This is a genomic window from Mesorhizobium sp. WSM3873 (genome assembly GCF_001672445.1).
Classification (GTDB): domain Bacteria; phylum Pseudomonadota; class Alphaproteobacteria; order Rhizobiales; family Rhizobiaceae; genus Mesorhizobium.
In genome coordinates, this window is record NZ_LYTM01000026.1 from 1 (window position 1) to 52,014 (window position 52,014).

General features: G+C 61.1%; 53 protein-coding genes and 1 tRNA gene. 19 read left to right on the forward strand and 35 right to left on the reverse strand.

The window, feature by feature from the left end:
- A partial coding sequence (locus A9K71_RS32105) for a thermonuclease family protein (RefSeq protein WP_197504247.1) occupies window positions 1-580 on the forward strand: 580 nt, incomplete at its 5' end.
- Window positions 581-836: 256 nt separating this feature from the next.
- Window positions 837-1,583, forward strand: coding sequence for a GGDEF domain-containing protein (locus A9K71_RS17870; RefSeq protein WP_245299664.1), 747 nt, complete (start codon window positions 837-839; stop codon window positions 1,581-1,583).
- A 66-nt stretch (window positions 1,584-1,649) separates the two neighbouring features.
- Here A9K71_RS17870 and A9K71_RS17875 read toward each other — a convergent pair whose 3' ends face one another.
- A complete protein-coding gene (locus A9K71_RS17875) occupies window positions 1,650-3,080 on the reverse strand; it encodes an NAD-dependent succinate-semialdehyde dehydrogenase (RefSeq protein ID WP_245299673.1) in 1,431 nt (476 codons plus the stop codon).
- A 380-nt stretch (window positions 3,081-3,460) separates the two neighbouring features.
- Window positions 3,461-3,535, reverse strand: a tRNA-Thr gene (locus A9K71_RS17880).
- Window positions 3,536-4,918: 1,383 nt separating this feature from the next.
- Here A9K71_RS17880 and A9K71_RS17885 point away from each other — a divergent pair.
- From A9K71_RS17885 to A9K71_RS17895, 3 genes are all read left to right on the forward strand, one after another.
- A complete protein-coding gene (locus tag A9K71_RS17885) occupies window positions 4,919-5,107 on the forward strand; it encodes a DUF3606 domain-containing protein (RefSeq protein ID WP_066998553.1) in 189 nt (62 codons plus the stop codon).
- A complete protein-coding gene (locus tag A9K71_RS17890) occupies window positions 5,104-5,334 on the forward strand; it encodes a hypothetical protein (protein ID WP_066998556.1) in 231 nt (76 codons plus the stop codon). The genes A9K71_RS17885 and A9K71_RS17890 overlap by 4 nt, the downstream gene beginning before the upstream one ends.
- Window positions 5,335-5,413: 79 nt before the next feature.
- Window positions 5,414-6,418: a manganese catalase family protein gene (locus tag A9K71_RS17895; protein WP_348626997.1), complete on the forward strand. Its 1,005-nt coding sequence runs from the start codon at window positions 5,414-5,416 to the stop codon at window positions 6,416-6,418.
- Window positions 6,419-7,476: 1,058 nt separating this feature from the next.
- Here A9K71_RS17895 and A9K71_RS30565 read toward each other — a convergent pair.
- Window positions 7,477-7,620: a DUF768 domain-containing protein gene (locus A9K71_RS30565; protein ID WP_082980574.1), complete on the reverse strand. Its 144-nt coding sequence runs from the start codon at window positions 7,618-7,620 to the stop codon at window positions 7,477-7,479.
- Window positions 7,621-8,482: 862 nt separating this feature from the next.
- Window positions 8,483-8,704, reverse strand: coding sequence for a DUF768 domain-containing protein (locus A9K71_RS17915; RefSeq protein WP_066998571.1), 222 nt, complete (start codon window positions 8,702-8,704; stop codon window positions 8,483-8,485).
- Between the two features lie 468 nt (window positions 8,705-9,172).
- Between A9K71_RS17915 and ligD the strand changes: the two genes are divergently transcribed.
- Together ligD and A9K71_RS17925 are read left to right on the forward strand one after the other, a co-directional pair.
- On the forward strand, window positions 9,173-11,008 hold the full coding sequence (gene ligD, locus A9K71_RS17920; protein ID WP_066998574.1) for a DNA ligase D: 1,836 nt from the start codon (window positions 9,173-9,175) through the stop codon (window positions 11,006-11,008).
- Between the two features lie 93 nt (window positions 11,009-11,101).
- Window positions 11,102-12,808: a DNA polymerase/3'-5' exonuclease PolX gene (locus A9K71_RS17925; RefSeq protein ID WP_066998577.1), complete on the forward strand. Its 1,707-nt coding sequence runs from the start codon at window positions 11,102-11,104 to the stop codon at window positions 12,806-12,808.
- 249 nt (window positions 12,809-13,057) lie between these two features.
- On the opposite strand, the gene A9K71_RS17930 is transcribed toward A9K71_RS17925, so the two are convergent.
- From A9K71_RS17930 to tauA, 11 genes are all read right to left on the reverse strand, one after another.
- Window positions 13,058-16,435 carry an adenylate/guanylate cyclase domain-containing protein gene (locus A9K71_RS17930; RefSeq protein ID WP_066998580.1) on the reverse strand — a complete coding sequence of 1,126 codons (3,378 nt, stop codon included), beginning with the start codon at window positions 16,433-16,435 and terminating at the stop codon, window positions 13,058-13,060.
- A 327-nt stretch (window positions 16,436-16,762) separates the two neighbouring features.
- Entirely contained in the window at window positions 16,763-17,920 is a 1,158-nt protein-coding gene (locus A9K71_RS17935; protein WP_245299665.1) for a histidine kinase dimerization/phosphoacceptor domain -containing protein, read from the reverse strand.
- 338 nt (window positions 17,921-18,258) lie between these two features.
- On the reverse strand, window positions 18,259-18,447 hold the full coding sequence (locus tag A9K71_RS17940) for a hypothetical protein (RefSeq protein ID WP_066998586.1): 189 nt from the start codon (window positions 18,445-18,447) through the stop codon (window positions 18,259-18,261).
- 245 nt (window positions 18,448-18,692) lie between these two features.
- Window positions 18,693-18,995, reverse strand: coding sequence for a hypothetical protein (locus A9K71_RS17945; RefSeq protein WP_066998590.1), 303 nt, complete (start codon window positions 18,993-18,995; stop codon window positions 18,693-18,695).
- A gap of 107 nt (window positions 18,996-19,102) precedes the next feature.
- The gene (locus tag A9K71_RS17950) at window positions 19,103-19,327 is read right to left on the reverse strand and encodes a hypothetical protein (RefSeq protein WP_066998663.1); all 225 of its coding nucleotides are present in this window, start codon (window positions 19,325-19,327) and stop codon (window positions 19,103-19,105) included.
- Window positions 19,328-19,432: 105 nt separating this feature from the next.
- Complete coding sequence (locus A9K71_RS17955) at window positions 19,433-19,642, reverse strand: cold-shock protein (RefSeq protein WP_066998592.1); 210 nt, start codon at window positions 19,640-19,642, stop codon at window positions 19,433-19,435.
- 300 nt (window positions 19,643-19,942) lie between these two features.
- Window positions 19,943-20,536 (reverse strand): FMN reductase, encoded by a 594-nt coding sequence (gene msuE, locus A9K71_RS17960; protein WP_066998595.1) that lies wholly within the window; start codon window positions 20,534-20,536, stop codon window positions 19,943-19,945.
- Window positions 20,537-20,637: 101 nt separating this feature from the next.
- Complete coding sequence (gene ssuD, locus A9K71_RS17965; protein ID WP_066998598.1) at window positions 20,638-21,798, reverse strand: FMNH2-dependent alkanesulfonate monooxygenase; 1,161 nt, start codon at window positions 21,796-21,798, stop codon at window positions 20,638-20,640.
- A gap of 44 nt (window positions 21,799-21,842) precedes the next feature.
- Entirely contained in the window at window positions 21,843-22,691 is an 849-nt protein-coding gene (locus A9K71_RS17970; RefSeq protein ID WP_066998601.1) for an ABC transporter permease subunit, read from the reverse strand.
- Window positions 22,688-23,482, reverse strand: a complete 795-nt coding sequence (locus A9K71_RS17975; RefSeq protein ID WP_066998604.1) for an ABC transporter ATP-binding protein — start codon at window positions 23,480-23,482, stop codon at window positions 22,688-22,690. The genes A9K71_RS17970 and A9K71_RS17975 overlap by 4 nt, the downstream gene beginning before the upstream one ends.
- A 59-nt stretch (window positions 23,483-23,541) precedes the next feature.
- Window positions 23,542-24,549 carry a taurine ABC transporter substrate-binding protein gene (gene tauA / locus A9K71_RS17980; protein ID WP_066998607.1) on the reverse strand — a complete coding sequence of 336 codons (1,008 nt, stop codon included), beginning with the start codon at window positions 24,547-24,549 and terminating at the stop codon, window positions 23,542-23,544.
- Between the two features lie 288 nt (window positions 24,550-24,837).
- On the opposite strand from tauA, the gene A9K71_RS32645 reads away from it, so the two are divergent.
- The gene (locus A9K71_RS32645; RefSeq protein WP_245299666.1) at window positions 24,838-25,080 is read left to right on the forward strand and encodes a DUF1259 domain-containing protein; all 243 of its coding nucleotides are present in this window, start codon (window positions 24,838-24,840) and stop codon (window positions 25,078-25,080) included.
- 94 nt (window positions 25,081-25,174) lie between these two features.
- A complete protein-coding gene (locus A9K71_RS17985) occupies window positions 25,175-26,347 on the forward strand; it encodes an MFS transporter (protein WP_066998666.1) in 1,173 nt (390 codons plus the stop codon).
- Between the two features lie 138 nt (window positions 26,348-26,485).
- Here the strand turns inward: A9K71_RS17985 and A9K71_RS30575 are convergent, their stop codons facing one another.
- Both A9K71_RS30575 and A9K71_RS17995 read right to left on the reverse strand, forming a co-directional pair.
- On the reverse strand, window positions 26,486-27,001 hold the full coding sequence (locus A9K71_RS30575; protein WP_245299667.1) for a hypothetical protein: 516 nt from the start codon (window positions 26,999-27,001) through the stop codon (window positions 26,486-26,488).
- Between the two features lie 34 nt (window positions 27,002-27,035).
- Complete coding sequence (locus A9K71_RS17995) at window positions 27,036-28,547, reverse strand: DUF6600 domain-containing protein (RefSeq protein WP_156752704.1); 1,512 nt, start codon at window positions 28,545-28,547, stop codon at window positions 27,036-27,038.
- Window positions 28,548-29,619: 1,072 nt separating this feature from the next.
- Between A9K71_RS17995 and A9K71_RS18000 the strand changes: the two genes are divergently transcribed.
- Both A9K71_RS18000 and A9K71_RS18005 read left to right on the forward strand, forming a co-directional pair.
- The gene (locus A9K71_RS18000) at window positions 29,620-31,629 is read left to right on the forward strand and encodes an RTX toxin (protein WP_245299668.1); all 2,010 of its coding nucleotides are present in this window, start codon (window positions 29,620-29,622) and stop codon (window positions 31,627-31,629) included.
- Between the two features lie 284 nt (window positions 31,630-31,913).
- A complete protein-coding gene (locus tag A9K71_RS18005) occupies window positions 31,914-32,189 on the forward strand; it encodes a hypothetical protein (RefSeq protein WP_066998617.1) in 276 nt (91 codons plus the stop codon).
- 435 nt (window positions 32,190-32,624) lie between these two features.
- Here the strand turns inward: A9K71_RS18005 and A9K71_RS18010 are convergent, their stop codons facing one another.
- Entirely contained in the window at window positions 32,625-32,834 is a 210-nt protein-coding gene (locus A9K71_RS18010; protein WP_066998620.1) for a hypothetical protein, read from the reverse strand.
- A gap of 119 nt (window positions 32,835-32,953) precedes the next feature.
- Here A9K71_RS18010 and A9K71_RS18015 point away from each other — a divergent pair, with 119 nt between their 5' ends.
- The 5 genes from A9K71_RS18015 to A9K71_RS30580 all read left to right on the forward strand — a co-directional run bounded on the left by A9K71_RS18015 (window position 32,954) and on the right by A9K71_RS30580 (window position 36,758).
- Window positions 32,954-33,310 carry a hypothetical protein gene (locus tag A9K71_RS18015; RefSeq protein ID WP_066998670.1) on the forward strand — a complete coding sequence of 119 codons (357 nt, stop codon included), beginning with the start codon at window positions 32,954-32,956 and terminating at the stop codon, window positions 33,308-33,310.
- 311 nt (window positions 33,311-33,621) lie between these two features.
- Window positions 33,622-34,002, forward strand: a complete 381-nt coding sequence (locus A9K71_RS18020) for a MucR family transcriptional regulator (protein WP_066998624.1) — start codon at window positions 33,622-33,624, stop codon at window positions 34,000-34,002.
- Between the two features lie 388 nt (window positions 34,003-34,390).
- Window positions 34,391-35,626 carry a pilus assembly protein TadG-related protein gene (locus A9K71_RS18025; RefSeq protein ID WP_082980577.1) on the forward strand — a complete coding sequence of 412 codons (1,236 nt, stop codon included), beginning with the start codon at window positions 34,391-34,393 and terminating at the stop codon, window positions 35,624-35,626.
- Between the two features lie 226 nt (window positions 35,627-35,852).
- On the forward strand, window positions 35,853-36,041 hold the full coding sequence (locus tag A9K71_RS18030) for a DUF3606 domain-containing protein (RefSeq protein ID WP_066998627.1): 189 nt from the start codon (window positions 35,853-35,855) through the stop codon (window positions 36,039-36,041).
- Between the two features lie 417 nt (window positions 36,042-36,458).
- A complete protein-coding gene (locus A9K71_RS30580) occupies window positions 36,459-36,758 on the forward strand; it encodes a helix-turn-helix transcriptional regulator (protein ID WP_082980578.1) in 300 nt (99 codons plus the stop codon).
- A 379-nt stretch (window positions 36,759-37,137) separates the two neighbouring features.
- Here A9K71_RS30580 and A9K71_RS18035 read toward each other — a convergent pair whose 3' ends face one another.
- Window positions 37,138-37,563, reverse strand: a complete 426-nt coding sequence (locus A9K71_RS18035) for a hypothetical protein (RefSeq protein ID WP_066998629.1) — start codon at window positions 37,561-37,563, stop codon at window positions 37,138-37,140.
- 504 nt (window positions 37,564-38,067) lie between these two features.
- Between A9K71_RS18035 and A9K71_RS31610 the strand changes: the two genes are divergently transcribed.
- A complete protein-coding gene (locus A9K71_RS31610) occupies window positions 38,068-38,226 on the forward strand; it encodes a hypothetical protein (RefSeq protein ID WP_156752705.1) in 159 nt (52 codons plus the stop codon).
- 23 nt (window positions 38,227-38,249) lie between these two features.
- Here A9K71_RS31610 and A9K71_RS18040 read toward each other — a convergent pair whose 3' ends face one another.
- The 3 genes from A9K71_RS18040 to A9K71_RS18050 form a co-directional block, all read right to left on the reverse strand.
- Window positions 38,250-38,432: a hypothetical protein gene (locus A9K71_RS18040; protein WP_066998632.1), complete on the reverse strand. Its 183-nt coding sequence runs from the start codon at window positions 38,430-38,432 to the stop codon at window positions 38,250-38,252.
- 377 nt (window positions 38,433-38,809) lie between these two features.
- Window positions 38,810-39,190: a cytochrome c family protein gene (locus A9K71_RS18045; protein WP_066998634.1), complete on the reverse strand. Its 381-nt coding sequence runs from the start codon at window positions 39,188-39,190 to the stop codon at window positions 38,810-38,812.
- A gap of 1,169 nt (window positions 39,191-40,359) precedes the next feature.
- Complete coding sequence (locus A9K71_RS18050) at window positions 40,360-40,641, reverse strand: hypothetical protein (RefSeq protein ID WP_245299669.1); 282 nt, start codon at window positions 40,639-40,641, stop codon at window positions 40,360-40,362.
- Between the two features lie 263 nt (window positions 40,642-40,904).
- Here A9K71_RS18050 and A9K71_RS18055 point away from each other — a divergent pair, with 263 nt between their 5' ends.
- Entirely contained in the window at window positions 40,905-41,198 is a 294-nt protein-coding gene (locus A9K71_RS18055; RefSeq protein ID WP_066998638.1) for a hypothetical protein, read from the forward strand.
- Between the two features lie 70 nt (window positions 41,199-41,268).
- On the opposite strand, the gene A9K71_RS30595 is transcribed toward A9K71_RS18055, so the two are convergent.
- Both A9K71_RS30595 and A9K71_RS31615 read right to left on the reverse strand, forming a co-directional pair.
- Entirely contained in the window at window positions 41,269-41,562 is a 294-nt protein-coding gene (locus A9K71_RS30595; RefSeq protein WP_082980581.1) for a PilZ domain-containing protein, read from the reverse strand.
- Between the two features lie 654 nt (window positions 41,563-42,216).
- A complete protein-coding gene (locus tag A9K71_RS31615) occupies window positions 42,217-42,537 on the reverse strand; it encodes a hypothetical protein (RefSeq protein WP_143749654.1) in 321 nt (106 codons plus the stop codon).
- Between the two features lie 12 nt (window positions 42,538-42,549).
- Here A9K71_RS31615 and A9K71_RS18065 point away from each other — a divergent pair, with 12 nt between their 5' ends.
- Window positions 42,550-42,957, forward strand: a complete 408-nt coding sequence (locus A9K71_RS18065; RefSeq protein ID WP_066998642.1) for a MucR family transcriptional regulator — start codon at window positions 42,550-42,552, stop codon at window positions 42,955-42,957.
- 671 nt (window positions 42,958-43,628) lie between these two features.
- Here the strand turns inward: A9K71_RS18065 and A9K71_RS18070 are convergent.
- The 11 genes from A9K71_RS18070 to A9K71_RS18120 all read right to left on the reverse strand — a co-directional run bounded on the left by A9K71_RS18070 (window position 43,629) and on the right by A9K71_RS18120 (window position 51,799).
- Window positions 43,629-44,312, reverse strand: a complete 684-nt coding sequence (locus A9K71_RS18070) for a DNA ligase (RefSeq protein ID WP_245299670.1) — start codon at window positions 44,310-44,312, stop codon at window positions 43,629-43,631.
- 94 nt (window positions 44,313-44,406) lie between these two features.
- Window positions 44,407-44,592, reverse strand: coding sequence for a hypothetical protein (locus A9K71_RS18075; protein ID WP_245299671.1), 186 nt, complete (start codon window positions 44,590-44,592; stop codon window positions 44,407-44,409).
- 418 nt (window positions 44,593-45,010) lie between these two features.
- Window positions 45,011-45,238 carry a hypothetical protein gene (locus tag A9K71_RS18080; protein WP_066998646.1) on the reverse strand — a complete coding sequence of 76 codons (228 nt, stop codon included), beginning with the start codon at window positions 45,236-45,238 and terminating at the stop codon, window positions 45,011-45,013.
- Window positions 45,239-45,305: 67 nt separating this feature from the next.
- Complete coding sequence (tcmP, locus tag A9K71_RS18085; RefSeq protein ID WP_066998648.1) at window positions 45,306-46,484, reverse strand: three-Cys-motif partner protein TcmP; 1,179 nt, start codon at window positions 46,482-46,484, stop codon at window positions 45,306-45,308.
- Window positions 46,485-46,587: 103 nt separating this feature from the next.
- Window positions 46,588-47,349 carry a DUF5131 family protein gene (locus tag A9K71_RS18090; RefSeq protein WP_066998650.1) on the reverse strand — a complete coding sequence of 254 codons (762 nt, stop codon included), beginning with the start codon at window positions 47,347-47,349 and terminating at the stop codon, window positions 46,588-46,590.
- A gap of 261 nt (window positions 47,350-47,610) precedes the next feature.
- A complete protein-coding gene (locus tag A9K71_RS18095) occupies window positions 47,611-47,919 on the reverse strand; it encodes a hypothetical protein (RefSeq protein ID WP_066998652.1) in 309 nt (102 codons plus the stop codon).
- Window positions 47,916-48,104 (reverse strand): hypothetical protein, encoded by a 189-nt coding sequence (locus A9K71_RS18100; protein WP_066998654.1) that lies wholly within the window; start codon window positions 48,102-48,104, stop codon window positions 47,916-47,918. Before A9K71_RS18100 ends, A9K71_RS18095 begins: the two co-directional genes overlap by 4 nt.
- Before the next feature lie 4 nt (window positions 48,105-48,108).
- Window positions 48,109-48,591: a hypothetical protein gene (locus A9K71_RS18105; RefSeq protein WP_066998657.1), complete on the reverse strand. Its 483-nt coding sequence runs from the start codon at window positions 48,589-48,591 to the stop codon at window positions 48,109-48,111.
- The gene (locus tag A9K71_RS30610) at window positions 48,588-49,358 is read right to left on the reverse strand and encodes a lysozyme (protein ID WP_082980583.1); all 771 of its coding nucleotides are present in this window, start codon (window positions 49,356-49,358) and stop codon (window positions 48,588-48,590) included. Before A9K71_RS30610 ends, A9K71_RS18105 begins: the two co-directional genes overlap by 4 nt.
- A 51-nt stretch (window positions 49,359-49,409) precedes the next feature.
- Window positions 49,410-49,802 (reverse strand): hypothetical protein, encoded by a 393-nt coding sequence (locus A9K71_RS18115; RefSeq protein ID WP_245299672.1) that lies wholly within the window; start codon window positions 49,800-49,802, stop codon window positions 49,410-49,412.
- Window positions 49,803-49,813: 11 nt separating this feature from the next.
- Entirely contained in the window at window positions 49,814-51,799 is a 1,986-nt protein-coding gene (locus A9K71_RS18120; RefSeq protein ID WP_066998660.1) for a hypothetical protein, read from the reverse strand.
- Window positions 51,800-52,014 lie beyond the last annotated feature (215 nt).

Sequence of the window (52,014 nt, forward strand, 5' to 3'; positions counted from 1 at the left end):
CGCCCAGGTCGCGAGCGAAGCCCGACCTGCCTCTCGCATCGCCGTCCATGACACGCGGCCAGGCCAGCCGGCGCGCAGGATAGCCGAGCACCTCATCGCGCCGCCGCCGCTCGACGTGGCGGGAATCGAGCGCATCGAGCCCCGCCTTCCGCTCGGCGAGCTCGGCCTCGCCGTGCCGCCGAAGACGCCGATGCCGCAGGACTGGCATGAGACGCTGCTTTATCGCCCGATCGCCACCTCGTCGGCGATCTTCGAGGCCATGGGGCGCAGGGTGATCGTCAGCGGGACCATCGAGGTCGATCCCGCCAAAACCTGCGCGTTCGGCGACGTCATCTGGCCCTGCGGGCAGCGCGCCCGCGCCGCCTTCAATGCCTGGCTGCGCGGCCGGGCGCTCAAATGCGTCCTGCCGCCCGATGCCGACCGTTTTGCCATCGCCGCGCCGTGCATGCTCGGCAAACAGGATGTCGGCGCCTGGCTGGTTGCCAATGGCTGGGCAATGGCGTCCGCCTCGGGCATCTACGGCAAAGCCGAATCCGTCGCCAGGGCTGCCGAGATGGGCATCTTCGGTCCGCCGCAATAGGCCATTCCCGGAAAGGCGCGCAACGGCCTTCCCTGCCCGGCATTGCGTAAAAACGGAATGGTTAAGGCAGCTCAGCGATCCTACCAAACGCTCACCCGGTTTCAGCGACCGAATCACATCGAAGCGAGAACCGGGCCGCAGCCGCCGACGATATCCAAGGAGAAAGACACTGATTTCCTTCAAATTGTAGGCCTCGCTGAAACGGAAATCGTAACACACCGCCTTTAAGCCAATGCGTCCAACAGGAGATTGGCCAGTGAGCATAAAAAACGAGACCGCGCCGGCAGGGGCCTGGAAGCATGTCGTCTGGCTGTCGCTCCTGGGCACCGCCGGCTGCGTCGGCCTGTCGCTTGGCCTCAACTATCTGCTGCTGCTCAGCGATGCGTTGACGCCGTTCGGCCGCAGCGTCATCACGGCCGCCCTTCTGCCCATCATCATCGGTCTGCCGCTTTTTGCCTTGCTCGGCTGGAGAGAAGTCGAGATCCGCCGCTACCGGCAGGAGCTCACCAGATCCGGCACCTACGACCATCTGACCGGCTGCCTCAACGGGGCCGTGTTCACGTCGATGGTCGACAGGCGAGCCGCCAGACCGGCCGGGCCGCGCTCCGGCGCTTTTCTCGTCATCCATCCGGAGCATCTATCGGCGATCAATTTGCGCTTCGGCCTCGAATGGGGCGACGAAGCCTTGCGGCTGATCGCCACCGCCATCAGGTCCTCGGTCCGCAAGGAGGATCTGATCGGCCGCATCGGAACGGCGATGTTCGGTGTTTTCCTCGCGGGCGCGACCGAGGAGGACGCCAAAGACATCGGCAAGCGCGTCCGGGAAGCGGTCGGGCAGATCTATTTCGCGCCGAAAGGCGACAAGGACGTGCTCGCCATCCGCGTTGGCGGCGTCGTCTTCGAGCATGAATTGGCTTTCGAAGACATGTTCCGCTCGGCCGAGGAAGGATTATCCGAGTTGCAGGACGAGACCGGCTTTCACTTGTCCCATTTCAACAACTGAGCGGCGCGATCAGCAGCCAACCCCCGCCGGCAACCTGGCGTGGGCTGCGGTTCAAATCTCTGCGTCTCAGATGCCGCCCATGCAGAGATATTTCATCTCAAGGTAATCCTCGAGGCCGTGGCGGGACCCCTCCCGCCCGATGCCGGACTGCTTGACGCCCCCGAAGGGTGCTGCTTCCGAGGACATGCGCCCGGTGTTGATGCCCACCATGCCGTATTCCAGGGCCTCCGCCACACGCCAGACGCGCTTCAGGTTGGATGCGTAGAAATACGCGGCTAGTCCGTAAATGGTGTCGTTGGCCTCACGCACGACCTGATCGGCATCCTCGAAACGGATGACGGGGGCCAACGGCCCGAATGTCTCCTCCCGCGCCACCGTCATGGCGCTGGAGACGTCGGTAAGGACCGTCGGCTGGAAAAACGTGCCGTCTCTGGCAATCCGGCCTCCGCCGCACCGGATCGCGCCGCCCTTTGCCACGGCATCGGCGATGTGGGATTCGATCTTGGCGAGGGCCCGGCTGTCGATCAGCGGGCCGATGGCGACGCCGGGATCGAAACCGTCACCGACCTGAAGCTCGCCGACCCGCCGGACGAATTTGTCGACGAACCCATCGTGAACGTCCGATTGGACGTAAAGTCGGTTCGCCGAAACGCAAGTCTGGCCGGCATTGCGGAACTTCGCCTGGACCGCCCCATCCACGGCGGCATCGATGTCGGCGTCGTCGAAGACGATGAAAGGCGCATTGCCGCCCAGCTCGAGACTGACCTTCTTGATCTGGTCCGAGCACTGGCGCATGAGCAGGCGTCCGACCTCGGTCGAGCCGGTAAAACTGATCTTGCGCACTTTGGGATTGTGGCAGAGCTCGCGCCCCACCGCGGCACCCTCCGAAGCATAGATGAGATTTACGACACCATCGGGAAAGCCGGCCTCGGCGGCGAGCGCGAACATGGCGCCTGCGACAAGCGGCGTCTGTTCGGCAGGCTTAAGTACAATGGCGCAGCCTGCCGCCAGCGCCGGCGAGATCTTGCGCGCCACCATCGATGCGGGAAAGTTCCATGGTGTGATCGTGCCGACGACGCCGATCGGCTGCTTGATCACCAGCATGCGGCGGTCCGTCGACGGTGCCGAGATCGTCTCGCCATAGACGCGATTGGCCTCCTCGGCATACCATTGCAGATAGGCCGCCGCATGCGAGACTTCCGATTTGGCTTCGGCGAGCGGCTTGCCCATCTCCGCGGTGAGGATCGCCGCGAGATCGTCGGTGTGGGTGACGATCAGTTGATGCCACTGCCACAGCATTTCGCTGCGCTCCCGGGCCGTCAGCCCCGCCCATTCGGCCTGTGCGGCATAGGCCCTGTCGATCGCCGCGCGCGTCTCCGCAATCCCCATGTCGGGAAGTTCCGCCAGCAATTCGCCCGTCGATGGATTGAAGACCTCGAACGTGCTCCCGCCAACCGGCGTGCCAAGCGCCGGCACACGGTCGATAGCGCCGAACAGCTCAGGGGATTTCAGGTGGCGCAGGATCGGCAGGCACAGGGGCAATACCAGTCTCCTCGTTCAAAGGCTGACCTTGCAGAAGGCCAAGATGTATTCCGCACGTCCGCGCCTCTCAAGGACTGAGCGTGATCGTTGGCGCTTCTTGGCCTTGGGTCTCCCAGCTTTAACCGTTCTTGTGGTCTTCGCCACGGGAATACCGACCTTTCCGTCCAGCGGAAAATCTTCAAATTGGAGGGGCGCGTTGTCGAAGGTAATAGACGCCGGTCGTCTTCCATCGCCCAGGGTCTAGACAGTCTCGAGCTAACACCACCCCTGTGTACCAGACAGGCGCCGAAAAAACCAAGAAAGTCAGATAGTTATTCCCAATCAAAGGGATAGGCTGGTGCTGCGAGAGAGGATTGAACTCTCGACCTCTCCCTTACCAAGGGAGTGCTCTACCACTGAGCTACCGCAGCAACGGGCGTCTGAATAACCGCAGACGCCTTGAATTGCAAGGCGTAGCGGCCCCCTTTCACACCCTGCGCCGTTTTGGCTCGATGTTGCCAATGTGGTTCCAAACGGGCTCGGCACGTGCTCCAGCCTACACCAGCTGGCCGAGAGCTACACCGTTTTTGTTGCCGGATCGTTGCCATTCTGGATGCGAATTGGAATAGAGCCCCGTACAGAGGTTTCTCGCACCACCAGGCGATGGCAATCGTTTCGAAGATCGCCCTACCCCGATCACCGACGGGTAGCGGGTGGCACCGACACCGCCTGAAGGCGCCGAGATCTCGCGCTGGCGCGGCCGGATCTGCTCCTGGAGCCTAAGCCCGTTGCTGACCCGGTTAACAGGCCAGGTTGAACTCTGGTTGCGTCGGGGCGGCTTGAAGCCCCCGTCGGTCAGTGAAGCCGGTTTGAGACAGTCAGAAAGAAACATAACCTCTTTGCCCTGTCTTCCGTTTCGGACCGAATAGCTCGACTTCTATCGCCCGGAGGACCACGGAACACTTCGCGATTCGATAGTCGAGCTGGATCCTACAATCCCGTGGGTTGTCTCCTACGACAACGAGCCGGCGATCCGCGAGCTGTACGCTGGCCACCAAATGCTAGAGTACGACTTGAGTGATGACGATGGCAATCGAGACAGCCCGCTGTGACGGACATGCCCGCGTTGATCAGCTCCTGAAGCGTCCAGCCGTTACCCATGCCTGGCCATATAGGCCTCGAGGATAGAGAGCACCAGAACGGCAAGAGCCCGCTCGTGGGAGGGTCGAGCGGGCTCGTTGCTTTTTATTAGACGGCTCGGATAGAACTGGGACACCAACCGCGCCGTCGAATCCATAACCGCTTACCCGTCGCGATGTTCCCTATTCAGACAGAGAGGAAAGACGGAGCGGGCCTAGCTCAGGACAGGAGGACCCGGCCTGTCGCGGGGTGGGCTGGGGACGTGGAGAGCAGGCCGGGCCTCTTACCCCGTTACGAGCCGGGGCAGATACACATTATGCGCCCTTTGCAGCGACCCACATTAACATTTTCTAAGACTTAGCTAATAAAGAGCCCGGCAAACAGCCTCAGGGGTGCGCCGCCTGCAGGCGTCGGGGCCCATTGGGCTGGCAAGGCCGGGCTTCGCCCCGTTTGGCAGGGCAAGTCTGCATGATGCGCCTTTCGCCGGCTGGCACTTGGCCTACCTTAATCAAAAGCCCGTCGCGGCTAATCAGCGTAAGCGACGGGCTTCATGTTGCCACCTGACGGCAACACCCAAGGGGATCGACCTGCCGATTTGGCGCGCCCGCAAGCGGATAGGAGGAACATTCTCGCCTCGTCCGTCTTTCCTTAGGCCAGAGAGGAGGAACGGAACCATGGCGGACGACAAAAGCAAACGCGATGCGCGCGATCGCGACCGTGTGTCGGGGGATCAGGAGTATGAGGTCGGCTACTTCGCCAGCAAGTTCGGACTCTCGATCCCTCAGGTCCGCGAGCTGATCGCCAGGCATGGAAATGACCGCGAGACCCTAGAGCGTGAGGCAAAGGCGCTAGGCACTCGATGAGCCGCTACTTCTTCGACACGTTCAACGGCTCAGCTCACGTGACCGATGAAACCGGCGCGGAACTGGATGACATGCAGGCGGTAAGGCGGGAGGCCTCGACGGCATTGGCCGAGATGGCGGCCGAGATTGTTCCGATCGAAGACCGGCTCGAACTCTTCGTCGATGTTCGGGATGAAGCGGGTGCCCGGGTTCTTAAAGCTCGTGCGATCTTCGAAATGTTCGAGTGAACTGGCTGCATGCTCAAGGCGTGACGCTCGCCGCCTCTCGCGCCAAGGTATGGCATCGCGGTGTCAAGGAACATTCCTGATGCAAAGTGGTTCGGACGTATCCCAACCCTGGAGAACCCTCATGTTCATGCACAATAAGCGACTGCAATACACCGTCCGTGTGTCGGAGCCGAATCCGAAACTGGCATGCATGATAATGGAGCAATTCGGCGGAGCCGATGGCGAGTTGGCCGCCGCTATGCGCTATTTCACCCAAGGGCTGGGCGAGGATGATGTCGGCCGGAAAGACATGTTGCTCGACATTGCGACCGAAGAACTAAGCCACCTCGAGGTGGTCGGATCTATTGTCACAATGCTGAACAAGGGGCTCAAGGCGCAGCTTGCCGAGGGGCAAATGAAGGAAGCTGAGCTGTATTTGATGGTTGGCGCCAGCGGCACAACGGCCAAGGAGTCAATCCTGTTTGGCGGCGGACCCGCATTGTGCGACTCGGCCGGCGTGCCTTGGACCGCCGCCTATATCGATTCTCGCGGCGAACCAACGGTGGACCTGCGCTCCAACATCGCGGCCGAAGCTCGTGCCAAGGTCGTTTACGAGCGACTGATCAACATCACCGATGATCCCGGCATCAAGGATGCCCTCGGCTTTCTGATGACGCGCGAAGTCGCCCACCAGAAGTCCTTCGAGAAAGCGCTGTACGCGATAGAGAACAACTTCCCGACGGGCAAACTACCGGGCATCGAGAAATATGCCAGCATGTACGTCAACACCTCGCAGGGCGAAGGAGACGCCACGGGACCCTGGAATTCGGGAGGCGAATGGGACCGCATCGACAATCTCGAAGAGGTGATGCCTGCCGACGGCGGCGACGGGATGGCGAGTGTCAAGCTAAATGCCAAGGACAAGAAAGTCGCGGCCAATATGGCGGAGCGGACACTCTCGGACCCGGCTTCCGATCCGATGACGGGCGCCGACCTTGGAGCAGGACCGGGGGCCGGCCGCACCAAGAATGGTGACATGGGCGGCGCCGCCAACATCCAGGAGGCGCCGGCGCGGGCAGCGGCCGCCACTCGCAAAACCAGGTAGCCTTTGCATGGAGCCTCAAGAACGTCGCCGAACAGGGCGGTTCCCTGGTTCGCGATTAGAGGAACCGGGACCAGCCAAAGGCGTGCGATGCTTTCCGTGAAAGGACCTCGCCGACTAGCCGGGCAGTGATCGGTGCGAGCGTGAGCCCGAGGTGACCGTGGCCGAAAGCATTAGTGCACGAAGCTCTTGCGCCGCGACCACATTGATTGAAAGAGCCTGCCGGTGTGAGGGCTCTTTTTTGTCGGACCTTCTCTGAGGCGCGTAGCCGTTCCAATTGGGGCCGACCTGAGGCTTAGCCGATAAAGCCGCCGAGCTAGACAAGCGTTCAGCCATAGCCAGCGTTTGACTTTTCCCACGCGAATGATCCGAGGCCGCAGGCGCGCTACGCTCTCCGTCGCTTAGAAAGCGCTCGTAGCAGGTCAGCTTCGTCGGTGATGCCATCATCAAAAGCTTGGAGGATTTCCCTAGCCAAACATTCCCGCTGTTCGCGATCCTTCTTGGCCAGTCGTCGCTCGTCGCACAACCGGTTAAACACCCGCTGGAGCATGTCCAGATCAGCGGGCCCGTAGACGCCACCGCAACGCGACAATGACATGACCGCCGCCCTCGGCGAGGCATCTGCCATTATCTCACAAAACGGTCCCGTTGTGGAACGGATTCAGGCCTCAGCGATTAACCAAATGAGCGGTCGGTTCCTTCAGGAATGTAGCCGTCTCAGTGGCAACCTAAAAAGCCCGTCGCTTACGCTATTAGCTGCGGCGGGCTGTTCATTAGCTACTACTAAAAAGGCGGATGCCTACCACTGAACGGTGGCGCATAATGCAGCTCTGCCCCGCCGTGGTTAGCACGGGGTAAGAGCCCGGCCTGTGCGCCAAGGTCTCCTCGACTCCTCGGCAGGCCGGGCACTCCATGTCTAGGCTACATCGTGCCGCGGCGCCGACATGCCGTTATTTTTACGGGGCCAAATCATGACATGTTGAGCCAGGGCCGATCGCAACGCAGTTTGCTGATTCTATGGCAACCCGCCAAGCCGCCCCCACGGTGCTGCATCGCCTCGCTCACAAGGCGAAAACGCTGTCGACCTCCTCATGTATCTCTTTGGGCGCGATGCCCTGACGCCCGGCAGAGGCAAGGAGTTCAACGACAAGATCGGCAATGGCCCCTGGGTCGTCGGTGCTCACGTTTGGCAGATGGTCTGCCATTCATCGGTCCAGAAATTCCAAAGCGCGCGCGCTCATGCGGTGGAAAAGCCGGCCGCGATCTTAGGTTCCTTGTTCGGCAGCATCACATGCAAGCGCCCGCTCGTGAGGACGAGCGGGGCTCCGGGGTCTCGCGCAACCCATCGGCGCGCCTCGGGATGAATCGCGCCGCGGAACCAAACCTGCCGACGTGCGGAAGGTTCCCGATGCGACCGAAGTCGGAGCAACTGACGCTTTGGTCCCAACGCTGAAACTAAATCCTCGCCATTGCATTGGATGGAGCCGGCGAGGAAATGCGTCACCTTCCCTCGTCGGCAGCCGCTAGATCGATGCCCGCCATCCCGTTGCCTGGGGTGACGGGCATCGTCTTTTGACCCGCGCTCTTCGGGTCGCCGCTTCGTCCAGGAACTAAGCTTCCTGGATCTCTGTTCAGATACGGGATGAATAGAGCAGAGGTTGCACATGAAGGTTTATCGCGTGGAAGAGATGGATGGGGACATCGTTGTGAGTAGTCGTACCGTCAGTGCAAATACTCCATGGGTGGCAGCCGAAACGGCCACGGGCAGGGAGGTCACGAACGTACCCGGTGACGAACAGCGCTGGATCCGGGTCACGCATGAGGCAGACGGGGTTGTTAACAGGTACGCGTTCAAATGACCTGGCGAGCCGCTCCGATTGCAGTTTACCCATCAGTTGAAGCTGAGCCGACCCGGCCTGCGAGCGGGGAAGTCGGGGAGCGACTAGAGCGGGGCAGGCCGGGCCTCTTACCCCGTGTTGCGAGCCAGGGCAGGTCGGCATTTATGCGCCGCCTTTGCAGCGGCCGACATTAACATTTCCTAAGTCAACGCATCGCTCCACAGGAGCCTCAGGCCGCCAAGCCGCCTTCTCGGTTCTGCATCGCATCGAGGATCACTTCGAAGACTGTGCCAACCTCCTCGCTGATCTCGTCGGGGCTAATGCCTTCTCGCTCAGCAGCTTTCAGGGCCTCTTCGACGAGGTAAACGATGGCCATTGAATCGTCCGTGATCGCATTCGGCAGGTGATCCGCCATCCACCGGTCTAAGAAATTGATCCCGCGCGTGGTCATGGCGAGAGAAGCCGGAAGGCGGCTTTAGGTTCCTTCTTCGCTGATGCTCTGCAAGGCACCCTGCCGTAGCTTTGGCTGTTCCTAAGATGGCGGACCCAGGCTGTTATGCTGCCCGGTTTCACCCATTCAACCGTCGGGTCGATGATGGGCGCGGGGGCATCGGCGGGAGGCGCCACTCTGGTGTTCTGCACGAGCTGATGCAGGCGATCGCGGAGCTGCTTCCGAAGCGTGATGGGCGGTCCGCATACTTGCCGTCTAGGGCAACGATACCGCTGCGGGCTTGCAGGCAGGCACACGGACTCAGCAATAATGGAGACAAGCTCAACCCCCCGGAACGAAACCAAAGAAGCAATCGCGCGTTGGACGCGATTAAGCCACTTCGTCTTGGGTTTGGGGCGCGTGAGAGTGGTGAAGCCAACGTCGCGTAAGGCAATCCCTGGGTCGAGCGCTCCTCAAGCGAAGTCGCATATGCGTGACCAAACCAATTCATCGCTGCCCACTTTTCGGCCCGTCCAGCTCGCAACGCTCGTAGATACCGTCCCTGCCGGCGACCGCTGGATCCACGAAATGAAATACGATGGCTACCGCATTCTCGTTGGTGTCGGCAGTGGGGAAGCGCGTGCCTACACGCGCTCTGGTCTGGACTGGTCGCAGCGTTTTCCTTCCGTTCTTTCGGAAGCCCGCAAGCTCAAGGTCCGCTCCGCTCTGATCGACGGCGAGGCCGTCGTTGTCGATGCGAACGGAAGATCAAACTTCCAGGCACTTCAGAACGCATTAAAGGGTGCGCCAGCCACTATCGATTTTTATGCCTTCGATCTCCTTGAGCTCGATGGCGAAGATCTCACGAGGCGCCCGCTCCTTGAACGCAAGGAGAAGCTCCAGGCAATTTTGCCCGCGAAGAACGCGATCCTTCGCTATTCCGATCATATCCTCGGTCGCGGAGAAGAGCTGCTCGAACGCTTTTGCGCAGCCGGTCTCGAGGGAGTTGTTTCGAAGCTCGCCGATTCGCACTATGTGGCAGCCCGCAGCGGAAGCTGGCTCAAGATCAAGTGCATCAAGCGGCAGGAATTCGTAATTGTCGGCTGGACGCCGTCCGACAAGGTCCGCGCCTTCCGGTCATTGATTCTGGGGGTGCATGACGGCGGCAAGCTACGTTATGCCGGGAAAGTCGGCACCGGCTTCGATACAGCTGAACTCTTCCGTCTCATGAAGATCATGGCACCGCTCGAGCAGAAGGCCGCGACCGTCGAGGCGCCGCGAGCCGAAGTTCGCGGAGCACATTGGCTTTACCCCAAGCTGGTCGCGGAGATTGCCTTCACCGAGATGACCAAGGAAGGAACGCTGAGACATCCGAGCTACCTCGGTCTACGCGAAGACAAGAAGCCGGAGGCGGTCGTTCTGGAGACGGAACGTCGGACGGCCAATCTGACCACGTCGCGGGCGCACACCATCGCCATCAGCAACCGTGACCGCGTGATCTATCCGGAGTCCAATATCACAAAGGGCCAGCTCGCCGACCACTACGCGGCCGTCGCGGAGATCATGCTTCCCTGGGTCGGCAATCGGCCGATCAGTCTGGTTCGGTGCCCCCAGGGCCGGGCCAAGAAGTGCTTTTTCCAGAAGCATGATGCCGGGAGCTTCGGCGACAAAGTTCACCAAGTGGGTATCACCGAAAAGGACGGCCACGAGGAGCCATACCTTTATGTCGACGATGCCGCTGGGCTGATGATCTGCGTCCAGATGGGAACGATCGAGCTGCATGGGTGGGGAGCTCGGATCGAGGATGTCGAAAAGCCCGACCGCCTCGTCTTCGACCTCGACCCCGATGAGGGTCTCGATTTCGAAGCTGTCCGCGCGGCTGCCTTCCAGTTTCGTGATATTCTGAAGTCGTTGGGACTTACGACCTTCCCGATGCTGACGGGAGGCAAAGGGGTGCATGTAATCGCGCCCCTCACCCCTCAGGCCGAGTGGTCGCAAGTAAAAAACTTCGCCTCTCGCCTCGCTCAGGCGGTCGCTCAGAGCGATCCGGCCCACTTTACGGCCGCGCTGTCGAAGGCGCGCCGGAAGGGTCGCATCTTTGTGGACTATTTGCGCAACCAACGCGGGGCGACCGCGATCATGCCCTACAGCGCAAGGTCCCGACCGGGCGCGCCTGTCGCGGCGCCGATCACCTGGGCGGAGATGAAGACGATTGATGCGCCCTCGCATTTCCACGTCGGCGACGCTCCTGAATTGAAGAAACGCGCAGCCTCCAAAGCTCTGGCGGGATGGGGTCGCGCCGACCAATCGTTGCCGAATCTGTAGCGCCCCAGTCCGGGAAAACGGCAGCAAGCATGGAGTTCTTCGCTGCCCTTGCTTGATTGGAACCTGCGGAGATTGGCCCCGTTTGCCTCGACAATGGCAAAACCCGATTCAAGGACCGTCGCGAGTCTCCTAAGGGAATACGCACATCGCTCGTCGCTGCGCGGGGGCAATCCTTATCGCACCAAGGCTTACATGCGCGCGGCGGATAGTCTGACTGCGCTGTCGCAGCCGCTTGACCGGATCATCGCCGCCGGCGCCCTCACCAGGATCCCGGGGATCGGTGACGCTATCGCAGACATTGTGCGCAAGCTCTACGAGTCGGGCACGCATCCACGCCTTGAGAAGCTTCGCGAGGAGGTGCCGGCGGGTGTAATGGAGCTGTTTGCCATACCCGGGCTTCGGCCCGACAAGATACTGAAGCTTCATCAGGCGCTCGGCGTGAACTCGTTGGCTGAGCTCGAAGCGGCGGCAAAGGCAGATCGCATCCGGCCAATCAAAGGCCTCGGCGCTTCGCTTCAGACTAAAATCCTGCAGAACCTGGCTATCGCTCGAAGCGGCGAAACACAGCTTCACCTGCACAAGGCCGCCGCCCTCCTTGAGCATGCGGTCATGTCGGTGAAGCAGGAGCACCCCGAGTTTTCGCGCGTGGAAATCGCCGGTGATTTCCGACGTGGTTGCGAACTTGTTGCCGACCTCGCGCTGGTCGCGCAGGGGAAGAACCGGACCGAAATCGAGCAGTCCACCCTCAGGCTTGTCGTAACGGACAAGAAGCACTTTGGCGCGAGCTTCCTCGAAGCTACCGGTTCGGCAGCCCATCTTGAGCAGTTGAAGATATACGCTGCCGAGAGAGGGTTCGCCCTCAGACCCGATGGTCTGTACCGCGGGAGAAAGCTGATCGCATCATTGACAGAGGTGGAAATCTACGACGCGCTGGGCCTGCAGTTCATCGAACCCGAACTGCGCGAAGGCAGGGACGAGATTGAGCGGGCAGCGAGGCGGCAACTCCCTACCCTTGTCCGGGATGAAGATCTCAATGGCATCCTGCATTCTCACACCACCGCATCCGATGGCACCGAGACGCTTGAGGCAATGGCTGAAGCGACCCGTGAGCGCGGGTTCGAGTATTATGGTGTCGCCGACCATTCGCAGTCTGCGCACTACGCGGGCGGCCTCACATTGCAGGAGATTGCTGAGCAGCACCGCGAAGCGGATCGGCTGAACAAGAGGTATGGTGGAAAATTCCGTATCCTCAAGGGCATTGAGGCAGACATCCTGGCTGATGGCTCGCTTGACTATCCGGACCACGTCTTGGAGCAGTTCGATTTCGTTGTGGCGAGCGTGCACAGCCGCTTCAAGTTGCCGAAGAAAGAGCAGACGGAGCGTATCATTGAGGCAATCGCGAACCCCTTCACGACAATCATCGGACACATGACCGGTCGCCAGCTGTTGCGTCGACCCGGCTATGATCTCGACGTCGACAAGGTCCTCAGAACGTGCGCAAGATATGGCGTCGCTGTCGAAATCAACGCGCATCCGTGGCGGCTCGATCTCGACTGGCGGTGGCATCAGAAGGCACTCGACTACGGCTGCATCTTCAGCATCAATCCGGACGCTCATTCGATCCGAGAACTCGACCACATGCATTGGGGTGTCGAGATGGCGCGCAAGGGGGGCGTGCCTAGGACGCGGGTTCTCAACGCGATGGGTTCGGCGGCCCTGCTTGCGCACCTTTCAAAGCGCAAGCGCGAGTCCAAGACCGGCGGCAAGCGCCGTTCGTCTGGGCCGAAAGCTGTCGCATGAGCTCGAGGTCCTGGCTTTCGAAGCATAGGTTAGCGCTTAGTGTTGGCTTTCGAAGCATAGATTAGCGCTTAGTTTCGACGTCAGCAGCTTTGGCCTAGTTCGGCAATTGGAGGCCTGTAAATGCCTGGAAGGGGGCCGGAAGGGGTAGAACCGCTTGTGGAATAATTGAACTGAAAGCTGACCTTCGCGCCCAGCACATTGGCGGCTATTTTGCGCCAAGGACCGGACATTGCATCGCTAGCATGTGCGTCATGATGCCCCGAGTTTGTCGAGCAAGGTCTTGGCCTCTTTCAGATCGAGCGTGTCGAAGCCCTCGGTGAACCAGCCGTAGGTCGGCGCGAGCAGGTCGTGGGCCTCCGCGCGCTTGCCCTGTTCGGCCAAAAGGCGCGCAAGCGATGTGGCGGCGCGGAGCTCCCAGGATTTGGCACCTTGCTCACGAGACCGTTGGATCGCCTGGCGGAACGAGATTTCAGCCTCGTGCCAGTCGCTTGGTTCCGCGGCAGCGCATATGGCTCCGCGGAGCCGCAGCAATTCGGCATCGCACCACCGCTCGCGGGACCGGTTCACCTGGTCGAGAGCCCGATCGATCAGGCACACGCCGTCCGACGCGCGATTGACACTCCCGAGCAGCTCCCCGAGGAATCCCATCGTGTACGCCTGCGTCACTTGCGTTCCGACGGCCTGCATCCGCGCCAGGCTTTCCTCGATTTGGACGATCGCTCGCTCCTTATGGCCCTGCTTCGCCAAGAGCCATCCCTGCTGCTGGGCGGCCATGGCAATCCAGAACGGATACGCCTGCTCGGTCGCGAAGGTGAGCGCACGGTCGTTCCGCTCCTCGGCTTCGGCCACCTCGCGCCGGAATATTCGTAACCACGCTGCCCATACCAGCACGTAAGCGCGGCTGAAGGGGTGCGCCAATCGCTCGGCCAAGACAAGGGCGTCTTCCATCCGGGTCATCGCCTGGTCGGGGTAGCCGAGGTGCCAAAGCACCGCTGACCCACGACATAGGCAAATTGGTCCGGGATCCTGGCCGTAGAGGGCGAGATGTGCTCGATGTCGTTGTGGGCGATAGGCTTCGGAGGCCAGCTCCAGATGTTTGCGTGCGTCCCTGAAGTCGCCGCGCCAAGAAGAGCTTACCCCCCGGGCATAATGGGCTTCGACCACCCACACGGGATCGTTACTCTGCAGAGCAAGGTCGAGAAGCCGTCCGCTCAGGTCGTGCGCCGACGTGAGTTGGGCGCCCGTGGCCGAGTAGATGGCCAGGCCGAGCAGAACCGGGAAGACAGCCGCATCTTCCGGCATCAGCTCGCAAAGGCGGCGCGCGCGGGAATAGACCCGCTCGACCTCGGCATTTGCGTAGCCATTCTTGGCGGTGAGCACGCGGCCCAGCACCGTTAGCGCTGCGAGCTCGCGCCGCTGGCGCTCCCGGCCCGCAGGCAGCGTTTCGATCAAGTTCAGCGCTTTCTGCAGATGGTTTTGGGCCTCATCGTTGGCCGAACGGTCGTTGGCGCTCTCTCCCGCGCGCTGCCAATAGCCGATGGCCTGAATCGAGAGGCCCGCGGCCGTGTAGTGCTGAGCCACGATCTCGGGCTCGTGTTCGACGACCTCGCCGAATTGCTGCTCCAGTGCATGGGCGATCCGGGTGTGCAGCTGCTGGCGGCGACTCCGCAGCAAGGTGGCATAGGCGGCATCTCCCACCAATGCGTGCTTGAAGATGCAGGTCGCGTGCGGCGGCCGACCGCGTGCGATCACGAGCTCGGCGCCGATCAGTTGGTCGAGAGCGCCCTGCAGTTCCCGTTCCTTGCGCTGCGCGACTACCGCCAGCAGCTCATACGAGAACTCGCGGCCGATGGCGGCGCCAATCTGCGCGACCTCCCGCGCTGGCGTCATCAGCCGATCGAGGCGCGCCACCAGAGAATCCTGCAGGGTTGCAGGGATCGCCAACGGTGGCAGCGGGCCCGAGAGTGCGTAACGGTCGCCTTCATCGGTCAGCACGTCAGATTCAATGACGGCCTTGGTCACCTCCTCGAGGAACAGGGGCACGCCGTCTGTCTTGGCCACCATCTGCTCGAGCAATCCGCCCGGAAGCGCCTTGCCCCCGGTCAACCGCTCCACCAGGGTTGCGCCCTGCCGGCGGCTCAAGCGTTTCAGCGTGAGCGAGGTGACCTGAGGGTGGCCGGTCCACCGCGGCTCGAATTCAGGGCGGAAACTGAAGATCGCCAATACTGCAAGACGGGGGATCTGCGGGACCAATCGGTCGAGAAGCTCCAGCGACGTTGGATCAATCCAGTGGATATCCTCGAAAACCATCAGCACCGGCTGGCGGGCCGCCAAGCCAATTAGCTGCCCGGCCAGAGCCTCGAGGGTCAGTTCCTTCCGGCGCTGAGGGCTGAGGTTCAGGGGTGCATAGCGGCTGCCTGCCGGGAGCGAGAGAAGCGCCGACAACAAAGGGGCGACGTCCCGGACCTTGTCTGTGGACCGCGCCAAGAGGCGCTCCAGCTTGTCGAGTTTTGCGCTCGGTGAATCGTCCGGATGGAAGCCAGCCGCGCGGGTGAGTTGGACAATCGACGGGCGAAGGGCGCTATTTGCGTGGAACGGCGAGCACTGGCAGCGTATGCGGATGTGCGGCCGGTCCCGCAGACGCCCGCAGAGCGCCTGAATCAGATGCGACTTGCCGATGCCAGGCTCACCGGAGAGCAGGACCACCTGCCCCTCGCCGGCCGCGGCCTTGCTCCAGAGCTCCGCGAGCAGAGCAAGCTCGTGCTTGCGCCCAACCGTGGGCGTTAGGCCGCTCGTCGCGCGCGCTTCAAACCGGCTCTCGGCGGCACTCTCGCGAAGCACGCGCCAAGCGCGGATGGGGGCGTCGAAACCTTTCAGGTTGTGCAGGCCCAGGTCGGCGAACTCGAACAGCCCGCCGAGCAGTCGGCGCGTCGCGAGCGCGATCACGATCTGGCCGGGCGCCGCCAATGCTTGCAGCCGCGCCGCAAGGTTCGGCGATTCTCCGACCACCGCTTCCTCCTGCGCCGCTCCTTCGCCGATGAGATCGCCCACCACCACCAGCCCCGTTGCGATGCCGACACGTATTGCCAGCTCCGCTTGTGCCGGGGTCGCGAGCCTTGCGATCGAATCAATGACCGCCAGCCCCGCGCGCACGGCTCGCTCTGCGTCGTCCTCATGCGCCTTCGGATAGCCAAAATACACCAGCACACCGTCGCCCATGTATTTAGCCACAAACCCGCCAAAGCGACGCACCGCCTCGGCAACGCAGTTGTGATAGGCCGCAATCACCTCACGCAAATCCTCAGGGTCCATTCGCGCGGAGAGTGATGTCGAGCCGACAAGGTCCGAGAACATCACCGTGACCTGGCGGCGCTCGGCGGTGTCCTTTGCGGCGTTGTCGATTGCCGGAGGCGCATCGGATAACAGCTGTTTTGATACGCTTCCTTGAGCGCGCAAGGCTGCGATGGCGTCGAGCAGCTTACGACGATGTCCGACAAGTCCGACACCCAGATCCTTCAAGTCCTCGGCCGTCAACCTCGGCAGGACTGTGTCGTCGATTTTATTCTTGCGGAAGGAGGCCTCATACTGTTCGAGGCCAAGCCTCCGCAGCCAACCTTCGACGTCCATGGCGGCGCCCCTGGCTTGCCTAGCCACGCATGATCCACCAAGGGGGACAGCCTGTCTAGGACTGGGTTTCGATGACCCGTTTTTGGTCAAACCCGGACATCATGCCGCCTGAGCCGAATGCCTGCGTTCGGGAAACGACGAAGGAGCCATCGGCGGCGGACATGCGGCGCTTTCCAGACAAGCATCGTTGGGGCCGACAGCGGACTGGCAGCTTCAGTCTACAAATATTCGACAGCGGTCGTTATGGGCGGCGTGGGATCAGCGGACGCTACCTAGATTGGTTTGTGCCGCCTGCGAAGCCAATGCAAACAGCGACAGGAGCGAGCGTTATGCAATGACAGGGAAGATCACGGTTATTGTGGTGCCCGCGGCGGAGCTCTCTTGCTGGACATTACCGCCCATCTGCCGGGCGAGCGCCTGGATCAATTTCTGTCCCGACCCGCCAGGCCGGGGATTCTGAATGCCACGACCGTTGTCGGCAACGGTCAGGCGTGCCTCGCCGTAGCCTATCCCGGACTCAAGCTTGACAACGATACGCCCGCCCTCCGCTCCGAACGCATGCTTGACTGAGTTCATCGCGGCTTCGTTCAAGATAAGACCGAGCGGCACCGCGCGTTCAATCGAGAGCTCGACTTCGTCGGCCGCGATCTCGATCGTTGCAATTTCCACCTGCGTCTGCAGCGAAGCGCAGAGCGCCCGCAAGTAACCGGCGACGTCCACCGTTCGGAGGTCCTGCCCCGGTGCCAGTTGGTCATGAGCAAGCGAAATGGCATTAACTCGGTTAGCCACGTGTTCCAGTGCCCGGTGCACTTCCGGCCTTTCAAGGCGGCGCTTCTGAATGGCTATCGAGGCCAGGATCAGCTGAAAGTTGTTCTTTACGCGGTGCTGCATCTCCCGCAGCAGCACCTCGCGTTGTTGCGCCTGGACTAGAGCCGTGGTCGATTCCAGGTTGCTTCGGTCCACCTCTGGTCGCCGCATTGCCGAAGCAATGAGGGCAGCAGCAGCCGTCATGAAGTCGACGGTATCTTCGCTGAAGTTGCGCGTGACCGAGGAATCCACCTCCAGCACGCCCCAGGCAGCACCCTTGATGAGGATCGGCACGTTCGCCAGCGATTTGATGTGGTGCTCTCTCAGCACATCTGAAAAGACGTATTCGCCATCCTGCTCAGCGGCCGTGCCATCGACAATCACTAAAGGCTCGGCTGTCTGATAAGTCCGGCCGGGCGGCGATCGCAGATCCGCCGAAAAAACAGCGTTCCGCACAGTCCCTTCCTTCCACCCGAAGCCGGCCTCCATGAACAGGTCCGCGGTGCGCGGGCGGTAGCGAAGGATTTTTGCGTGGTCTATCTCAACAGCCCGGGCTACCTGCACACAGGCCTGATCGAGGAAGCGGCCGAGCGGAGTTTGCTCGCCCGCTACGCGGCCAAGGTCCACGAGAATGCGGACATGTCGGCGCAACTTGGCTAGCTCGGTGGTGGGGTCCAATGATGAGATCCTCTCGAGCAGGGTTGAAAAACCAACGCATGAGCCTGCGAATTGCTCCGATCTCGCACCTTGGCAAGCAAGTGACGCGGATGAGTAGGAGCGCTCTGCGTATGCGATCAGAACTACGAGTTGCTGCCTAGCCGAGTTTGCGACGTTCCTCGTGTCAGCCTTCGCCGGTTTTTAGGCGAGATCAGAGCCTTGTATGACCAACATGCTGAAGGGTTTCGGTTGCCGTCAGGCCTACGAAAGCCTCTCATGCAAGAACCCGCGCTATGAGGCTTTGTGTCTCGGGTGTGCCAGCGTCTGTCGCGACGTCCGCATGAGGCGCTGGTGGCTGGTCAAGCGTGGGGCCTCTGGGCCAGGTCGAAGAGCTTCTTGCGGTGATGCCCGACAGGCTTCACGTGCCTGACGACCGGCGCCAAAGCGATCCGCATGGCGCGCTGATCGCAACGGTCGCGGCTGGCAGGGTGATTGGGCCTCTGCTCGACCGTCAGGGAGCGCTTGTGCTGCTTGAGACCGAAACGCATCAGGTTCGATCCTCGATATGAACCTTCGGGGTGAACTGGTCAGGGGGCTCGGCGCGCCTATGACAAGCCGGAGCGGTCGGTGGCAACGTGCTGGCGGGCATACCCGACCCCGGCAAACCGGCGCGAGCGGCACCTGCTGGAGCGCTGATGCGCTGCAGACGCAATGAGCGCAGGCGCCATTCAGAAAGTGGGCTGATCTCCCTATTACCGCGGTCGCGATCCATCAAGAGTTGGTCGCAGTCGGCCTAAGTGAGCTCAAAACAGAAATCGCAGATCAGGTCCGCAACTTTTACCGCTTCAAAATCGGTCATGTGTGCCGCTGTCTCAACCGCAGCCGTGACCAAGTCGTCCTGATCGACGGCCAGGAGGTCCAAAATTCTTGCAAACTTAAGCTTCAACTCCAGGTCGCCCGCGAACTCGTCGAGGGTCACGTTGAGGATACTCTCGTTCGCTTCGATCAGCCGCGTTTGAATGCCATCCGACGACGCGGCCAGTGCCCTTACGGCTGCGAAGAAATGCCCTCGCGCGTTTGAATATTTTTCCACCATCGGTCACCGCCGGTCGTGATTGAGGATTGGGTTCGTCGCCGTCCCGTCGGATGTTCCACTATGCTCGGCCAGAGAGCCTTCTGGCCAGCCGCGTGCCTTCCCTGCGGTCAGGCTGCAACGCGCCGCTTTGCCGATGCACGTTTAGCCTTTGGCAAACCGGCGGGGGCGGCAGCTTCTTTGGCCAGCCGAGCCAGTCTGAGCCGCTGCGTCTTTGACTCGCGCTCGGTCTCTTTGTCCATGATCTCTCGTGCGGCTTGTGTGGTCGCGTCGCCCTTGCTCTCCCTAGCTGTCGGCTTCGGCTTGAACACGGCTTCAGCAATTGCATTGCGCATCATAGGTTCCTTAAACGAAAAAAGGCCGGGCGGGCCCGACCTTTCCAAAACGCCTCGACGGCCAGTGCCAGTACATCCGTGGTCAAGGGCCAGAAGCGGTATCCTTTAGGCGGCCCGAAGATTCTCGGCCGCGCTCTTGCCATTGCGGCGGTCCTGCACGACATCGAAGCTCAGTTTCTGGCCTTCTAGGATTGTGCGCATACCGGCACGCTCCACAGCGGAGATATGGACAAACACGTCCGCGCCGCCCGTTTCAGGAGCGATAAAGCCGAAGCCCTTGGTCGAATTGAAGAACTTTACGGTTCCAGTGTTCATAGCGATTTCCTTTCAAATCGGCATAGAAATTCGCGTCTGGCGACATGCCAAACGTCATATAGTCGAGATTTGAGAGGAAGATCGTTGGGCGCCGGAGCGCAAAAACAAGTTCAACAGCAAACATCGATTGCAGTTATATAGGCTTGAATTGCCGCCGACGCAAGCCTCTCCGACCATCATGGCTGTAGGCGGCTTTGCGCCGGGATGGGCCTCGCCACCGACTAAACCTTGAAATCCTTTGAGCGTTCTCGGTTCGAGCGGATAACGATCATGCCGTCATTAACGCTCGGGATCAAACACCTAGTGCGCTCTCAAACCTTGGTCGTCACCAACAACCAAGTGGTCTATTCTGAGACCGGATTTGGTGGCTAGCAGAACCGCGGTTTCATCAACCGCCTGTGCCGCCCGCTTCAGGATCAGTTCGGACCGAAGCACACCATCGGTGAAGTCTTTATCGGTCGCGTATACGGCTGTGGGCAGCGCGAAAGCCTCGAAGAAGCCAAATAGCGGCCTGAGTTGATGCTCAACGACAAGGGCATGGCGCTCGCCGCCCCCGGTGGCTGTGAGAAGCACGGGCTTACCTCTCAAGGCCCTTGGATCAAGCAAGTCGAAAAAATGCTTGAACAGCCCGGTATAGCTGCCCTTGTATGTCGGAGAGCCGACGACGAGCACGTCCGCGGCGACAACATGTGCAACTACGGTCTGGGCTTGAGCGTCGAGGTCACGGTGCCATCTGGCGGCCCCCAGCGAGGGACCGACATCCTCGACATCATACGTTTGATGGGACAGGCGATGGCGGCTGGCGATGTTCTGAACGATGAGGTCGACGAAAGCGCGGGTCTTCGAGGGTCGGCTGCAGTTCCCCGAAAAACCGACGATTGATGGATTTGACATAAGCCGAACTCCGATGGTCAAACTCAGACGTAAGCGGGCCTGGCACGGCACCAGCGATGCTGCGTGACCACTTCTCTCCTCTAGGCAAGAAATCGACCTGCCTAAGACGCCGCTACTCGGACACCGGCGCCCCGGCCGCGCCCAAACTCCAGATCCCAGCCGCGCTCCTTGAGGGGCAATTCACCCTGCAGTCCGAGCCGTGGAAAAAGCAGCTCGGCAACATTGAAAGCTTCCTCCAGATGCGGATAGGCCGAGGCAATAACCGTCTCCACGCCTATTTCCTGATATTCGCGAATACGGGCGGCAACGCTTTCCGCACTCCCGACAAGCGCGGTGCCGGCACCCCCTCGGACGAGACCCAATCCGGCCCATAGATTGGGAGCTATAACCAGCTTGTCGCGGCGTCCCTGGTGCAGAGCGGAGATCCGCTTTTGCCCGACCGACTCCGAAACCTTGGTGAATTGATGCTGGGCTTCAGCGATCACGTCGTCGGTGACGCGGCTGATCAGTCGATCCGCCGCCGCCCAGGCCTCCTCCTCCGTTTCACGCACGATCAGGTTTATGCGCAATCCGAAGCGGATTTTGCGACCTTGAGCCGCCGCTCGTGCCCTGACTCTATCGAACTTCTCCTCCACCTGCTCGACGGGTTCACCCCAGCTCAGATAGACGTCGGTGTGTTTGGCAGCGACCTCGATGCCCGCCTCCGAAGACCCGCCGAACCAAAGTGGCGGATAGGGTTGCTGGACCGGCGGGAAAGAAATGTCGGTGCCGTGAGCAGATAGATACTTGCCCTCGAAGTCCGCCGGCTCTCCGGACAGGATACGGCGCCAGATCGTGAGGAATTCATCAGTCTGGGCATAGCGCTCGTCATGACCGAGCTTGTTGCCGTCGCCGGCAAGGTCGGCCGGATCAGCGCCGGTGACGACGTTGAGCAGCACCCGGCCGCCGGAAATGCGGTCCAGCGTGGCTGCATGGCGCGCGAACAGTGCCGGCGTCCCACTGCCCGGCCGCAGCGCCAACAGGAATTTCAGCCGTTCGGTCAGCGGGATCAGCCCGGCGGCCACGATCCAGGCGTCCTCACACCGTGTTCCGGTTGGCAGGAGCACGCCCTTGAAGCCAAGCCGATCGGCGGCTTGCGCAATCTCCTTGAGATAGCCGAAGGTTGCCGGCCGGTGCCGCTCGTCGGTGCCGAGATAGGGGCCGTCGCCATGGGTCGGCAGGTACCAGTAGATATCGAGCGGGCGGGTGCTGTTGCCGGACATCGGATTGTCTCCTTCAATGATTGCGGAATCTATGGGAGCAAGCCTCAGAGCTTGCCCTTCCAGGGGATGAGGCGATGTTCCAGCCAGCGCATGCCGCTGGTGAAGGCGAAGGCGAGCACGGCGATGACGATGAGGCCGACGAACACGACGTCGGTCGCGAGGAAATTGGCCGCCGACATGATCATGTAGCCGAGCCCGGACTGGGCTGCGATCAGCTCGGCCGCGACCAGAGTCGACAATCCTGCGCCGATGGCGATCTTGAGGCCGGTCAAGATCTCCGGCAAAGCGGACGGCAGGATGATGCTGGTGAAGAGTTGCAGCCGGTTGGCGCCGAGGGACAGCGCGGCGTTGATACGTTCGACGGGCACCGATCGCACGCCCGCCTGTGCCGCAAAGCAGATCGGGGCGAAGGTCGACAGCGACAGGAGAACGATCTTGGAGGTTTCGCCGATACCGAGCCATATGATCAGCAGCGGCAGGTAGGCCAGCGGCGGCAAGCCCCAGTAGAGATCGATCGGCACGCTGAAGATGCCCTTGACCCAGCGATTGAGGCCCATGAGCAGGCCAAGCGGAATGCCGACGAAAATGCCGACCCCGAGGGCCGCGGCAATCCGGCCAAGGCTTGCCAGCGTGTGGTCGAGCAGAGTGCCGTTGGCATAGCCGTCCGCCGCGACGGCGTTGAACTGGGTCAGCACATCGACCGGCGCCGGCAGGAACAGCGGCGACGCCCAGCCGAGTTGCGCGGCGAGTACCCACAATGCGATCAGCGCCGCCAACGTCACCAGGCTGATGCCGAACGTGCCTGCCGATGCTGAGCTGCGCGGCGGGGGAGACGGCCTCAGCTGGGCCGTGGCGGGAGGGAACGGGGTTTGGGAATTGGCGGCGAGCGTCATTGCAAGGTTCCTCTGCGGGCGCCTTCCGGCTGGTGGATGAGCGAGCGAATTTCCTGCCGCAGCTCGATGAAGCGCGGGTGGGACTGGATCGGCCCGATATCGCCGCTTTCGGCGAAATCGCGCACGAAATCGGCATCGAAGCGCGCAACGATACGGCCCGGCCGGGGCGACATCACGACGATGGTCGTGCCGAGTGTGAGGGCTTCCTCGATCGAATGGGTGATGAACAGGATCTGCTTGTTGGTCTTGACCCAGACGGAGGCCAGAAGCTGCTGCATGGTCTCGCGCGTCAGACTGTCGAGGGCGCCGAATGGCTCGTCCATCAAAAGGATTTTCGGATCGGTGGCCAGCGCCCGGGCGATGCCGACGCGCTGGCGCATGCCGCCCGACAGTTCGTAGGGTGGCTTTTCGGCGAAATCGGCGAGCCCGACCAGGTCAAGAAGGTGCCTCGACCGCTCATGGCGTTCGATGCGCGAGACGCCCCGGTACTTCAGGCCGAGCGCGACGTTGTCCAGCACATTGGCCCATGGCAGCAGGGTGTCTTTCTGGAACACGACGCCGCGATCGCCGCCCGGCGCCGCGATTTCGCGTCCATCAAGCGTGATCGTGCCTTCGGTGAGCGGCAGGAAGCCGGCGATCGAGTTCAGCAATGTCGACTTGCCGCACCCGGAAGCGCCGACCGCGACCACGATGGAAGCGGGAGCGATATCGAGCGACACGTGATCGAGCGCGTGTACGTGCTGGCCGTCGGAACCCGGAAAGGTGACGCTGGCATCGCGGATTCGAAGCATGGTGGCCTCCAGGCGATCTGGCTGGCGTGCCAGCCAGATCGGCGTTTCCTCAGGGATTGCTAGTTCGAGGCCTTGGCCACTGCCGCATACTGCGGATCGGCGAAGGCCGCGTAGCTGTCATTGATCGAGGTGATCTTGTGCTGGTCCTTGAGGAAGCTCGCCGTGTCCTTGAGGATTTTCGCCACCGCGCTCTTCTCGCCGCCGCCCAGCCATTTGTCTGAGACCTGTTCGTCGAGCGGCGGGACGACGGTCGTCTTCAATTGCTCCGAGTTCTCGGCCGCCGTGCCGCCCTGCAATTTCGCGATCAGTTTGGCGCTCTCGGACTCCGGCCCCCAGGCGGCCGGGTTGTTCAGATAGGCCTGGTTATAGCCGTCGATCAGCCGGACATACTGGCCGAGGAACTCCGGATTGGACTTGGCGAATGCGCCGGTGACGACCAGCGCGCTGAAGGTCGGCGCGCCGCGATCAGCAACTTGGCCGGCCGTGAGCAGGACCTTGCCGTTCTTCTTGAGTTCAGAAAGTGCCGGATCCCAGACGAAGCCGCCGTCGATGTCGCCGCGCTTCCAGGCCGCGACGATCTCGGGCTGCGGAATGGCGATAACCTGCGTTTCCTTCTCGGAGATGCCTTCCTGCTTGAGCACGGCCAGAAGCTGGTAATGGTCGGTCGAGACCGGCGCCGCGGCGAGCTTCTTGCCGCGCAGGTCTGCCGGCGACTTGATTTCTGGCCGCACCACCAGCGCCTCGCCGTCGCGCGAGACGGACGAGATATAGAACGCTTTCACGTCGAGGCCCTTGCTGACGGCAGCCGAGAACGGGCTCGATCCGACATCGCCGATCTGGACGTCGCCGGAAGCGATGGCTGCGAAAATGTCGGCACCGGAATTGAAACGGCGGAATTCGATGTTCCATCCGGTCTTCCTGGCAAGGTCGCCATTGGCGATGCCAAGGTTATAGGGATTAGCCCCGGTTTGGTAAGCAATGACGACCTTCTTCTCGTCGGCATGAGCCATTCCAGAAGAGGCCGCCGCTGCGAGCGCGACCAGGGCGGCGGAAATCAGTTTTCGCATGAGATCGATCCTTTGAGCGGAGGGTTCATCCCTCGATTGCGCGCTCCATCCAGAGCGTCGGCTCAAAATCTACTTAGTTTATAGAATAAGACAGGAACGATTTTCCGAATGACAAGGGGAGAGCGGAAAATCGGCTCATCTGGGTCGTCAGCCGGTCCGACGAATGGTCGTGCGCTTTCTCTCACCTTCCGAGGCGAAGCGAGGCGAAACCCTACTTCAAGCAACACCTTACGGCGGATTATCCGAGGTCCACTTGTAGGCCAAGCAAACTTAGCTTTAACGGCAGGTATGCGGCGCAAAGCCGAATTGGTTCCTTTCGCCGTGACTCAGATTTGCGACTTGGTCTTGATCGCTTCCGACGTGAATTCAGTGCTAAAAGCATTGCGAGAAAGCGGAATAGAGGTCACGTCCGTGCACAATCAGCCCGACGACGAACCCCGGCTGTTCTCGATTGATTTCTGGCAAATGGCGACTGTCGGGAAGTTGGCCAAAGGACCTGGCGCTCGATCAAGTACACCTCAAGACGGGTAGCTGATCTTTGACAGAGTCCCTTCGAAATTCCGAAGGCAACTGCGTTGGCCCTGGCGACGTCAAGGACCTTAGGAAAGGCGGCCGCGCTGCGAACATATACGCGGCGCGGGCCTGTCGAGACTTTGGCGATGGCTTTGCCGCAGTGCTCTTGCCGGTATACCTGGCTTCAATCGGGCTTGGACCGCTCGAGATCGGCGTTGTCGCCACCGCCGCACTCCTTGGCTCGGCGCTGCTGACGCTCGGCATTGGGTTCCTGGCCGTACGGGCGGACCGGCGCACTCTGCTTTTGGCTGCGTCCGGCCTGATGATCGCAACCGGGGTGGCCTACACGCAGTCAAGCACCTATGCAGCTGTTCTGCTCGTGGCTTTCCTGGGCACGATCAATCCTTCGTCCGGGAGCGTCAGCATCTTCGTTCCGCTCGAGCACGCCGTCTTGTCTCGGCTTGTCGCGGATCCGGACCGCACGAAGGCGTTCGCACGGTATAGCCTGTTAGGTGCGCTGGCGGCTGCGTTTGGCGCCCTTGCTGCAACCAGTCCCGATTTCTTGGTGACGATTGGGATCTCACGGCTCACCGCTCTCAAGGCAATGTTTTTCCTCTATGCCGTTCTTGGCGTGGCGGGGGGCCTGGTGTACGCGCGCATTCCCGCTGGTCCGAAAACGTCTCCACAGGACCGGCCCGCCGAGGCACTTGGGCCGTCGCGCGCTATTGTCTACAAGCTGGCGGCGCTGTTCAGCATCGATGCCTTCGCCGGCGGTTTTGCCGTGCAATCGCTCATGGCTTTATGGCTGTTCAGCAGGTTTGGACTTTCGCTATCGACCGCCGGGGCGTTCTTTTTCTGGTCGGGTGTTTTGTCGGCGGTTTCATTTCCGGTCGCCGCATGGCTTTCGAGGCGCATCGGGCTTGTGAACACGATGGTGTTCACGCACATCCCGTCAAGCATTTGCCTGATCCTGGCCGCCTTGGTGCCGAATCTCTATGCCTCTCTGGCATTTCTTCTTGTACGCGCAGCACTCTCCCAGATGGACGTGCCGACTCGCTCCTCATATGTGATGGCGGTCGTCACGCCACCGGAGCGACCTGCGGCGGCAAGCGTGACCTCAGTGCCGCGCAGCCTCGCAGCCGCCGCGAGCCCCGCGATTGCCGGCGCGCTATTTGCCGCGGGGTTCGAAGCCTGGCCTCTGGTGATCTGCGGCATCCTCAAGATCGTCTACGATTTGAGCTTGCTTTGGGCTTTCCGCCACATCAAGCCGCCTGAAGAAAGGTGAAGCTGCACACATCCCTGTGCGACTGCGGTCAAATCCCTCAAGCTGCTGCGATCTGCCAGACAGCCACGCTAGCGAGCACGATCCCTGCAGCGCCCTCGATGCCGCGGGAGGACAGTAGCAAACAGGCGCGGCCGGCTCTCAAAGATGTGCACAAGCCGTTCGCGGAACAGGATCGACAACACCGCGACGGTGGACAGGGTCACTGCAACGCCGGTCATCATCGTTACGGCAAAGAGAAGACCCGCCACCGGCACGCCCCTGGACATCGCGAAGGTCATGACGAAAAGCGTTAACGGGCACGGGATCGGCCATGAACCCAACCGCTTCCCCTTCATGCTTATGACGATGGCCACTGCCGAATGCCCGCCAGATCATCCAAACGCCGATCAGGCCGAGCAGCCCGCGGCTGACATCCTCCAGCAGCGGTGCCCGGCCGACGGTGCCAAGCGCGATCGAGACCAAAGGCAGAGAGAGCATGGCGATGATCACCGCGATCGTGACATGGGTGACGGAAAAGGTGATTGAGAACAGCAGGCCACGTGCCACCTTGGCGTACGAGCCGTTAAGATAGGTAGCGAAGACCGCCTTGCTGTGACCCGGAGTGAGCGCGTGCGCGGCGCCGGGGGCGGAGCCTTGCGAGCATTGGATGCGCAAAGCTGCGAACCCTCGCCACTTTCCTTGCGGGCGCCTAGCAGTTCGCGTCAGTCTGCGGATCGCACGCCTTGTTTTTCTGGCTCGGTGGCTTGGGCTTGGCCGACTGCTCGGGCTCGGCCTGCTGCTGCTCGGCGGCGCGCTGCTTCTTGACCTTTTTCTCAGGCTTGGCCGCCTGTTCCGGCTCGGCCTGCTGCTCGGCGGCCGGCTGCTTCTTGCCCTTTTTCTCAGGCTTCGCCGCCTGTTCCGGCTCGGCCTGCTGCTGCTCGGCGGCGGGCTGCTTCTTGCCCTTTTTCTCAGGCTTCGCCGCCTGTTCCGGCTCGGCCTGCTGCTGCTCGGCGGCGGGCTGCTTCTTGCCCTTTTTCTCAGGCTTCGCCGCCTGTTCCGGCTCGGCCTGCTGCTGCTCGGCGGCGGGCTGCTTCTTGCCCTTTTTCTCAGGCTTCGCCGCCTGTTCCGGCTCGGCCTGCTGCTGCTCGGCGGCGGGCTGCTTCTTGCCCTTTTTCTCAGGCTTGGTAGCCTGTTCCGGCTCGGCCTGCTGCTGCTCGGCGGCGGGCTGCTTCTTGCCCTTTTTCTCAGGCTTGGCCGCCTGTTCCGGCTCGGCCTGCCGCTGCTCGGCGGCGGGCTGCTCAGGCTTGGCGGTCTCTTTCGGCTCCGCCTGATCGGCGCTTGCGCCTTCGGTTGGCTTCGATTTCCGGCCAGCCTGAACCTGCTTCACCTGCTCGATGTCCTTGAGCTTAGCTGGTTTGGCCTTGGGATCGGCTTTCACCTCACCTTCAAACACCGCGACCGTATCATTTTCCAATTTGCCGGACTGTTCGGGCGCGTCGGTCTTGCTGACCTTGACGGCAGTCACCTTCTGGTCCGTCTCCTTTTCGATCACATCAACATCAATGACTTTGTTGACCACCACGTTGTTCTGGATGGTCACGTCGCCGGCCGGCTGGGCCGCCTCGACAATCCGCACAAACTCGGACCTGTCACGGATAACGGCGACAGAAACGTCGGCAGCAAGGAATTCGCGGCTAGGGACTACCACCCAGTAATAATTCGGCGTCGTGTCGAAGGTCACCTCGATTGAAATCAAGTCCGGATCACGGCGCGGCGGCAGCGGAGCCCAAATGATGTGCTCCCTGTCACGACGCCAAGTCACCCATGCTGGCGCCCAGCGAGTGCCCGGAACCCAGTACCAGCCGATATCGTCGGCATAGCCCCACCGGCCGTAATGGTACGTCGCCCAGCCGAATGGCTCGTCGGATACCCAGAGCCAGCCATACTCCTCTGTATAGACCCAATGGCCCAAGGTATACGGGCGCCAATCGTCAGGTACATCAACTGGCACGAAAACGGTCGCTCCATGATACGAGACCCAATCGCCATGGGAGGACAGGTCTTCGTAGAATGTGCTGATCGAAACCTCGGTGGCGGCCCTTGCCTGCGACACTAGCGAGAATGGTGCAATCGGGTTGGGGATATCAACGACCGTAAGCAGACAGGCGGTTACGCCGCCCAGCATCAGCCGTACCGCATTTTGGGCAAGGACGCGTTTCATCCCAGTCTTCCTCCGAAACAGATGCGCCCTTCATCTTGAAAACTCACCCGCAATCGGATTGTTCCGCCTTGCTCCCGCCAGGGCGTGGACCTTGCAAATGCTATGGCGAGCCATTGAATATAGATGCCTGATCGAACTTGGCGGACGCTTAAGAATGGTGCGGACCAGTTTCAGGGGCGGCCCAGGCGACCTCTTCCCTCCCAGGCCCACTCAGCTCTGGCCGGCCCCCCGCACACTGCATTAAGCCGCGGAAATAAGTCGCGATTGTAAAGCAGCTCCGGGCAGCTACTGGCGGCTGCGGAGGTCTTTCGGGCTGGTGACAGGCGAATAGGTCAGCGTGACACGCTTGCCGCTGCAGCTGCGTGTCAGCGAAGGCATTTCTAGCAGTGTCCGCCGGAGGGTAGTTCTGTAAGACCAGCGCCAGAGAGAGAGAGAGAGAGAGAGAGAGAGAGAGAGAGAGAACTCTTCGCGCCAAACTACAAACCGCCAGTTGCTTAGCTGGCGACAGCGCCCGATTCTAAGCCATTTGTCGGACCAGATAGCCGTTATGATGGGGAGGATTGCCTGAATTAATACTCGAACTATGCAGCGTTGTGGCTGAAGTTGGCAATGTCTACAGGGCGCGCCGAGGCCCCCCAGAGCTCGGTGCGGCAGCTTCGAATGAACGGGGTCGATTGCCCGGCAGGACGGAGCAGGTTCGGGGCTCATGGTTATTGTCAGCTTCCACATAGGCCGTTGTGGTCCGGGGCTACGCGCGAGGCTGTCGTGTGGCCCTATCGGCCAGGGTCGAGCCCCGGAGCAATGACGCAAGGGGCATTGAACGCGCGTCGGGTTAGACCCGACTGTCGCCTTTGTATTTGGCGGGTTTTCGTTCGTCGCGGCCTTCGGGATCAACTTCTTCCGCATGGCGCCGTTGAGCCTCCGCGTGACCGTAATGACGTGGGCGGATTTGCGGCAAGTTTTGCACGCGGAACATCGCACCGCTTGTTCGATCAGGCGTCGTCACTGACGCCCGGTTGGGCAAGCGGAGATTTCGTTCTCAATCGAGGGAGTTGCGGAAAGGAGACCGATCATGGCTGAACTCTTCGAAACCAGGGTGGCGGCCGCAGGCGACGATGTCGAGGAGAAGGGTTCCGGCTCGATTTCGACCAACATCAGCGATCTGGAACTGGGCTTTGACGGCTCTACCCGCCAGACGGTCGGTCTCCGCTTCACCGGTATCGACGTCCCGCAAGGCGCGATCATCACCAGCGCCTACATCCAGTTCCAGGCCAATGAGGTGAAGACCGGCGCGGCCTCGCTGCTGATCAAGGGCCAGGACACCGACGACGCAAGCGCCTTCACCAGCACCAGCTTCAATGTATCGTCACGGGCAACGACCGACGCGTCGACGGCTTGGACGCCGGCCCCGTGGACCACGGTGGGCGAGCACGTCCAGGCCGAGCGCACGCCAGACCTCACGGCTATCGTCCAGGAGATCGTCAGCCGCTCGGGCTGGGCAGCGCTCAACGACATGGCCTTCCTGATCACCGGCACCGGCACGCGCACCGCCGATTCCTACGAATACAATCCCGCCAGCGCGCCGCTGCTGCACATCGAATATGTCTTGCCGGGATCCGGAAGTCCGGTGGCCTTCAACACTCCGCCCGACTCCAACCCCGGCGCCAACCAGATCGCCGAGCTCGCCGCGGCGGGAGCACCCACCGGGATCACAGCTTCGGCCACGGATCCCGATGCCGGCTCGACGGTCACCTACAGCATCAACGATGCGCGCTTTGCCATCAATTCCAGCACCGGTGTCATCACGCGTTCGGGCACAGGCACGCTCGACTTCGAGACCCAGTCGTCGATCAACCTGACGGTGACGGCAACCTCCTCCGACGGCAGCACCGCCAACAAGAGCTTCACTCTCGCCGTCCTCGACAGCCCGGAGCCGGTCGCATTCAACGCTGCGCCCGATGCCAACACCGCGGCCAACCAGATTTTCCAGAATGCCGCCGCCGGTACTGCCGTCGGCATCACCGCTTCGGCCAAGGATCCCGATGCCGGATCGACGGTCACCTACACGATCGACGACTCGCGCTTTGCCATCAATTCCAGCACCGGCGTCATCACGCGATCAGGCACCGGCACGCTCAACGCTCAGTCCGAACCGACGATCGATCTCCATGTCACAGCAACGTCGTCCGACGGCAGTACCGACACTCATGCCTTCACCGTCGCCGTCACGGCCACCCAGTTGCCGACATCGGTGACCTTGGCGCACACCATTCTGACTTCGCAGTGGTCGCCGCCGAGTCCCGATCCAACCGATATCGTCTATATCTCCCACCTCGGCACCCTGCTCGTTGCCGATAGTGAGGTCGAGGAGATGTCGATTTTCACCGGCAAGAACCTCTACCAGATGAATCTGAACGGCACCCTGGCGGGCACGCTCACCACCATCAATTTCTCGGATGAGCCGGCCGGGGTCACCTATAATCCGGCGAACCACCATCTCTTCTTCTCGGACGATACCGGCACGAAGAGCGTCTACGAGTTGAACCCGGGCAACGATGGGTTTTACAACACCTCCGACGATATCGTGACCTCATTCAGGACCGCCGCGTTCGGCAGTACGGATTCGGAGAGCATCGCCTACGACACAAACCGCGGCGTGCTCTATCTCTTGGACGGCTCAACGCATAACATTTACACCATCGCTCCGGGCCAGAACGGCAAATTCGACGGCGTCCCAAGCACGGGGGGCGATGATGTCGTGACGAATTTTTCTGTAGCATCGCTCGGAGCCCCTTCTGACGGGGGGATCGCGTATGATCCGACCCACGACCTGCTTTATGTCATCGTGTCACGCACCTCCGTGGCAATGGTGACGCCAACCGGGAATCTGCTGGGCACGCTCGACATCTCCGCCGCCAACGCGAAAAAGCCGGCCGGACTGGCGCTGGCGCCGAGCAGCGACGATCCGAGCCACCAAATGAGCCTCTATGTCGTCGATCGCGGCGTGGACAACGACTCGAATCCAACCGAGAACGACGGCAAGATCTATGAATTCCATTTGAACGATTGGCTGCTCGCCTGATCTGCCGGGTGCGCCATTCAAGCTCCTAGGACCGTTTCCTCCTGCTCGGAAAGAACCGCGGCAGCCTCGGCCTTGCGATAGCTGTAGATACGGTCCGCAGGCCTAAGCCCGAGCAATCGGTGCAGTTAGTTCATGCCCCAGCCGAGGTGGATGGCCACGATCTCCGGTCGCAGGTTCTCGACGAAGCGGCGCCCTGGGGATCGCGTGATCACTTGTTGCCTCGGTGGCTGCTTTGGTGGCAAAAATTCGTAGGCGCACTTTAGGTTGAATTTTGACTGGCGACGATGTTCGATGAGGCGCGGACGAACGGGGGCGTGATGAAGAAACAATGGTGGAAGTGGTCGGTTGAGACCGAGGAACTTGCAGATAAGCATTATGTGCGGGTCATCGAGGACGGTGTGGTCAGCATCAAGGGTTTCGGTTCTGAGGCAGATGCAAAAGCCTTCGCCAACAGCGAGCGCGCAAGGTTCGGGCTTGAGCTTGATACGCCACAGGACAATGAGCCCGGCCGTCAACGCCCGGCGAGCAGTCGGGTCGCTCCATCGCACAAGGCTAGCTAACGGCAGCCGGAACGTTATAGCGACCTTGAATGTTCAACCCGTTTCGCAGAGCCGAGACCTCCTGTCAGGGGAACAATAAAAGCCGCACGAGCTCTGTTGAGCTGGTCGCGAGTGCGGCTCGCCGCCAGAGCGCATAACCAACGATCCTCGATTTTGAGAACGGGTCGAGGAACCCGAATCCACGCCATGTAGCCGCTATCCGCCAGGCCTTGGAGGATGCGGGAATTGTCTTTGGCCCAGAAGGGCCATTGCTACTCCGGCTATGGAATGGGATTTGCGGCCGAAGATGAAATGCGCCGTCTGCGGTGGCAAGCGCATTACGCACGCCCTAGAAGCCTCACACTCCTTGCGGTGAAGGTCTTTCGGGCGCGTGTCCGGAGAATAGGTCAGCGTTTCGTCTGCCGCCGCCGCCACATCCTATTGTCCGTCTGTCGATCACCGTTCGGGGTCAGCATCAGCGCCGAACCGGTCGCGGAGCGCCGGCAGATCGAGCTTCTGATAACGATGGCAATCCAGGCAGCCGCCAGTGACCGACATGCCCGCCTCGATAAGTTCCCGAAAGGTCCAGCCGTCGCTCATCCGGACGAAATAGGTTTCCGAGGTCAGAAGACCAAGAGTCCGCTCGTGAGGGGCGAGCGCCTCCATACCGGCCCGCTGTTGCCGCTTCGCGGCAATCTCCTCGTGCCACCGGGAATATTAGCGACCGGGAACATGGCTTGCTACGCGGCGTTTACCCGATGATCAGCCTTCAGGAGGAGGTTGCCATGAAAAAACTGCTACTTGCTTCAGTGATCGCCGTTGCCACCGCGGCAGCCACGGTCGCGCCTGCGGATGCGCAGGGGTTCTTCGGTCTCGGTTTCGGTCCATTCGGCGGCTTCAGCCCGTTCTACGGAGGTCCATTCAACGGTGGTCCTTTCTACGGCGGCGGCCCGTTTTACGACTATGGCGGCCGCTATTACGGCCCTAGCTATTACCGCGACTATTATCCTGGCTACGTGGCCCGCTATCCGCACCGCTACCACTACCGGCACCGCCACTATCGCCACTGCCACGTCAAGTGGGTGAGGCATTGGCATCATCACCGCCGGGTGCTGGAACGCGTGCGGGTGTGCCGTTACTGACAAGACCGATGTGGAAGCGTGTCTAGGAGACGAAGGCGGCTAGGCCGGCGCAGCGTGTCCCCAGCGCCTTCGCCTATGATGTCGAATGGCTGAAGCCTGGCATCACCGGCCGGGTAAGGTTCCTTCGTGGCGAGCACTGCGACGCTGCAGGATTTCCGCGAGCAGGCCCTATCCCTTTCCCTGAGGCCGCTGGGGCAGCGGGCTGTGCCGGCGGGTTCGCGATTCAAGTCGTGCTCGGCCTTTTGGCTGGATTTCATTTTATTAGCAGATGCGCTCAAATAGAGCGGTTTGTCAGACAAAAGAGATTTCGCATGTCACTAGTGGACCTCACCGCCGACATCGTCTCCGCTTATGTTAGCAATAATCTCGTCTCGGTAACCGACTTGGCGGATTTGATCGCGTCGGGGTATTACTCGCTCACTGGCGCAGCCCTGCTGCCAAAGCAGGAGCCTGCCGTCGACCCGGAGCGCTCGGTCTTCCCCGATCACATCATCTGCCTGGAGGACGGCAAGGAGTTCAAGTCGCTCAAGCGGCACCTGATGACCGATCACGGTCTTACACCAAAGCAGTATCGCGCGAAATGGAACCTGCCGGCAGACCATCCGATGGTGGCGCCGAACTATGCGGAGCGGCGATCGGAATTGGCGAAGGCGTTGGGCTTTCAGCGGAAGCCTGCAGATCTCCGAAAATGAGATCGCCGCACCAGCGAGGATTATATTCCAAGAGGCGAGAAATGAGCATACGGAAAGGCAGAGCCCACTCGCTTTGAGGGGGGACGAGCGGGCTCCGGGGGGTGGACCCTACGACGTTGCCTAAAAGCCGCGCCGTGAAACCTAACCTGCCGACGGTCGGAATGTTCCCCGATGCGACCGAAGTCGCACCCGCTGACGCTTTGGTCCCGCTGAAACCATCGCCTCGCTACATCATTTGATAGAGCCGGCGAACATGTGTCCCTTCGATCGGCGGCATGAGAGCTGTGAATAGATGCCCGTCATCCCGTTTGCCTGGATGGCGGGCATTCTGTTCGGATCTCAGCCCGCTTTAACCGCTGTTTAATGTATGAGCGCCTACTAATACGCGGTGGTCAACATCCTCACACGCATTCGGCAACTGACGCGCGCGGCAGGTCGGGACGCGGCTGGAAACGTTGCCGTTATCTTCGCGCTCACCCTGCCGATCGTAGTCGGTGGGGCGGGACTCGGCGTCGAGACGTCCTACTGGTATTATTCGAGCCTCAAGCTGCAGGCGACGGCCGACGCAGCCGCCTATGCCGGCGCGTTGGAAAAGGTTGCGGGTTCCAGCACCGCAGCGATCACGACGGCCGCCACGCAATCGGCGACCGACAACGGCCTCGCCAATGTAACAATCACCGTCCACACGCCGCCCACCTCGGGGTCGCACATGACCAACAAGGCGGTCGAGGTGATCCTCAATCAGAGCCTCGACCGGATGTTCACGGCCATCTTCTCCGAGAGCAAAGTGCCGGAGCGGGCAAGGGCGGTGGCGCTGATCACTGACGCCTCCAAGGCATGCGTATTGGCGCTCAATCCGTCGGCCTATCAGGCAGCGCTCTTCTCCGGCAACACCAGCGTCAAGCTGACCGGGTGCTCGGTGATGTCCAATTCGGCACAGGCCGATGCCGTCAAGGTGCAGGGGTCGGCGGCCCTTCAGGCCGATTGTCTGATCGCGGTCGGCGGCGTCTCGCTCGGCAATCCGGTGACCACAGTTTGCAAGTCTCCGATCACCCAGGCCTTGCCGGCGTCGGACCCCTTCTCCAACCTTCCAGCGCCAGCGGCTGGCAACCCGTGCAAGACCGTCAACGGGAGCAAAACATCGCAAACGCTCCAGCCCGGAACTTACTGCAGCGGCATGGACCTCAAGGGCAATGTCACGCTCCAGCCCGGCACCTATGTCGTCCAGGGCAGTCTGAAGGTCAACGCCGGCGCGGTCGTCTCCGGAACCGGCGTGACCCTCTTCATGTCCGGCAGCAACACCGTCAGCATGAATGGCAACGCCACGGTGACGCTGAGCGCGCCGACCTCGGGCACCTATTCGGGCGTGCTGTTCTACGGCGACCGGACCGGCACCAGCACATCAAGTACCTTTAACGGCACTGCGAGCTCGCTTTTGACCGGTGCCATCTATTTCCCCAAGCAGCAGGTCAACTATCTAGGCAACTTCTCCGGGAGCGGCGGCTGCACCCAGGTCGTCGCCGACAAGATACAGTGGTCCGGCAGCACGACCATCAAACAGAACTGCTCGAGTCTCGGGATGAAGGACATCCCCTCAGCCCAGTCGGTTGCGATCGTCGAATAATCAGGAACGCTAACCAGAGCCGCAGAGCCGCCGCCATTTCATGCGCAAGGAACGCGCTTCATGTTGCCACCAGACGGCTACACCTCCGGGGTCGGTCGCGTTGCTCCAGACATGCAGTTGATGCATCGAGAGCACTTATCGCGGCTGCTGCGCGTGGCCCCAAGCGGACAGAAGGAACATTCTCGTCCCGCGCGTCTTTCCTTTAGCGGAGGGAGAGGAACGAGGCATGGCGGACGTCAAAAGCAAACGCGATTCGCGCGACCGTGACCGGGTGTCTGGGGATCAGGAATATGAGGTTGGCTACTTCGCCAGCAAATTCGGGCTCTCGATCCCTCAGGTCCGGAAACTGATCGCCAAGCACGGAAACGACCGCGAGACTTTAGAGCGTGAGGCAAAAGCGCTGGGCACTCGATGAACCGCTACTTCTTCGACACGTTCAACGTTGGCCGAGATGGCGGTCGAGGTTATTTCAATTGAAGACCGGCTCGAACTCTTTGTACATGTTCGGGATCAGGCGCCTCATCTCAGGTGACGGATGAAACCGGCGCGGAACTGGATGGCATCCATGCAGTAAGACGACAGGCATTGAGGCGATTTTTACAGCTCGCGCCATATTCGAAATGTTCGAGGTGACCTCGAAATCTAGCCCTGCATAGTAGCCGCTCGTACACCACATCGCGGCATCGAACTTGAAGGCCCACCGTGGGCCCCAATCTGATCCACGCCTAGGGTGACCCGCCCCGCCCGCGATCTGAGTTCGCGGGCTCACGAATATTTGAGGACCCCTCACCAAGCCGACGGCATATTTTAGGGACGTTAATGTTCAACGCCTATGCACAGACGAGCCCTACTGTCGGGGAAGCAATCAAAGGCCGCACGAGCTCTGTTGAGCTGGTCGCGAGTGCGGCTCGCTGCCAAAGCGCATATTAGCGAACCAACGATCATCGAATTTGAGAACGGATCGAGGAACCCGAACCCCCGCCATGTTGCCGCTATCCGCCAAGCCCTGGAGGATGCGGGAATTGTATTTGGCCCTGATGGGCCAATGCTGCCTCGGTCCGAAATCCCGAACCGTGGTCGACAAACGGACAATAGGATGTGGCGGCGGCGGCAGACGAAACGCACGCCCTGACCTCAGACTCCTTGCGGTGGCTGGTGTCTGGCGAATAGGTCAGCTTGATACGCCACAGACCGCGCATTTCATCCTCGGCCGCAAGTCCCATTCCATCGCCGGAGCATCAGCGCCGAACCGGTCCCGGAGCGCCGACAGGTTTGATGACGAAGTCCAGCCGTTGTTCATTGTCGGCGATTGTCCTTTTGGCTGAATTTTCTGATCAACAACCAGTGCGCTAGTACTTGCTCGCCGGCCTCGCGTTCTCCTAAACCTAACCGGCCAAGGCCCGGTGCCCCCCTAGAGACAGTGGAAAAGGCTACCGGGCCACCTGTCCGTCATATCGGCGCGACTTAGGCATTCCCGATAGATGGCGCTAGTTCCCGCGCGTCGTGTGCACTTATGCGACCTTGAGGTTAATGACGCGCATTACTGCGACTACTGTTCCATTGTTCGTAGCAGCCTCTTTCGTACTGCCCTTGCCGCAGCTCCAAACGTCGCCTTCCTTGGCCGTGAATTTCATATCGCCGGCCGTAACTTCCAGTTCGCCTTCAGTGACCGTGCAGACCATGTCGTCGGTCATCACATCCCCCAGCGGGCTAGTTCCTTTCGGCTGATAAATCACGTCTTCCATGACGATTTTCTTATACCCCTTGATATGGGAGTCTCGTGTCCCCCGCTCGACTAGCCGAACGCCAGGAAAAATCTCCTTGCCCTCAGTCGGGCCATAGGTCTTGGCCGATACCGGGGTGAACTTCGCGGCCATTGGCGGGGCGGCCATCGAGGTGGCAGCAAGGGCGAGAGCATTACGTCGATTCATCTTCATAACATCCTCCCTGAGTTGGTCCGCCCGGTTGGGCGAACTTGATATTTTACGCGCCCGACAAGCCAAATAGTCAAAACACAATTGGGGATCCGCCCGGCAATCACCAGGCGAGGATCGACAGCGAAACGGGAACTAGAACGGCAAGAGCCCGCTCGTGAGGGCCGAGCGGGCTCCGTCGTGGCCTTTCAGACGGCAAGCAGAAACGGAGGACAAAGCCTTGCCGCCCAATCTCTATAACCGCTCTCGTCTCGCCAAGTTCCGGCCTTTAGACGGCTGCTAAACAAACAGGACTTATGCGCGGGATCGTTAGAGGCTTCAGTCGCAAATCTGTTAGTTGCGAGTCCGCTCATATGGATGCAGGATCAATGCTCCCCACCTTCAAGCGGTGGGGTGGCCCGACCCGTGATAATCCTGTGTCACCTAGGTTAAAGCGGGCCGGGCCGCAGAGGTTCCTGGGGGTGCCCGATGCGTTCTCAGCCAAACAGTATTCTCGGACCCGACGACATGGCGATGCTTGAAAGAGTGCTCCAGAAGCTATTACCCGCAGGTGCGGACGCCGCCGAAAGGGAATGGCTGGGCAGCCTGTTGATCACGGCCTTCCAGAACGGGGCGACAGACGAGGCGGCGCTGTTTGCCACGGTGGATAGGAAACCCAAACCGTAAGCTCGGTCTCCCTGCCAGGCGCCTCAATGGCGGCGCTTGAGAAATTTCGCTTCCCGCACCAGCGAATTCCAATCCGTGCCGATCAGCCGGATCAGCTCCCGCGCCTCCTCCTCGGATAGGCTAGTCTCTTTTGCCAACCGCGCTGCCAAAAGGCGGGTATTTTTGTCCGTGCGCGACCCGTTCGGCTTGCCGTCGCCGTCCTTCACTGCCCTATCTCCGTCTCAAACAAGAGCCCGCTCGCCTGAGGGAGGTCGAACGGGCTCCGGGGGAATGCCCCCGCGCGGCGCGGTGAACCTTGGCCGGGACACACGCCGCGACACCCAACGGGATGGTTGATCGAATGTTCCCTTCCGCCAGATTGCGACCGAAGTCGGAGGAGCTGCCGCTTTGGTCCCAACCCTGAAACCTTCGCGTTCTCTGCATCATTTGATAGGGCCGGCGAGCAATGTCCCCTTCATCGTCGGCATGAGAGAGTGGATAGATGCCCGCCGTTTCTGCCAGGAGTGGCGGGCATCTGTCTATCTAACCCGCCAAGCCGCCGTCCCGCGACGCTGCCGCCGACAGGGCGCCTGGAAGGGCCCGCTTACTTGGAAAACTGTTTCAGGTAAGCGATGACGTTGGCTACGTCCTGATCGTTCTTGAGGCCGGGAAACGCCATCTTCGTCCCCTTGACCATCCCCCTCGGGTCCTGAAGATACTTCGTCAGCGTAGGCTCATCCCATTTGATGCCGGATTTTCCGGCCTCGGTCATGGCCATGGAATAAGTGAAACCGGGATGCGTGCCCGCGGTGCGCCCGATGACGCCGTGCAGAGACGGGCCGACCTTGTTCTGGTCCTGGTCGGCAATGTGGCAGACCTTGCACTTGGTGAAGACCTTCTCGCCTGCGGCGGCATCCTGCGCCCGCGATGGGCTTGCAAGGAAGATCGTGGCCGACGAGGCGATGAAAATTGCGATTGCGCGCATGGCAGTCCTCCCTGATCGATCGTCATTTGCGCCGGACGATCCGCACCACGCCAGCTGCGCTGGGGCGGCCTGCACGGTAGAGCGGAATATCCGTGGTCCCACCAATGGAGTTGCGGCATCTACATACCACAGTATCAAGCCGGTGGGTAGAAACGCCAGTTTGTGCGGCGCGTCCCGAGGAGCGGACTCAGGCGACGCGCTTTGGTCCTTGATTTGACGCTCACCAAAACAACAATTGCTATCGCCCGCCATGACGCTATCGTTAGCGCCGTCCGGGGTTTTGGCTACCCACTTCCGGACCACCTCGGCCCGGCGGTGCGTCACCACTTCACCCCGAAGCAAGATGGCTGCCGGGCCGTTCTACAGCCTCCAGGCCCGTGAGCGCGGCAGGGTTCTAGCCGAGGCCATAGCCCTGGCTATGTAAGTTGCCCGCCATTCGAGAGTGCAGAACGAAAAGAGACCAAGAGCGTGGTGACCACCCTATAAGCCGCCGAGGAGAAAGCCGGCTCTGGTGCCCAGCCGAGTTGAGGCTTCCGACATTCATCTGAAACCTTATGAACGGCCCCGCGTTTGCTTCTCACGATTTCGTTACCGCGGAGGTAAGATGCAAGGTGTGAAGCGGTCGCGCTGGACGGACACCTACGACCCAGACGAGTTCGCGGCAAAGCACGGTTTGACAACCAGGCAGGCCGAAATTGTCATTCAGAGCAATGGTCCATCCAAGCGCAAATGCGACTTGGCAGCCGCGGCATTTAGGGCCGCGCTTAGATATTGCCGCCACTCGCGAGAAAAAGGTGCGAGAAGATCTCCTCTAAGGTCGGGAAGCAATGAGGCGCCTCAGGGTTGAAGGTATGTCGGGTGGAGCCGTGTGAGAGGGGCGGCGCTCTTTCAACGCCGGCTGTTGAGATACCGCCGCTCGCGAGAAGGGGGCGTCGGGTAAAGTCCGCCGTGTGTCGACAGGCTTTGGAGAGAACCACAACATTTGTTATTTTATGCGGGTTGAATCAATGACATGTTGAGCCAGGGCCGATCGCAACGCAGTTTGCTGACTCTATGGCCCCCTGTCCTCCGACGACCGTCGACACACCCAGGTCCCCCGCCCCGCTCGGCGGTCGTCTTCTTGTTCCAGAGCAATGCAACAAATGTGAGCAACGACGCACCAGCGCTGCTCAGGGCCGGAACCTTTCCGTGTGCCAGACGATCTTGCCGTCGACCTTCATGGGCTTGTGGATCACAAGCTTCCTCGGCAGATGCTCGGGGTGAACCTCGACGAGCGTCACCTTGATCTCCGGCTTGCAGCGGCTGCAGTCGAACCTCAGGCGGAAGGGATTGGCGCCCCCGCCGTAGACCATCATGAGGTCAGCCGACCGGCAGTAGCGCACGTTCCCGCAGGCGCACTCCAGCTTCAAAAGCATGTTGTGCCGGGTCGCCTTGCCCAGCGTGTCGATCATCTCATGCGCCATGAGAACAGAAAAAGAACAAAAAACTTGAACGTCAAGCGGGCATATGAAATCTTTTCGTCATGAGCGACGAGCCGACACGCCCTGGTGAGCCTGTGCAAACGCGCGAGCGCGGGCCTCTCGGCCACGCCTGCGAGCACAAGGGTTGTGCGAAAGACGCGGGCTGGGGCTTTGCTCGCCCGAGGAAGCCATCTCACTGGTTTTGCTTTGAGCACCGTGGGGAGGGGGAACGCTACCTGTAGCAGAGGCACATCATGATACGTGAGACGATAGCAACCGACCTGGAAGAGGCAGCCGATCAGATTGCAGAGATCTCGAGAGCCGACCTTCAGGTGATGCTCCGCAGGGCCGCCCTAATGTTGAGGAATGTGACGGGGCTCGTCCATCCGAAGGTCGAGGAAGCGTTGGCAGGCCTGGCCGCCGCGGAAATGGGGCTATCCAAGCCGGAGCTGGTCAGAACGATCGTCGGTGAATGGCTGATGGCTAACGCCTACCTGCCGGTGCCCTACGCGCTGGACGACGAGAGTGCGGTCGAAGGTAACGCCTGACCCGCCCTCCAATCATCACCTCGGACGTTCACTCCTATCCGTTGGTTGCCCTCTAAGTCCCTTGCGGCATTCAACCGTAATGGAACTTCGGCTTTGGCTCGGTACCCTCGAATTCGACGCCTACGCGGTCATTCCTTCGCCATCGAACGACAGCTTTGTAAGCGATCTCGTCGACGGGAACGTAGAGCACAAAGCGTGCTGGAATCTGAATGTCTGCGGCCAACCTCAGTTCGGCTCCTTGGGAGTGCTGATTGCGTAGAGAACAACTGATTTCCGAGTTTTGGAAACCAGTGATAATCGTTGCGCCCTTCAACACGCGCGGGCGATGTTCTCGACGGGGACCGTCTGGAGGTGGGGATTCCATAGGCCTATAACGTGAACGGGCTTCCAGCGCTCCGTCCAGTCACAAATATGGGCAGGACGGGATGGCAAACAGAAAGACCCGGAAGCCGAAGCCTCCGGGCCGGATCCATGGAGTAATTTAGGTGACGCAGGTCACTCTAACTCGCGATCCGGTTCAAATGCACATCACACATTCGCGATTGCTAAAAAGCCCGGCCACCGAAGCAGCCGGGCCAAAAGAGAACCCCAACTTGGAGAGTTCAGGTGTGTGGCGTCATTGTATGCTGGAAGCTGGTTGTGCGCCACAAACGCGGGGTTGCCGCGCCCGGCGGGCGTCGAGTTTATCCCGGACAACGGCGGCGGCGCTGGCGTGAGGCTGCGGAAACCCTGGAGATAGGCACGTCTCTGAGAATTTCGCTCTCAATGACAGCCCTTGATCAGCACTTTAGCTCTCGCTAAGACGGCGATCGGGGTGAGCGAAGCGAGATGGCGGACTTCAGGAAAAACACATGCGCTGCATGCCAGGGAAGTGGCAGGGTATTCATGTGCAACAAATGGGAGCAGTCTACCGGCACGTGCTGCCCGGCCGGGACACATCGCCAGGGATGCTCTGGGGTGACGGTGACATGCAGCAGCTGCCATGGGTCTGGGATCCGAAACGCACGCCCTAGAAACCTCACACTCCTTTGCGGTGAAGGTCTTTCGGGCGGGTGTCAGGCGAATAGGCCAGCGTGATCCGCTTGCCGCCACAGACGGCGCATTTCATCTTCGGCTTGAGGTCCCACTCCATCGCCGGAGCATAGCGCCGAAGCGGTCGCGGAGCGCCGGCAGATCGAGCTTTTGATGACGATGGCAATCCAGGCAGCCGCCCGTGACATGCCAGCGTCGATAAGCTCTTGAGTCCAGCCATCATGCTGCGATGCAAGGCGAGCTCGGCCTTTTGGCTGGATTTCATTTTATTAGCAGATGCGCTCAAATAGAGAGCTTTGTCAGACAAAAGAGATTTCGCATGTCACTAGTGGACCTCACCGCCGACATCGTCTCCGCTTATGTTAGCAATAATCTCGTCTCGGTAACCGACTTGGCGGATTTGATCGCGTCGGTGTATTACTCGCTCACTGGCGCAGCCCTGCTGCCAAAGCAGGAGCCTGCCGTCGACCCGGAGCGCTCGATCTTCCCCGATCACATCATCTGCCTGGAGGACGGCAAGGAGTTCAAGTCGCTCAAGCGGCACCTGATGACCGATCACGGTCTTACACCAAAGCAGTATCGCGCGAAATGGAACCTGCCGGCAGACCATCCGATGGTGGCGCCGAACTATGCGGAGCGGCGATCGGCGTTGGCGAAGGGGTTTGGCTTTCAGCGGAAGGCTGCAGCTAAGCCGGCGAAGAAGGCAACCAAGCGGAGCGTGACGTAAAGGTCCTCAGCGCGGCGGGCAAGAGCCCGCTCGTGAGAGAAGGAGTGCGAGCGGGCTCCATGCTTTGCCTTTCAGGCGGCTCGGATAGAATGCCGGAACTACCCGTGCCGCCGAGGCCATATTCGCATCCCGTCGGGATGTTCCCAATTCAGACAGAAGTCGTAGAGAATGACGCTTTGGTCCCTGTCCCGAAACCTACATCCCACTGCATACATTTGATAGAGCCGGCGAACATGTGTCCCTTCGTTCGGCGGCATGAGAGAGTGGATAGATGCCCGTCATCCCGTTGCCTGGGGTGGCAGGCATCTGTTGAGTCTCAGCCGGCCGGCAGAAGCCAGGAGTTCAACGACGAGATCGGCAATGGTTCCTGAGTCGTCGGTGCTCACCTTTGGCAGATGTTCTGCCATCCATCGGTCCAGAAATTTCAAAGCCCGCGCGCTCATGCTGACCTCAAGCTGGGAGGCCACCTTATTTGGTTCCTTCCTCCAAGTCCTGCAGTGTCGCATGGCGTAGCGTGTGCTCGCCACGAAGGAACCTTACCCGGCCGGTGATGCCAGGCCTCAGCCATTCGACATCATCGGCGAAGGCGCTGGGGACAGGCTGGGAAGGCTTCGAGGCCCTAACCGCTTCGACGCGCTGCCACAGCCTTTCCCTGAGGCCGCTGGGCAGCGTTATGAACGCTGTGCCGGCATATCGGCCACCGCGCGCCACGATCGCCGCAGCGGGCTTCCCAGGCTCGCGTCTAATGCCGAGAAGCTCGAAGTCGCCGACATCCCAGCACTTGCACTTGACCCAGGAATCGACCTTCCCGCTTCGATAGAGGCTCTCGCGTCGTTCGAGACCATGCCCTCAAGGCCCATCTGCTCGACGGCCTCGAAGAACGCGACGCCGTTGCCCTCAACATGGTCGCTGTATTGAATGATGTCCCTGGCCGGCCGGATCAGGTTCCAGAGCTTGGCCTTGCGCTCGATCAGCGGCAGGGATCGGGGATCCTGGCCGTTCAGATGCAAGATATCGAAAGCAACGAAGGCGAGTTGTTCGGCATTCCACACCATCCGAGAATGCATCTGGTGAAAGTTCGGCCGGCCATCGGGATCGGGCGCGATCATCTCCCCATCGATGATAAACGATTCCGCCGGCAGCTTTTCTGCCGCGGTGACGATCGGCCAGTAGCGCTGAGACCAGTCATGCCCGTTTCGTGAGAATGCCCTAACACCTGCCCAATCGCGGACGAGCTGGGTGCGGAAGCCGTCATATTTGATCTCGTGCAGCCAGTCGTCGCTGACCGGCGGCGTCTCGACCTGGATAGGCTCAAGCGGCTTGATGAACATCAACCGCTCTCTGGCGTTACGCATGCACCCGAACTCTCCAAACGCGATTCAAGCCGTCCGCGGCCCATCGGTTCCGGGCATTTTAGCGAATTTGTATGTAGTATGCGTTATTCGCGGTCTACCCCGCCAAGCTTCCTTCGCGGTTCGCCAGGGGTTCGAAGATCACTCCGTAGACGCTTTCGACTTCCTCGTTGATCTCGGCGGCCGGGATGCCTTCTCGGTCGGCCGCTCCCATGAGCTGGTCGGCCAAGTCGCTCACTGCGACGGGATCATCAGTCATCGCGTTCGGCAGGTGCTCTGCCATCCATTTGTCGAGGAAATTTACACCCCGTGTGCTCATCAATGGAATAGGACGGCCGAGAGGACGGACATGCCAACCGACAGAGGCACGGCCACCAGCAAACAAGCTTCTAAGATGATTGTTTCTTTGTCACTGAACATGGAAAGGCAATGCTTTTCCGGGGCTTAAGTTCCGGAGCCTTCAGGCACGGACTATTTTTCGGCGCCTCGCCTCTGTTCCGCTTGGCGCCTGTCGATCGCGACCTGGAGCCGGATGGCTGCAAGCACGAGGGCGACCGGAATTGTGTCGGATTTGGCTTCTGGTTTCTGCATTCCGCCTATAACAAATGTTAGTGGCGGCCGGTTCCCCCGAAAATTGTGGAGCGAGCGGTTAACGCAACGGACGCTCGGGCAAGCGTCACGCTATCGGAACGGCGGAGCGATCAGCTATCTTCTCCTGCCGGTATCCACTCCAGCTCCGAAGGCGATATGCCTGCGCGCAGCTGGCTCAGCCGTAATTCATCGACCCAATAGACCTCGCCGTCGACCAGCACGCGAGCCTCGTAGGAGCCTCCGGAGAAACGCTGCGCCGTGATGTAGACCTTGTGGCGGTCGAGCGCCTTACGGACTGCGGCGCGCTTTAAATTCTGGCTGGTTATCGGACTGCTCATGAACGCCGAACTCTTGACGCCACTACAGGCGATTCAATTTGCCCGTGCTCGAATGGTTCCGGACATTCTAGGCGAGCCCGATGTCTCCCTTGCCCTTTGGCGTTAATTCGATGGGGTCGTCATCGCTTGGAGTGCGACGTCTGGATCCCCCCTCCCGCCACGATGCACGGATCAAATCGTCCGTGGCCAGATCGGCGCAGACTTGTTTTGCATCTTTCATTCGCAACATAAACGTTTCCATCATCTCGGGCCAAATCTGAGAAAAAGGCAAGGCTATGTCGTATGCCCGAAGTTTGGATAAGAGCCATTGCTGTGCATCAGCCCGAATACCCGGGAGTTGCCGTTCCACAGCTGGCACGTCCTTAAACCCTGCCAGCTTGAAAATATCTGTTTGCCCGGTTCTTTCTGTCTCGATCGATTGGCGCGCTTCGATCCGCCGAAGTCCGTGGTCCTTTAAGGCCGCGAACTCGACCTCTCTATAGGTCTCCAGGCCTTTCGAATTCCTGGTTCCGTATGCGATGCAGAAGAACGTTCGCTCTGCCAGTTTTTCGATCGGCGTCAACAGCACATGCTGAAACCCACCAGACTTTCGAAATTCCTCTGAAAACAGAGCTTGGATTGCCACCTCTCTAGCTAGGCGAGCGTCTAGTCTCTCTTTCCAGTTCGCACCTAGTATCCCATCGAAGGACGCAATGATTTTTGCGTCGTCCCAAGCGGTGAACCGGTTCACGTGATCGAACATAAAATTCAACAGCACCTCTCCCGGTCGGTGCTGCATGATTGGCTTGACCTTGCCGAACTCGTACCCCGTCCAACCAGTAGGATCTATGAAAGTGAGCGCAAACGACGGACCGACCACCTTCATTATGAGGTCGACGGCATCTTCAAACCGGCCACAAAAACTGTGGACGTGAAAGTTGTTTGACGGGTCGTGGTGCGCCTTCACCGCGCGGTCTAGTTCTGCAAAGGCTGCCCGATCCGCTTCAACAAAGAAGCATTGAATGGTTTTGGACTTGCCTTGCCGCTTCATCTGAAGCTGGGCGTCTTTCAACATTTGAATGGCTATCATGAAAGATGTATCTGAATAGTCCGTGGTGCGGGTCTCCCAGGGGCCAGAGAACCCGTCCACATAAGTCAATGTCGGATATCCTCCGAGCAGCACCTTAAACGCCAGAGACTGTAAGTATTTTCGCAGGATGAAATGCTTCGCAGCAGTCTGTTCACGGCCAAAATATATGTCTTGCACTTGAGATTCCCCGCAACCAGCGCGTCAGGCAGAAGTCGACTCGCCGGGAAACATTAGTGCCTAATGACCAATCCGGTCTAGAGAGACGTCTTGACACCCACAATCAAAGGGCGAGAGAGGGCCCGATTGGCATTTCATCGTAGGTCCGCCCGTTGAGGGTCCGTCCGGTCGCTTTTTTATTGCGGCCGCCCCACTGCTTGAAGAAGAACGCGGTTCCGCTCCTTCGGCACATGGCTTCGATCTCGTCGACCCACCGTGGGTCCATATCTCGCGCGCCAGGTCCGGATTCACCCCCAACGATTGCCCAATCGATATTCGAAAGATTGGCACCTGCCACTGAACCTATCAGCGGCTCGAGTGACACGAAGCGGATGGCCGCAGGGGCACGTCGCAAATCGTCGAGACGATCGAGCACGCGGCTATCCTCAACACTGGTCCCGAGCCACACGTTTGAGAGCACCGGGAAGTCTCCTCGCGACAGGATTTCTGCCATCACCTCTGGTCGCTTCGTAAGGATTTGATAGGTGTGCCGGGGCGTTTGCTCCATCACCGCCCAGACCTGCCGGATGAAGTCCGGGGGCACATCAATATGGAACAGATCTGACATAGAATTCACAAACACCCGGCGCGGCTTTGACCAGGCTGCGGGTATAGCGAGTGACTTCGGGTCGATTACCACCTTGCCGGTCCACTTCGCACGGCCCCCGCTTTTGCGAGTGAGGCCATGGTATTTCTCCATTCCCATGGCTTCCAGCCGAGCGGCCATTCTCATGGCGTAGCAATTCGTGCAGCCTGCGGTAAGGATCGTACACCCGGCGACCGGGTTCCAAGTGGCGTCCGTCCATTCGATCGTGGTGTCAGCCATATGAAGTCCTCCTCGGCGGTCCTGCGCGGCATGATTGCGCACAATAGCTGATAAAAACCTTCAGATGAATCCCAGCCGGCGCGGCGAGCCGAGAGCGCAAAAAAGAACCCACCGGCCGAAGCCGATGGGGAGACTGGAAGTGATGTGCAGGGAATTACAGGGTGAGCGCCTGTGCGATCTGCAGGTAGAGCAGCACCCCGAGAGCCCCGGCCAAGAGGAAAATCAGACCGGTCAGAACTTCGGAAGCGGTGCGCGGCAGCCTCACAGCTTGGATCCCTTCAACTGGTCGATGATCTGCGTCAATGCCAGTAACAACCCCGCAACCGTAAGAATGATCCACATCGATGTGGAGCCCAGCCAGCGCAACCGCGTCCAGAGCTTCACCACAGCGAATCCCGCTTGGAAGTGATCCTCGTCCATATCGAGGAAATCATCGAGCCGGTCCCGCTGTTCGGGCTTCAGGCGGCCGGCCCAGATGAGGGCCTCGCGCTGCTTGCTGTCGAGGCGATCGAGCCAGAGGATCGTTTCCGGGTCGAGTTCGCGAAGGCGCTGGGGGAACCCTCCGCTCATTTCACGAGCGCCTGGATGGTATCGCCCTTGGCGTGGTTGAGGCGAACGCAGTCCCCGAGACGGCGGCGATCTTCCGCGTGCAGCCGGGCTTCCTCCTCCGTCGAGACGAAGCGATGGGGGATATCGACCACGCCGACGCAATCCTGCATCACGCTTGGATCGACGTGTGCCGTCGGCTTGGTCACCAGGCTATCGACCGATGGCGTCGAGGCGCTCTGACACCCCTGCAGAGATGCCATCAGGCTTGCAGCCAGAAGGATTGGTCGAAACGGGCGGTGCATTGTCTTGGTCCTTCTGCGCGCGCACCAGCTGGCCGATGCGGCCGGCGTCGCTATGCTGCCTGTCGATGTAGGCTTGTGCCGCGGCATCGATGTCCTGCTGCCGCGTCTTGTTGTCGGCCGCTTGAGCGATGGCGGCGAGCTTGATCTTCTCCTGCCACAGCGCGTCCTCCGCCTTTTGGCCGGCGGCATATTGTCGATCGACGCGGCCGTCGACCAAGCCGGCCAGGGCCGGCCCGACATAGGGGATGTCGCGGACCGGGCCGAGCGGCAGGCCCTCGTAAAAGAGGATGATGCCGCCGGCCAGGACCAGCGGCAGGCCGATACGGCTGGTGCAGAAATTCCAGACCGGGCCGAGGAGGGCCAGAACCGGTGCGAGGAAAGCGAGCATCATCGGCTTGCGCCAATCATGCAGAGCGCCTTCTCACGCTGGCGCCGTTCGAACAGGCCGCGCAGCACGCGCTTGCCGGCTCTATCGAACCAGGTGAGCGCATCGCAGCCGCCGGCGACATCACCAGCGTTGAGGCGGCGCGTTGCGGTGCTCTTTCCCGCGCCGGCGGGACCGACGTTTAAGGCAAGCGACGTGTAGGCCGCGTCCCGTGTCGCCGGCAGGCGAATGTCGATTGTCGACGGCGTGAAATAGCGGTGCAGGCCGGTGCGATGCTGGGCCACCTCGATCTTGAGAAGGTCGAGGCACTCCTGGTCGGTCAGCACCATGTTGGCGCGGACGTCGCGTGTCGAGCCGTAGCAAATCGTCCAGATACCGACGGCATCACGGTAAGCGCGGTTGCTCTTGCCCTCTTCCTTAGCGATGAACGGCACCGCGATCGCCAGCGTCTGCGCCTCGGTCGCCGGACCATCTGGAAGGCTTGCGGCGCTGGACGGCCATGCGAGCAGAAGCGCCAGCGCAAAGACGATTGCCGCGACGGCGGCGATGCGCAGCCATTCCTTCCACGGGGAAATTCCCTGCTGGAAGACTCGGCCGATGATGCCGGCAAGCAGAAGGCCGACAGCGAGCCACCATGCGATGTTCGGATCATAGTCCTGGCCGGTCCAGCCGTACCAAAGCTCAGGCACGATGAGCACGGCGAGGCCGAAAACCTGCATCCAGAAGCTCAGAGACAAAAGCACCACGCGACGCACGTCAGGGACGAGACGCATTACAGTTCCTTTCGGAAAGAGGGGATGGTCGAGCCCGACGGTGGGCGGCCGTCAGAGCAGCGCGGCGGCCGTGAAGAACGCGTCGATCTGGGCCGACGTGTAGCCGAGCGCGGCGAAGCCGGATTCCATCATCGGCTCGTTGCGCACGAAGCTTCCACTGTATTCGAAGGCGTCTTGCACCTCGACAGGCTGCGTTCCGATCCAGGCGATGACCTGGGCGCGCAAACCGGCAACGCTTAGCTGGAGGTGGAATTGCCGAGCCGACACGCTTTCCGGCACAACGGCAGGCGGTGCCGGGGGAGCGCTGAACACGCCATTGCTATAGGTGCCGCCGATATACCCCGGCTCCGCGAGCGGGACGATGGTGAACCCGTCGAGTGTGAAGGTCGGGTCGCCCTCGATGAGGTTCACGACTTCGGTGCCTTGGATGACTGCCAGTTGCATGAATGCGATCCTTATTTGAACTCGAGTATGAGAACGACGCCGGGCGCGCCAGCGCCGCCAGCGCCAGCGCTGTACGAACCGCCGCCGCCGCCAGCGCCGTATGCCTGCGCGGCCGCGCCGGCATTGTGGCTGTTAGCGGTCTGGCCGCCCGCGCCACCGCCGCCCCAAAAGCTGGCGCCGCCCTCGCCGCCTTGGGAGTTGCCGGTCGCATTGGTGCCGGAGCCGCCGTCGCCGCCAGCAATATTCATGTAGCCGTTGGCTGCCGTGCCGCCCCGGCCGCCGATGTTCTGAGAGGCTGCGGCAGAGCCGCCGTTCGCCGTAACAGTGCCGAATGCGGATGATCCACCTGCGGCGCCGGCAGCGCCGCCCGAGCCAATTGTAACGGTCTGTGCCGAGACACCGTTCATGAAGAAGATGGCCGTGCCACCAGCGCCGCCGCCGCTTTCACTGCCGCTGCCCGTGCCGGTCGTGCCACCCGCGCCGCCGCCAGTGACGAAGACGAGTGCGCGACTTGCGCCTGCGGTCGGCATATAGGTGCCCGAGGCAGTCTTTACCTGGACGTTGACAAGCGTCCCGGCCGCGGCGGCTGCTGCAGCGGCCGCCGCAAATGCCGTGGTGGCGATCTGCGCGCTGCTCGTGCCGGCCCCTGCAGTCGGCGCGGTGGGCACGCCGCTGAGTGCCGGGCTCACCAGCGTCTTGTTGGAGAGCGACTGCGCCGAAGTTAGGTCAGCGGTGATCGTAGTGTCGATCGAGAACTGCGTGCCCGCCAGGATAAGGCCATTGCCGGCCGTGTATGAACCGACGCCCGCCGTCTGGGCGAACGTGATCGGGTCGGTACCAATGACCGGGTTTTCCTTGGCATTCTGCGTCCAGGTCGTGGCGCCCTGCGTCGCTCCACCCGTCACGAACGTCTGGTCGCCAAGATCGATGTCGGCAGAGAGATTGTAGTAGGTCGCACGCGTCAGGACGAAAGGCGCGCCCGCGCTACCGGTCGCCGTGACCGTATAGATGCCGTTCTGGAACGACGAGGCCTGGTTCTTGACCAGGATCACGTCGTTGAGGTTCGCGGCTACGCCATCGACCGTCAAGGCACCGTTGGCAGAAGCGGTGAGCGTGGCACCGACGCCGGATGCTCCATTGGCATAGGTGACCGCCGGAAGCGCGGTGGTCGTGGCCAGCCTGGTCGCCGGCAGCGTCGTGGTGGCGAATATCGCTGCCTGCACATAGGCCGTCGTGGCCAACTTGGTCGAGTTGTCGCCGGGCGTCTGCGTGACGGCGGTCGAGGCCGAGCCAAGGGCGACGGTCGGGTTCGTGGCGAAGACAAGCGGACCGCTGCCGGTCTCGTCGACCATCGCCGCGGCGAGCTGGGCGCTCGTGCCGCCGGCAAGAAAGGCCAGCATGTTCGCGGCAAGGCCCGAGACGTCGCCGATCGCCGGCTGAGCGAACGTCGGGTTGCCGCTGGTGTCGACTCCGGTCCCGAACTGATGGGGTGGAGCCGCCGCAGATTTCACGCCACCGAGGGCCACGGGCTGCGGCGTGGGTAGGTCAGCCCCGATCAGCGCTCGGAATGCGGGCACTCCGCTTCCGAAGGCTGGAGTAGCCAGAATGAGGTTGGGGAACTGCGAAGCGAGCGAGATCCCGCTGTCCGCGAGGGCAGTGCCGCCGATCGTGGAGAAAACTGGAATATCGCCCACCACGGAGGTCGAAGGCCCAACGATGGTGCCGTTGGCGATCGGTCCGATTGTTTTCCCGCCGATCTGGAAGAAGAGCCCAAAGATGGTCATCCAGATCTGGCCATCGACCGGCACTCCCGGGGCAGCGCCAGGAGGGATGCTGAATCCCGCGCCGTTGGACGTAGAGGCCTGGGTGTTGAGCGGCCCTTGCATCGTGTCGCCGCCCCGGTTCACGGGGGTATAGCCGAGCGCGTCCTGCTTCTGCGAGAACAGATAGCTCCACTGGCCAGCGGTCAGGACATTGCCGTAGCTGAAGGGATTCATTTGTCCCAATCCGAATGTGTGTGAGTGGTTGGCTTACGCGAGGGCGGCGATGCCGCGATCAGTCGAATTCGAAGATGACGACCACACCGTTGCCGCCGGCCCCGCCGGAGCCGCCGCCGTCGCCACCACCACCGCCGCCGCCGAGAGAGCCCGGACCGCCGGGCACCTGGACACCGGTCGAAGGAGTTGCGCCGCCGTAGCCGCCGCCGCCCCAG

What these genes read in the sequence shown, in the direction of transcription:
- A9K71_RS17945 (WP_066998590.1), bottom strand. Translation starts at nt 18,995, where the DNA reads ATGGTGGAAAAATATTCAAACGCGCGAGGGCATTTCTTCGCAGCCGTA.
- ligD (WP_066998574.1), top strand. Translation starts at nt 9,173, where the DNA reads ATGCGTGACCAAACCAATTCATCGCTGCCCACTTTTCGGCCCGTCCAG.
- A9K71_RS17925 (WP_066998577.1), top strand. Translation starts at nt 11,102, where the DNA reads ATGGCAAAACCCGATTCAAGGACCGTCGCGAGTCTCCTAAGGGAATAC.
- A9K71_RS18075 (WP_245299671.1), bottom strand. Translation starts at nt 44,592, where the DNA reads ATGGCAGAGCACCTGCCGAACGCGATGACTGATGATCCCGTCGCAGTG.
- ssuD (WP_066998598.1), bottom strand. Translation starts at nt 21,798, where the DNA reads ATGTCCGGCAACAGCACCCGCCCGCTCGATATCTACTGGTACCTGCCG.
- A9K71_RS18080 (WP_066998646.1), bottom strand. Translation starts at nt 45,238, where the DNA reads ATGAGCAGTCCGATAACCAGCCAGAATTTAAAGCGCGCCGCAGTCCGT.
- A9K71_RS30595 (WP_082980581.1), bottom strand. Translation starts at nt 41,562, where the DNA reads ATGGAATCCCCACCTCCAGACGGTCCCCGTCGAGAACATCGCCCGCGC.
- A9K71_RS18115 (WP_245299672.1), bottom strand. Translation starts at nt 49,802, where the DNA reads ATGCAACTGGCAGTCATCCAAGGCACCGAAGTCGTGAACCTCATCGAG.
- A9K71_RS17885 (WP_066998553.1), top strand. Translation starts at nt 4,919, where the DNA reads ATGGCGGACGACAAAAGCAAACGCGATGCGCGCGATCGCGACCGTGTG.
- A9K71_RS17940 (WP_066998586.1), bottom strand. Translation starts at nt 18,447, where the DNA reads ATGCGTTTCGGTCTCAAGCAGCACAAGCGCTCCCTGACGGTCGAGCAG.
- A9K71_RS17895 (WP_348626997.1), top strand. Translation starts at nt 5,414, where the DNA reads ATGCAAAGTGGTTCGGACGTATCCCAACCCTGGAGAACCCTCATGTTC.
- A9K71_RS18105 (WP_066998657.1), bottom strand. Translation starts at nt 48,591, where the DNA reads ATGATGCTCGCTTTCCTCGCACCGGTTCTGGCCCTCCTCGGCCCGGTC.
- A9K71_RS18010 (WP_066998620.1), bottom strand. Translation starts at nt 32,834, where the DNA reads ATGGAGGCGCTCGCCCCTCACGAGCGGACTCTTGGTCTTCTGACCTCG.
- A9K71_RS17995 (WP_156752704.1), bottom strand. Translation starts at nt 28,547, where the DNA reads ATGAAACGCGTCCTTGCCCAAAATGCGGTACGGCTGATGCTGGGCGGC.
- A9K71_RS18020 (WP_066998624.1), top strand. Translation starts at nt 33,622, where the DNA reads ATGTCACTAGTGGACCTCACCGCCGACATCGTCTCCGCTTATGTTAGC.
- A9K71_RS17915 (WP_066998571.1), bottom strand. Translation starts at nt 8,704, where the DNA reads ATGACCACGCGCGGGATCAATTTCTTAGACCGGTGGATGGCGGATCAC.
- A9K71_RS18030 (WP_066998627.1), top strand. Translation starts at nt 35,853, where the DNA reads ATGGCGGACGTCAAAAGCAAACGCGATTCGCGCGACCGTGACCGGGTG.
- A9K71_RS17955 (WP_066998592.1), bottom strand. Translation starts at nt 19,642, where the DNA reads ATGAACACTGGAACCGTAAAGTTCTTCAATTCGACCAAGGGCTTCGGC.
- A9K71_RS18050 (WP_245299669.1), bottom strand. Translation starts at nt 40,641, where the DNA reads ATGATCGACACGCTGGGCAAGGCGACCCGGCACAACATGCTTTTGAAG.
- A9K71_RS17975 (WP_066998604.1), bottom strand. Translation starts at nt 23,482, where the DNA reads ATGCTTCGAATCCGCGATGCCAGCGTCACCTTTCCGGGTTCCGACGGC.
- A9K71_RS18015 (WP_066998670.1), top strand. Translation starts at nt 32,954, where the DNA reads ATGAAAAAACTGCTACTTGCTTCAGTGATCGCCGTTGCCACCGCGGCA.
- A9K71_RS18005 (WP_066998617.1), top strand. Translation starts at nt 31,914, where the DNA reads ATGTTCGATGAGGCGCGGACGAACGGGGGCGTGATGAAGAAACAATGG.
- A9K71_RS17950 (WP_066998663.1), bottom strand. Translation starts at nt 19,327, where the DNA reads ATGCGCAATGCAATTGCTGAAGCCGTGTTCAAGCCGAAGCCGACAGCT.
- A9K71_RS17890 (WP_066998556.1), top strand. Translation starts at nt 5,104, where the DNA reads ATGAGCCGCTACTTCTTCGACACGTTCAACGGCTCAGCTCACGTGACC.
- msuE (WP_066998595.1), bottom strand. Translation starts at nt 20,536, where the DNA reads ATGTCAAATCCATCAATCGTCGGTTTTTCGGGGAACTGCAGCCGACCC.
- A9K71_RS18070 (WP_245299670.1), bottom strand. Translation starts at nt 44,312, where the DNA reads ATGCGTAACGCCAGAGAGCGGTTGATGTTCATCAAGCCGCTTGAGCCT.
- A9K71_RS18035 (WP_066998629.1), bottom strand. Translation starts at nt 37,563, where the DNA reads ATGAAGATGAATCGACGTAATGCTCTCGCCCTTGCTGCCACCTCGATG.
- A9K71_RS17930 (WP_066998580.1), bottom strand. Translation starts at nt 16,435, where the DNA reads ATGGACGTCGAAGGTTGGCTGCGGAGGCTTGGCCTCGAACAGTATGAG.
- A9K71_RS30580 (WP_082980578.1), top strand. Translation starts at nt 36,459, where the DNA reads ATGCACAGACGAGCCCTACTGTCGGGGAAGCAATCAAAGGCCGCACGA.
- A9K71_RS18095 (WP_066998652.1), bottom strand. Translation starts at nt 47,919, where the DNA reads ATGAGCGGAGGGTTCCCCCAGCGCCTTCGCGAACTCGACCCGGAAACG.
- A9K71_RS30565 (WP_082980574.1), bottom strand. Translation starts at nt 7,620, where the DNA reads ATGGCAGACCATCTGCCAAACGTGAGCACCGACGACCCAGGGGCCATT.
- A9K71_RS18055 (WP_066998638.1), top strand. Translation starts at nt 40,905, where the DNA reads ATGATACGTGAGACGATAGCAACCGACCTGGAAGAGGCAGCCGATCAG.
- A9K71_RS30610 (WP_082980583.1), bottom strand. Translation starts at nt 49,358, where the DNA reads ATGCGTCTCGTCCCTGACGTGCGTCGCGTGGTGCTTTTGTCTCTGAGC.
- A9K71_RS18045 (WP_066998634.1), bottom strand. Translation starts at nt 39,190, where the DNA reads ATGCGCGCAATCGCAATTTTCATCGCCTCGTCGGCCACGATCTTCCTT.
- A9K71_RS18090 (WP_066998650.1), bottom strand. Translation starts at nt 47,349, where the DNA reads ATGGCTGACACCACGATCGAATGGACGGACGCCACTTGGAACCCGGTC.
- A9K71_RS32645 (WP_245299666.1), top strand. Translation starts at nt 24,838, where the DNA reads ATGCGGCGCAAAGCCGAATTGGTTCCTTTCGCCGTGACTCAGATTTGC.
- tauA (WP_066998607.1), bottom strand. Translation starts at nt 24,549, where the DNA reads ATGCGAAAACTGATTTCCGCCGCCCTGGTCGCGCTCGCAGCGGCGGCC.
- A9K71_RS17970 (WP_066998601.1), bottom strand. Translation starts at nt 22,691, where the DNA reads ATGACGCTCGCCGCCAATTCCCAAACCCCGTTCCCTCCCGCCACGGCC.
- A9K71_RS31610 (WP_156752705.1), top strand. Translation starts at nt 38,068, where the DNA reads ATGGCGATGCTTGAAAGAGTGCTCCAGAAGCTATTACCCGCAGGTGCG.
- A9K71_RS18065 (WP_066998642.1), top strand. Translation starts at nt 42,550, where the DNA reads ATGTCACTAGTGGACCTCACCGCCGACATCGTCTCCGCTTATGTTAGC.
- A9K71_RS18000 (WP_245299668.1), top strand. Translation starts at nt 29,620, where the DNA reads ATGGCTGAACTCTTCGAAACCAGGGTGGCGGCCGCAGGCGACGATGTC.
- A9K71_RS18120 (WP_066998660.1), bottom strand. Translation starts at nt 51,799, where the DNA reads ATGAATCCCTTCAGCTACGGCAATGTCCTGACCGCTGGCCAGTGGAGC.